The sequence below is a fragment of the Streptomyces sp. NPDC002309 genome (assembly GCF_053593375.1).
The window spans coordinates 1-48,085 of sequence record NZ_JBSFCI010000047.1 but is presented as its reverse complement, the minus strand read 5'-3'; the positions used below and the strand labels follow the sequence as shown (position 1 = coordinate 48,085).

Annotated in this window: 41 protein-coding genes and 1 pseudogene; 25 read left to right on the top strand and 17 right to left on the bottom strand. The window is 71.2% G+C overall.

All coding sequences use genetic code 11. The annotated features are described in order from the left end of the window. Positions 1-249: 249 nt before the first annotated feature. Together ACWCPM_RS29910 and ACWCPM_RS29905 are read right to left on the bottom strand one after the other, a co-directional pair. Entirely contained in the window at positions 250-687 is a 438-nt protein-coding gene (locus ACWCPM_RS29910; protein ID WP_450979379.1) for a hypothetical protein, read from the bottom strand. Further along, complete coding sequence (locus ACWCPM_RS29905) at positions 678-1,355, bottom strand: ATP-binding protein (protein WP_450979378.1); 678 nt, start codon at positions 1,353-1,355, stop codon at positions 678-680. The genes ACWCPM_RS29910 and ACWCPM_RS29905 overlap by 10 nt, the downstream gene beginning before the upstream one ends. 338 nt (positions 1,356-1,693) lie before the next feature. Here ACWCPM_RS29905 and ACWCPM_RS29900 point away from each other — a divergent pair, with 338 nt between their 5' ends. The 3 genes from ACWCPM_RS29900 to ACWCPM_RS29890 all read left to right on the top strand — a co-directional run bounded on the left by ACWCPM_RS29900 (position 1,694) and on the right by ACWCPM_RS29890 (position 3,728). Beyond that, positions 1,694-2,554: a helix-turn-helix domain-containing protein gene (locus ACWCPM_RS29900; RefSeq protein ID WP_450979377.1), complete on the top strand. Its 861-nt coding sequence runs from the start codon at positions 1,694-1,696 to the stop codon at positions 2,552-2,554. Next, the gene (locus tag ACWCPM_RS29895) at positions 2,555-2,830 is read left to right on the top strand and encodes a DUF397 domain-containing protein (protein ID WP_450979376.1); all 276 of its coding nucleotides are present in this window, start codon (positions 2,555-2,557) and stop codon (positions 2,828-2,830) included. It abuts the gene before it with no gap. 97 nt (positions 2,831-2,927) lie between these two features. Beyond that, positions 2,928-3,728, top strand: a complete 801-nt coding sequence (locus ACWCPM_RS29890) for an SAM-dependent methyltransferase (RefSeq protein WP_450979375.1) — start codon at positions 2,928-2,930, stop codon at positions 3,726-3,728. Between the two features lie 13 nt (positions 3,729-3,741). On the opposite strand, the gene ACWCPM_RS29885 is transcribed toward ACWCPM_RS29890, so the two are convergent. From ACWCPM_RS29885 to ACWCPM_RS29875, 3 genes are all read right to left on the bottom strand, one after another. Beyond that, on the bottom strand, positions 3,742-5,229 hold the full coding sequence (locus ACWCPM_RS29885; protein WP_450979374.1) for a glutamate synthase subunit beta: 1,488 nt from the start codon (positions 5,227-5,229) through the stop codon (positions 3,742-3,744). Between the two features lie 107 nt (positions 5,230-5,336). Continuing rightward, positions 5,337-5,816, bottom strand: a complete 480-nt coding sequence (locus ACWCPM_RS29880) for an anthrone oxygenase family protein (protein WP_450979373.1) — start codon at positions 5,814-5,816, stop codon at positions 5,337-5,339. 179 nt (positions 5,817-5,995) lie between these two features. Next, entirely contained in the window at positions 5,996-6,718 is a 723-nt protein-coding gene (locus ACWCPM_RS29875) for a DUF2293 domain-containing protein (protein WP_450979382.1), read from the bottom strand. A 193-nt stretch (positions 6,719-6,911) separates the two neighbouring features. Here ACWCPM_RS29875 and ACWCPM_RS29870 point away from each other — a divergent pair, with 193 nt between their 5' ends. Together ACWCPM_RS29870 and ACWCPM_RS29865 are read left to right on the top strand one after the other, a co-directional pair. Next, the gene (locus ACWCPM_RS29870; RefSeq protein ID WP_450979372.1) at positions 6,912-7,544 is read left to right on the top strand and encodes a uridine kinase; all 633 of its coding nucleotides are present in this window, start codon (positions 6,912-6,914) and stop codon (positions 7,542-7,544) included. 294 nt (positions 7,545-7,838) lie between these two features. Next, positions 7,839-8,267, top strand: a complete 429-nt coding sequence (locus tag ACWCPM_RS29865) for a CBS domain-containing protein (RefSeq protein ID WP_450979371.1) — start codon at positions 7,839-7,841, stop codon at positions 8,265-8,267. 30 nt (positions 8,268-8,297) lie between these two features. On the opposite strand, the gene ACWCPM_RS29860 is transcribed toward ACWCPM_RS29865, so the two are convergent. After that, positions 8,298-9,425 carry a magnesium and cobalt transport protein CorA gene (locus ACWCPM_RS29860; protein ID WP_450979370.1) on the bottom strand — a complete coding sequence of 376 codons (1,128 nt, stop codon included), beginning with the start codon at positions 9,423-9,425 and terminating at the stop codon, positions 8,298-8,300. Positions 9,426-9,691: 266 nt separating this feature from the next. Between ACWCPM_RS29860 and ACWCPM_RS29855 the strand changes: the two genes are divergently transcribed. Continuing rightward, a complete protein-coding gene (locus tag ACWCPM_RS29855) occupies positions 9,692-10,486 on the top strand; it encodes a methyltransferase domain-containing protein (RefSeq protein ID WP_450979369.1) in 795 nt (264 codons plus the stop codon). 67 nt (positions 10,487-10,553) lie between these two features. On the opposite strand, the gene ACWCPM_RS29850 is transcribed toward ACWCPM_RS29855, so the two are convergent. From ACWCPM_RS29850 to ACWCPM_RS29835, 4 genes are all read right to left on the bottom strand, one after another. Beyond that, positions 10,554-11,501, bottom strand: coding sequence for a carbohydrate kinase family protein (locus ACWCPM_RS29850; protein ID WP_450979381.1), 948 nt, complete (start codon positions 11,499-11,501; stop codon positions 10,554-10,556). Then, positions 11,486-12,427 carry a pseudouridine-5'-phosphate glycosidase gene (locus tag ACWCPM_RS29845; protein ID WP_450979368.1) on the bottom strand — a complete coding sequence of 314 codons (942 nt, stop codon included), beginning with the start codon at positions 12,425-12,427 and terminating at the stop codon, positions 11,486-11,488. Before ACWCPM_RS29845 ends, ACWCPM_RS29850 begins: the two co-directional genes overlap by 16 nt. Before the next feature lie 165 nt (positions 12,428-12,592). Next, the gene (locus ACWCPM_RS29840; protein ID WP_450979367.1) at positions 12,593-13,147 is read right to left on the bottom strand and encodes a methylated-DNA--[protein]-cysteine S-methyltransferase; all 555 of its coding nucleotides are present in this window, start codon (positions 13,145-13,147) and stop codon (positions 12,593-12,595) included. Between the two features lie 56 nt (positions 13,148-13,203). Further along, positions 13,204-14,082, bottom strand: a complete 879-nt coding sequence (locus ACWCPM_RS29835; protein ID WP_450979366.1) for a glycerophosphodiester phosphodiesterase — start codon at positions 14,080-14,082, stop codon at positions 13,204-13,206. 281 nt (positions 14,083-14,363) lie between these two features. Between ACWCPM_RS29835 and ACWCPM_RS29830 the strand changes: the two genes are divergently transcribed. The 6 genes from ACWCPM_RS29830 (at position 14,364) to ACWCPM_RS29805 (ending at position 22,759) form a co-directional block, all read left to right on the top strand. Next, positions 14,364-15,224: an MHYT domain-containing protein gene (locus ACWCPM_RS29830; protein ID WP_450979365.1), complete on the top strand. Its 861-nt coding sequence runs from the start codon at positions 14,364-14,366 to the stop codon at positions 15,222-15,224. A 40-nt stretch (positions 15,225-15,264) separates the two neighbouring features. Continuing rightward, positions 15,265-17,415 (top strand): excinuclease ABC subunit UvrB, encoded by a 2,151-nt coding sequence (gene uvrB / locus ACWCPM_RS29825; RefSeq protein WP_450979364.1) that lies wholly within the window; start codon positions 15,265-15,267, stop codon positions 17,413-17,415. Between the two features lie 160 nt (positions 17,416-17,575). Further along, entirely contained in the window at positions 17,576-18,154 is a 579-nt protein-coding gene (locus tag ACWCPM_RS29820) for a TerD family protein (RefSeq protein ID WP_401676182.1), read from the top strand. 66 nt (positions 18,155-18,220) lie between these two features. Beyond that, on the top strand, positions 18,221-20,218 hold the full coding sequence (locus ACWCPM_RS29815) for a TerD family protein (RefSeq protein ID WP_450979363.1): 1,998 nt from the start codon (positions 18,221-18,223) through the stop codon (positions 20,216-20,218). Positions 20,219-20,448: 230 nt separating this feature from the next. Next, positions 20,449-21,447, top strand: coding sequence for a TerC/Alx family metal homeostasis membrane protein (locus ACWCPM_RS29810; protein WP_450979362.1), 999 nt, complete (start codon positions 20,449-20,451; stop codon positions 21,445-21,447). Positions 21,448-21,658: 211 nt separating this feature from the next. Continuing rightward, positions 21,659-22,759 carry a calcium:proton antiporter gene (locus tag ACWCPM_RS29805; protein WP_450979361.1) on the top strand — a complete coding sequence of 367 codons (1,101 nt, stop codon included), beginning with the start codon at positions 21,659-21,661 and terminating at the stop codon, positions 22,757-22,759. Positions 22,760-22,808: 49 nt separating this feature from the next. Here ACWCPM_RS29805 and ACWCPM_RS29800 read toward each other — a convergent pair whose 3' ends face one another. Further along, positions 22,809-24,104, bottom strand: a complete 1,296-nt coding sequence (locus ACWCPM_RS29800; RefSeq protein ID WP_450979360.1) for an MFS transporter — start codon at positions 24,102-24,104, stop codon at positions 22,809-22,811. 95 nt (positions 24,105-24,199) lie between these two features. After that, positions 24,200-25,246 (bottom strand): S66 family peptidase, encoded by a 1,047-nt coding sequence (locus ACWCPM_RS29795; RefSeq protein WP_450979359.1) that lies wholly within the window; start codon positions 25,244-25,246, stop codon positions 24,200-24,202. Between the two features lie 102 nt (positions 25,247-25,348). Between ACWCPM_RS29795 and aroQ the strand changes: the two genes are divergently transcribed. Then, complete coding sequence (gene aroQ, locus ACWCPM_RS29790) at positions 25,349-25,822, top strand: type II 3-dehydroquinate dehydratase (protein ID WP_450979358.1); 474 nt, start codon at positions 25,349-25,351, stop codon at positions 25,820-25,822. A 246-nt stretch (positions 25,823-26,068) separates the two neighbouring features. Here aroQ and ACWCPM_RS29785 read toward each other — a convergent pair whose 3' ends face one another. Further along, positions 26,069-26,725: an MBL fold metallo-hydrolase gene (locus tag ACWCPM_RS29785; RefSeq protein WP_450979357.1), complete on the bottom strand. Its 657-nt coding sequence runs from the start codon at positions 26,723-26,725 to the stop codon at positions 26,069-26,071. Positions 26,726-26,774: 49 nt separating this feature from the next. Next, positions 26,775-27,479 (bottom strand): maleylpyruvate isomerase family mycothiol-dependent enzyme, encoded by a 705-nt coding sequence (locus tag ACWCPM_RS29780; protein ID WP_450979356.1) that lies wholly within the window; start codon positions 27,477-27,479, stop codon positions 26,775-26,777. Positions 27,480-27,704: 225 nt separating this feature from the next. On the opposite strand from ACWCPM_RS29780, the gene uvrA reads away from it, so the two are divergent. Beyond that, positions 27,705-30,728, top strand: coding sequence for an excinuclease ABC subunit UvrA (gene uvrA / locus ACWCPM_RS29775; protein WP_450979355.1), 3,024 nt, complete (start codon positions 27,705-27,707; stop codon positions 30,726-30,728). A gap of 406 nt (positions 30,729-31,134) precedes the next feature. On the opposite strand, the gene ACWCPM_RS29770 is transcribed toward uvrA, so the two are convergent. From ACWCPM_RS29770 to ACWCPM_RS29760, 3 genes are all read right to left on the bottom strand, one after another. Next, entirely contained in the window at positions 31,135-32,046 is a 912-nt protein-coding gene (locus tag ACWCPM_RS29770) for a carbohydrate kinase family protein (protein ID WP_450979354.1), read from the bottom strand. Further along, a complete protein-coding gene (locus ACWCPM_RS29765; protein WP_450979353.1) occupies positions 32,043-33,074 on the bottom strand; it encodes a LacI family DNA-binding transcriptional regulator in 1,032 nt (343 codons plus the stop codon). Before ACWCPM_RS29765 ends, ACWCPM_RS29770 begins: the two co-directional genes overlap by 4 nt. A gap of 78 nt (positions 33,075-33,152) precedes the next feature. Further along, positions 33,153-34,148, bottom strand: a complete 996-nt coding sequence (locus ACWCPM_RS29760; protein ID WP_450979352.1) for a hypothetical protein — start codon at positions 34,146-34,148, stop codon at positions 33,153-33,155. A 301-nt stretch (positions 34,149-34,449) separates the two neighbouring features. Between ACWCPM_RS29760 and uvrC the strand changes: the two genes are divergently transcribed. From uvrC to ACWCPM_RS29705, 11 genes and pseudogenes are all read left to right on the top strand, one after another. Further along, the gene (gene uvrC / locus ACWCPM_RS29755; protein ID WP_450979351.1) at positions 34,450-36,639 is read left to right on the top strand and encodes an excinuclease ABC subunit UvrC; all 2,190 of its coding nucleotides are present in this window, start codon (positions 34,450-34,452) and stop codon (positions 36,637-36,639) included. Next, complete coding sequence (rapZ, locus tag ACWCPM_RS29750; protein ID WP_450979350.1) at positions 36,636-37,649, top strand: RNase adapter RapZ; 1,014 nt, start codon at positions 36,636-36,638, stop codon at positions 37,647-37,649. The genes uvrC and rapZ overlap by 4 nt, the downstream gene beginning before the upstream one ends. Then, a complete protein-coding gene (locus ACWCPM_RS29745) occupies positions 37,646-38,713 on the top strand; it encodes a gluconeogenesis factor YvcK family protein (protein ID WP_450979349.1) in 1,068 nt (355 codons plus the stop codon). Before rapZ ends, ACWCPM_RS29745 begins: the two co-directional genes overlap by 4 nt. Continuing rightward, positions 38,704-39,693 carry a DNA-binding protein WhiA gene (gene whiA, locus ACWCPM_RS29740; protein WP_450979348.1) on the top strand — a complete coding sequence of 330 codons (990 nt, stop codon included), beginning with the start codon at positions 38,704-38,706 and terminating at the stop codon, positions 39,691-39,693. The genes ACWCPM_RS29745 and whiA overlap by 10 nt, the downstream gene beginning before the upstream one ends. Before the next feature lie 713 nt (positions 39,694-40,406). Further along, positions 40,407-43,358, top strand: coding sequence for a M14 family zinc carboxypeptidase (locus tag ACWCPM_RS29735; protein ID WP_450979347.1), 2,952 nt, complete (start codon positions 40,407-40,409; stop codon positions 43,356-43,358). A 224-nt stretch (positions 43,359-43,582) separates the two neighbouring features. Then, complete coding sequence (gene gap, locus ACWCPM_RS29730) at positions 43,583-44,593, top strand: type I glyceraldehyde-3-phosphate dehydrogenase (protein ID WP_450979346.1); 1,011 nt, start codon at positions 43,583-43,585, stop codon at positions 44,591-44,593. Between the two features lie 128 nt (positions 44,594-44,721). Continuing rightward, a complete protein-coding gene (locus tag ACWCPM_RS29725) occupies positions 44,722-45,933 on the top strand; it encodes a phosphoglycerate kinase (RefSeq protein ID WP_450979345.1) in 1,212 nt (403 codons plus the stop codon). 41 nt (positions 45,934-45,974) lie between these two features. Further along, a complete protein-coding gene (gene tpiA / locus ACWCPM_RS29720) occupies positions 45,975-46,730 on the top strand; it encodes a triose-phosphate isomerase (RefSeq protein WP_450979380.1) in 756 nt (251 codons plus the stop codon). Between the two features lie 141 nt (positions 46,731-46,871). After that, on the top strand, positions 46,872-47,102 hold the full coding sequence (secG, locus tag ACWCPM_RS29715; RefSeq protein WP_365454130.1) for a preprotein translocase subunit SecG: 231 nt from the start codon (positions 46,872-46,874) through the stop codon (positions 47,100-47,102). 198 nt (positions 47,103-47,300) lie between these two features. After that, positions 47,301-47,636, top strand: coding sequence for an RNA polymerase-binding protein RbpA (locus ACWCPM_RS29710; protein WP_003957010.1), 336 nt, complete (start codon positions 47,301-47,303; stop codon positions 47,634-47,636). Between the two features lie 156 nt (positions 47,637-47,792). Continuing rightward, positions 47,793-48,085 (top strand): annotated as a pseudogene (locus tag ACWCPM_RS29705) (glucose-6-phosphate isomerase); the annotation flags it as partial.

The following is a 48,085-nucleotide window of genomic DNA, read 5'->3' as shown; positions in this document are numbered from 1 at the left end:
CCGGACGGTGGCAGCGGGGCCGGACGGTGGCAGCGGGGCCGGACGGTGACGGCGGGGCCGGACGGTGGCAGCGGGGCCGGACGGTGACGGCGGGGGTCCAACGGCGGCCGGGCGGTGGCGGCGGGTCCGACGGCGGCCGGACGGTGATGGCGGGGTCCGACGGCGGCGGCCGGACGGTGACGAGGGCCCCTGTTCCGGTCTCCCGCGGGCCGTGGGAGGCCGGAACACCGAGCAGTCCCCGTAGGAGCGCTACGCGGTGATCGCCCGTGACCAGCTCGGTGCCGACCCGATGATGCGGCACAGGGCGAGGTAGAGCGGGATCGGCGGGGTGTAGGGGAGGGTGCCGTCGGGGCGGTGGATGAGGCGAGGGGTCTCGGGGACCAGCGCGCCGGTCGCGTAGCGCGCGGGGGCGGGCCACTCCAGGGCGTAGTCCGAGTCGGACGGGACCAGCCACCACCAGTGGGCGTCGTCGGCGTAGACGCAGCCCACACGCGGCAGGCGGGGCAGCACGAGCGGGCCGAAGCGGGCGGGCACCTGTACCGCGTCGCAGCCCAGCGGTGCGGTCATGCCGTCGGGTACGGACAGCCGCGACGACTGTGCCTCCGACCTGCGCAGCCCGCGGCTGAGGCGGACCAGCGTGTCCAGGGTCAGCGCCTGTCCGCCGCCCGGGGCGGCCGTCACAGCCATCGGGTCCCCGTTTCGCCGTGCTCCGGACGGCACTCGCGGACGTGCGCCTCGGCGTCGTCCTCGTCGGAGCCGCCGGAAGGGTCCGGCTCGGGGCGGGCGCCCCAGCCGAGGTCGCCGCGCGCGCCGTCGGCCTGGCGCGGCAGTTCCGCCCAGACCAGCAGGCCGAGGCCGTGTTCATGGGCGCCCCAGGCGCGTGCGAGCGCGTCGACGAGGAGCAGTCCCCTCCCGTGCTCCTCCTCGGCCCTGGCCGCGGACGGGCGGGGCTCACCGCCGGCACGGCCCTGGTCACGCACGGCTATGCGCACCAGGTCGTACTCGTCGTGCAGTTCGCAGACGACGACATCGCTCGCGGTGTGCAGGACGGCGTTGGTGACCAGCTCCGACATCACCAGTGCGGCCGTGTCGCAGGTGTCCTCGCAGACGGCCCAGCCCGTCAGGCGGATTCGCGTCAGGCGTCTGGCCTGCGCGGGAGAGTGCGGATGCGCGGCCACCTCGAAGCGGAACCGGCGCTCGACGGACCCGAAGGGATCGACTGCCAAGGGGTTGACTGCCAAGGGGTTGACTGCCTCCCCCACTCCCGCACCGGCGCGAGCGGAGGGACCTCCATCGGCACCGAGGCCGAGGCGGCCTGCGGTGGCGTCTGTTCCTAAGGGCACGGACGGAATCACGCTTGCCACTATCGCCCTGTCGCGAACAACTTGGCAAGTGTCACTCTGAAAATTGCAGAGTGCTGTGTGACGCGGTGAGTGGTCGTGGCACACTGCTCGCAACAACACGTGATGCGGCGCCAGTTGAGAACCGGAAGGTCGGCCCCGACCTTCGAATAGGTCTTCGAGTGGCGCCGCTGGGCTGTCAGGATTCGTACGGGATTCGTACGGGATTCATGCGGGTCCCGTACGGGACCGCTACGAGGCCCGTACGAGACCCGTACGGGATCGATGCGGCATGAGTACGGGACCGCCGCGGATCGCGCGGTGGTCAGGGTTTCGATGAGCGGAGGTGGAGCGTGAGCGAGCCGCGGTCGGCACCGACGGTCGGCCAGGTCGTCCTCGGCAGGCGCCTGCTCGACCTGCGCGAACGCGCCGGACTCAAACGCGAGGAAGCGGCCCGCGTCCTGCGCGTCGCACCCGCCACCGTCCGCCGCATGGAGACGGCCGAGGTATCCCTCAAGATCCCGTACCTCCAACTGCTCCTGAAGGCGTACGGCGTCCCCGACGACGAGGCCGACGCCTTCGTCCAGCTGGCCGAGGAGGCCAACAAACCCGGCTGGTGGCAGAGGTTCCACGACATCCTGCCCGGCTGGTTCTCGATGTACGTGAGCCTGGAGGGCGCCGCCTCCCTCATCCGCAACTACGAGCCCCACTTCGTGCCGGGGCTCCTGCAGACCGAGGACTACGCGCGCGCGGTCATGCGGTCGGGCGCGGTCGGCCAGACGCAGCCCGACGACATCGAGCGACACGTCGCACTGCGGATGCAGCGCCAGGATCTGCTCACCCGCCGCGACGCGCCGCGGATGTGGGCGGTGCTGGACGAGACCGTGCTGCGCCGCACCGTCGGCGGCCCGGACGTGATGCGTGCCCAGATCGAGCGGCTGCTCGACGCGGCGAGGCTGCCCAACGTCACGTTGCAGGTGGCCCCGTTCGCCACGGGCCCGCACCCCGGCACCTACGGGCCCTTCGTGCTGTTCCGGTTCGCCGTGCCCGAACTTCCGGACATGGTCTACAGCGAGTACCTGACCGGCGCCGTCTATCTGGACGCGCGCGTCGAGGTGGCCACCCACCTGGAGGTCATGGACCGCATGGCGGCGCAGGCCGCCACGGCACATCGCACGAAGGAGATCCTCGAGGATCTCCGCAAGGAGCTGTGAATGGATCGCATCACCCCCCAGCCGGGGCCGCGGGTCCGCACCGAGCGGATCTACAACGGCATGCCCGCCCGGGAACTGGGCAGCGAGGGCTGGCACAAGCCGTGGAGCGGTGGCAACGGGGGCAACTGCCTCGAGGCGATGAAACTCGCCGACGGCCGTATCGCCGTCCGGCAGTCCACCGACCCCGACGGGCCGGCGCTGATCTACACCTCCGACGAGATGACCGCGTTCATCGAGGGTGCCAAGGCGGGGGAAGCGGACTTCTTGCTGTCCTGACGGACTTTGGCCGGGAGTCACGCATCCCCGATTCCCTGTTGAATCAAGAACTGCCTTATTTTGGTGCTGAATTGATCACACATCACGTCCGACGTCCATGGAGCGCCTCATGACCGGGATCGACACCAGCAAGCCCCATCCCGCGCGGATGTACGACTGGTATCTCGGCGGCAAGGACAACTACCCCGTCGACGAGGAGATGGGCCGGCAGATGCTGGCCCTGGACCCCAGGGTGCCGGTGATGGCGCGGGTCAACCGCGCGTTCATGCACCGGGCCACGCGCTGGCTGGCCACGAACGGCGTACGGCAGTTCCTGGACGTCGGCACGGGCATCCCGACCGAGCCCAATCTGCACCAGGTCGCGCAGGCCGTCGCGCCGGAAACACGCGTGGTCTACTGCGACAACGACCCGATCGTGCTGGCCCACGCGGCCGCTCTGCTGCGCGGTACGCCCGAGGGCGTGACCGAGTACCTCCAGGCCGATGTGCGTGATCCGGCCACGATCATCGAGGGGGCCAGGAAGGTCCTGGACCTCAGCCGTCCCGTCGCGCTCTCCCTCGTCGCGCTGCTGCACTTCGTCCCCGACAAGGACGGCGCGCACGAACTGGTCTCGGAACTGCTGTCCGCACTGCCGTCCGGCAGCTATCTGATGATGACGCACGCCACCGCCGACTTCACTCCGGAGGAGTCCGCGGCGGCCACCGAGCGGCTCCGGGCGGCGGGCGTGACGCTGGCGCTGCGCTCACGCGACGAGTTCGCCGGGTTCTTCGACGGGCTGGAACCGGTCGAGCCGGGCGTCGTGGTCGTCCCCGAATGGCGTCCGGAACTGGGGGAGCCCGTGCCCGGTCAGGACGACGGGGTCATCCCGGGGTACGGGGCGGTGGGACGGAAGGCGTAAGCGTCCGCGTCCGTCACACCACCATCGGCCGGTCGTACGGCCCGATCGGCGCGGGCAGTGCCGAACTCCCCGTTAGATAGCGGTCGACGGCCGCCGCCACTGCCCGCCCCTCCGCGATCGCCCAGACGATGAGCGACTGGCCCCGCGCCGCGTCCCCGGCGGCGAAGACGCCCGGGACGTTGGTCGCGAACTCGGCGTCGCGCGCGATCGTGCCACGCGGCTCCATCGCCAGGCCCAGCTGATCGATGAGCCCGTCCTCACGGTCGGGCCCGGAGAATCCGAGCGCGATCAGCGCCATGTCCACGGGAAGGGTGCGTTCGGTGCCGGACACCGGCTGCCGTCGCGCGTCCACCTCCACCAGGTGCAGGGCCCGCACGTGCCCCTCGGTGTCCCCCGAGAAGTGGAGCGTCGACGCGGCGAACAGGCGCGCGTCCGCGTCCGCCGCCGGTGCGGTCCGCAGCTCACCCGCCTCCTCGTGCGCCGCCGACAACCGGTAGATCTTCGGGTACGTCGGCCAGGGCTCCGCGTCGTCGTCACGCTCGGCCCCCGGCAGGGCGTAGATGTCGAGCTGGGTCACCGACGCCGCGCCCTGCCGCACCGCCGTCCCCAGGCAGTCCGCTCCCGTGTCACCGCCGCCGACGATCACGACATGCCTCCCCAGCGCCGACAGCGGCGAGGCTTCGAGATCCCCCTCGCACACCCGGTTCGCCGGCGGCAGGTACTCCATCGCCTGGTGAATGCCCGTCAGCTCGCGTCCTGGTACAGCGAGTTCCCGCCAGGCCGTCGCGCCGGTCGCGATCACCACGGCGTCGTACCGCGCCCGCAGATCCGCCGCCCCCACGTCCCGCCCGACCGCGGTCGACGTACGGAACCTCGTGCCCTCGGCCCGCATCTGCTCCAGCCGTCGTTCCAGATGGTGCTTCTCCATCTTGAACTCGGGGATGCCGTACCGCATCAGCCCGCCGGCCCGGTCGTCCTTCTCGTACACGGCGACGGTGTGCCCCGCCCGGGTCAGTTGCTGTGCCGCCGCCAGCCCCGTGGGTCCCGACCCGATCACCGCGACCGTCCGCCCGCTCAGCCGGTCCGGGGGGCTGGGCCGCGCGAAACCCTCCTCCCAGGCCCGGTCGGCGATCGCGCACTCGACGTTCTTTATGGTGACCGCCGGCTGGTTGATGGCGAGCACGCACCCCGCCTCGCAGGGCGCCGGGCACAACCGGCCCGTGAACTCGGGAAAGTTGTTCGTGGCGTGCAGCCGGTCGCTCGCCGCCCGCCAGTCGTCCCGCGAGACCAGGTCGTTCCACTCCGGTATGAGATTGCCCAAGGGGCACGCCTGGTGGCAGAAGGGGACGCCGCAGTCCATGCAGCGGTCGGCCTGCTGGTTGATGATGGGTAGGAGCGCCCCGGGGACATAGACCTCGTCCCAGTCCCGCACCCGTTCCCCGACCGGCCGCCTGGGCCATTCCTGGCGGGGTGTGGTCATGAAACCCTTGGGATCGGCCATGGCCGGTCTTCCTTGCATCGGGGTACGACGGGCCGTACGTCATCGGCGGCACCCTTTCGGCCACGATACGTCCGGTCGGCCCCCCGCGCAGAGCCCCGGCCTGCGGCTCACACGAGCGCCAGCAGGTACGCCACCACCGCACCGGCCGCGGCGACCGTCCGCACGTGGTTCCACGCCGTCCACTCGCGCACGTACGTCGGCCAGTAGGCGGCGGCCTCCCCGGTGCCCGCCTCCACCTTGGCCAGCGCGTCATTGCGCGGCACGTTCGCCAGCACCGTCACCCCGAAGCACCCGAACAGATACAGCGCGCTGCCCACCAGCAGTTCCACGGCCTCCTCGGCCGGCCACAGCACGAAGGTGACCACCGCGATGACCGCGCAGACCAGCGTCGATCCCAGGAACACGACCATGAACGGCGGCCGCAACGCCGCCACATTGATCGCCTTCATCGCGGCGACTCCCTGCGCGGCCGGCAACGCGGCCAGCCCCCGCATCACGAACGTCGAGAAGCCGCAGAACACCCCCGCCACCAGGCCCGCCCCGACCAGCCCCACGACCGTCAGCACAAAGTACGGCCCGTCGATCACGCCACCCTCTCCTCCCACTTCGTCCTCTCCTCCCACTTCGTCCCGGGCCCCGACCGGCACGCCGGCCCTCCCCGCTCCCCTTCAGCGCATCCCGGCCGACCGACCCGGACCCGTTCCCCGACGCCCCGGGCCCATGAGCGGGCGTCCACGCCACGCGGCCCCCGGGGGGCAGGTACCCGTCATCCCACGGATCCGAGCCCCGCCTCGCGCCACTCCCGCAGCACCGACTGCGCCGCCGCCGCGATCCTGCGCCGCGCCTCGTATCTGTGCACCCCACTCATCAGCAGTTGGTCGTAGGGCGTGTCCATATGCCGCACCGCCGCCACGACCGCCGACGTCACCGCCCCCTCCGTCAGCGCGCGCCCGGCCTGCGACCGCCCCACCCGCCCACTGCCCCGCTGCGAGGCGTAGGCCGCGATCCCCCGAGCCCGCTCCGGAGGACAGCCCGGAAACAGCCGCAGGATCTCCGCAGCGAACGCCTCCGCGAACCGGGAGTCCTCCGCCGCCCTGCGCCGCGCGTCCCGCGCCCGGCGCCTGCGGCGGGCCTCCTCGTCGGCCAGGCAGCGCTCCTCGGCCCGCGCGAGTCCCGCCTCCTCGACGAGGACGCCCTGCCGCTCGTAACGGCTCCGGCGCCGGTTGAACCGCACGACGACCACCGACAGGCAGCTCTCCTCCCGTGCCCTGCGGGTCAGTGCCGTGTCGCCGCGCGGCAGGAACACCAGATGCCCGAGGTCGGCACAGTGGAGGCATCGCGGCGCGCCGTCCTCCATGACGAGCAGCGACAGCGGCCCACGCCGGCACCGGGCGCAGCGCTTCTTCTTCGGTGACTGGACGACCAGGGGAGCGGTACCGGAGCCGTTGAGGGGTCTGATCTCGCCGCCGCCTGCGGACGAGGGAGTCATGCGCACTGCCATGTCCGCTTCATTCCCCCGGCCCCCCGGCCTCCACGCCTGGCCCGGGCGTTCCCGCTTGGTCTCTTCCTTCGGTGTGCCCGCCCCCACGTCCACCCCTGGCCTCGGCGTACCCGCCCCGCCGTTCCCCGTTCCGTCCCGCGGCCCTGGCCGGCACCACCCGCGTATCCGTAATCATGGTCGTGTGCGACTCGAAGCGATCACCTGGGACCGGCTCGTCGACCGCCTCACCGAACGCCTGCTCGGCCTGAGGCCGGCCGACGGCAGCCCCTGGCCGCGCATCGCCTTCGACGGCGCCCCGGCGGCCACCCCGGGCGACCTCGCGGCACGCGTCCACGACGCCCTGCGCACCCGCGGCCGTCCTTCGCTGGTCGTCGGTACGGAGGGCTTCCTGCGTCCGGCGTCCGTCCGTCTGGAGCACGGGCACCAGGACGTGGACGCCTATTACGACGAGTGGTCCGACACCGGAGCCTTGTGGCGAGAGGTGTTCGGTCCCCTCGAGGCGGGCGGCGACGGGCGCGTCCTGCCGGACCTCCTGGACCCCGTCACCGACCGAGCCACCCGCAGTCCGTACGTCCAACTCGCGTCCGGCGGCATCCTGTTGCTGCACGGTCCCCTGCTGCTGCGCCACTGGTTCCCCTTCGACCTGACCGTTCATGTGATGCTCTCCCCGGGTGCCCTGCGCCGCCGCACCCCCGAGGCCGGCCGCTGGACCCTGCCCGCCTTCGAGCGCTACGAGCAGGAGACCGACCCGGCCGGCACCGCCGACGTCCTCGTCCGCGCCGACGACCCGCGCCGCCCGGCGTGGAGCGGCTGACCGTTCCGCCCGGGCCGGAGTCCGGTGACCGGCCCGCGGCGTCGCCGAGATCCTTCCGGACCAGGGCAGGCGCCTTTCGCGCGGGCTCTCGCACACGTACCTCGGCATCGATCCGCCGGGGGAGAAGGACAACGAGGTCCGCGTGATCATCCGCGTGGTCACCGCGGAAGATCGTCCAAGTCTCGGCCCGGGGGCCCCGGGTGCGTGCTCCGGACGGGCCGACGAGAATGTAAGGCGCCGGGACTAGCGGTGTGTTCCGCGCCGCGCCGGCCGTCCGGCACCGGGAGGTACTCCATGACCACTGCCGGAGAGATCATGCACCGGGGCGCCCAGTGGATCCCCGCTCACGAGACCCTGGACCGCGCCGCCCAGCTGATGCGTGAGCTGGGCGTCGGGGCCCTGCCCATCAGCGACGAGAACGAACGGCTCTGCGGCATTCTCACCGACCGCGACATCGTGGTCGGCTGTGTCGCCATGGGGCACGACCCGTCCAAGGTCACCGCGGGCGAGATGGCTCAGGGCACGCCGCGCTGGGTCGACGCGAGCGCCGATGTCGGCGAGGTCCTCCAGGAGATGGAGGATCACCAGATCCGCCGGCTGCCCGTCATCGAGAACAAGCGTCTGGTCGGCATGATCAGCGAGGCCGACCTCGCCCAGCACCTGACGGAGGACCGGATCGCCTCCTGGGCGGAGCGGGTCTACGCCAGGAGCGCGAGCCGCTGACCCCGGGCCTGCCTCACCCGCACCGAGCGGTCACAGCCAGCCGCTGCGCCGGAATCCTCGGTGCAGGACCAGGCAGGCCACCGATATGACGCCGATGACCATGCCGTAACCGTATTTCCAGTGCAGTTCGGGCATGTGGTCGAAGTTCATGCCGTAGGCCCCGCAGACCATCGTGGGTACGGCGACTATCGCGGCCCAGGCCGTGATCTTCCGCATGTCCGCGTTCTGCGCGACCGTGACCTGTGCCAGGTGGGCCTGAAGAATGGAGTTGAGCAGCTCGTCGAACGCGGCGATCTGCTCCGTCGCGCGCATCAGGTGGTCCGAGACGTCACGGAAGTACGCCTGAATCTCCGGATCGACCACCCGCATCGGCCGGTCGGCGAGTTCCAGCAGCGGCCGGCCGAGAGGGACCACGGCCCGCTTGAGTTCCAGTAGTTCACGCTTGAGCTGGTAGATGCGGCCCGGATCCGCGCGTGCGCCGTTCTCCGCGAAGACGTCCGTCTCCACGTGCTCGATGTCCGCCTGCACCGCGTCGATGACGTTCAGATACTCGTCGACGACGTGGTCGGCGACCGCGTGCAGGACCGACGACGGGCCCTTGGTGAGCTGGTGGGGGTCGGCCTCCAGCTCCTCACGCAGCGGGCCCAGCGAGCCGTGCCGCCCGTGCCGCACCGTGATGACGAAGTCCTGGCCGACGAACACCATGATCTCGCCGGTGTTCACCACCTCGCTGGTGGCGGTCAGTTCCTCGTGCTCGACGTAGCAGACCGACTTGAACACCGCGAACAGCGTTTCGCCGTACCGCTCGACCTTCGGGCGCTGGTGGGCCTCGATCGCGTCCTCGACCGCCAGCGGGTGCAGGTCGAAGAGCTCGGCGAGGCCGGCGAACTCCTGGTCGGTCGGCTCGTGCAGCCCGAGCCAGACGAAGCCGGTCCCGCTCTTGCGCACCCGGCGCACCGTCTCGACGAGGTCACTGCCGTGGGTGAGGCGGCTTCCCTCCTCGTAGGCCACACAGTTGACCACCGAGGAGCCCAGCGGGGACCGGGCCGGATGGCTCAGGTCGACCCGCGGGCGCCTCCTGGCCAGCCGTGCGACCCCGCGCAGGCCGCCGACCCTGCCAAGGTTCGTGACTTTCCGCAGATTCCCTGCCATGGACATCTGCATCTCCTCGCGTGGGTCCTCTCGCGCCGTGTTCCTGCGCCTGTCGCGCCAGTGTGCCAGGACCACGTGAGCAGCGGGTAAGCCTGTGGAAACCCCCGATTCCGCTTGGTTCCCGGCTGTGGACGACGGGAGTTGACTCCCTCGGCGACGACCTCGCCGCCGACGCCGTCGTGCGCGCCGCGTTGTAGACCACACGTCGTAGCCGACTCGTCCTACCGGAGCGTCACCACTGGGACAAGTAGGACAAGTGGGATGATCGGGGTATGACGCTAACCGAGAACAGCTATCGGTCCGACAGCCACCGGTCCCGGGTGGTCTCGTTCGCCGACGCCCTCGCAAGTCTCTTCGACCCGACGACGTTCCGGCACTTCGAAGCGCTCGGCGTCGGGCCCGGCTGGCGTTGCTGGGAGGTCGCGGGCGGTTCCTCCGTGGAGTCCTGGCTGGCCAAACGGGTCGGCCCCACGGGCAAGATCGTCGTGACCGACACCGACGGTTCGTGGGCCTCGGGCCCGTCGCGCTCGCCGGTCGAGCGGCGCGTGCATGACCTGGGGGCGCAGGAGCCGCCGGGGGAGGGGTTCGACCTGGTGCACGCCCGACTCGCGCTCGTTCATGTGCCCGACCGCGAGCGGGCGTTGCGGTCGATGGTCAAGGCGTTGCGACCCGGTGGCCGGCTCCTCGTCGAGGACACCGACCCCGCTCTGCAACCCCTGCTCTGCCCCGACGAGTCGGGTCCGGAGGAGCAATTGGCGAACCGGATGCGGCACGGCCTGCACAGGCTCCTCGCCGGGCAGGGCACCGACCTCGCGAACGGCCGACGGCTGCCGAGTCTGCTCCGTGCCTCCGGTATGGTCCGCGTCCAGGCCGACGCCTACTTCCCGGTCGCGGCTCCGTCCTGCGCCGACCTGGAGGCCGCGACGATCCGTCAGGTACGGGGAGAGCTCGTCGCGGGGAAGTTCGCCACCGACCAGGACGTCGAGCAGCATCTGGCGAACATCGCGTCCGGCGCGATGGATCTGGCGGCCGCTCCGATGATTTCGGCGTGGGGACGTAAAGGGTAGAGGTGCGCCGGTCGCCCGCCCCGGTCCGGTGGCGGGTGCGGTCGGCCGGCGGGGGATCAGACCCCGCTCACCCGAGGGCCGGTCCCACGGGCGGCCTCCCTCCAGTCCGTTCCACCGCCCGCGCCCCCGCCGCGCACCCCTCCGCCGCTGCCGCCTCCGGCCCGGCGCCCGCGATCAGGGCGGCGAGAAAGGCCCCGGTGAAGGCGTCACCGGCACCCGTCGTGTCCCGGGGTGTGGCCGGTACGGCGGGGACCCGCGCGCACACCGCGCCGGACCGGGCCACCAGCGCACCGTCCGCGCCCTGTTTGGCCACCACCAGCGGGACCTGACGGCTCAGCTTCGCCGCCGCGTCGGCCGCGTCCGGCAACCCGGTGAGCAGGCGGGCCTCGTCCCGGCTGGGCAGCAGTACCTCGACGCCGTCGGCGAGCGCGAGGAACCTGTCCACCCCCAGCTCCACGAGGAACCCGGCCGACGCCGGATCCATGCTGGCCGGCACCCCCCGTGCGCGTGCCGCCGCCAGGGCCACCGCCACCAGCGCCCGGCCGGTCTCGGAGAAGAGCAGGTAACCGGACAGATGCAGTCGTGCGACGCCGTCGAGCAGCGCGTCCGTCCAGTCCCCGGGACCGAGTCGCAACGCGGCGCCGCTGTCGGTGAGGAACGTCCGCTCGGCCGCGGCGTCCGAGTCCACCAGGCAGATCACCGTCCCGGTCGGCGCCTGCGGGTCGACCACCAGATGGGCACGGACCCCCGCCGCGTTCAGCGCCTGTTCGTGCCACGCCGCCGCGTCCGGTCCGACCCGCCCCAGCAGCCGCACGTCCGCGCACCCCCAACGGGCGGCCCAGCAGGCCACGTTGGCTCCCGCGCCCCCGGGCAGCGTCCGGATCACGGCAGCCGTGTCCGTGCCCCCGGCCAGCGGTCCCCGGTGCCGGGCCACGACGTCCGTCACCACGTCCCCGACGACCAGCAGAGCGCCGCCCGGCGCTCCGGGCCTCGGCCCGCTCACGCCCCGGCCCAGGCCGTCGCGATCCGTGCCGCCAGCCGTACGTTGCCGCGCACCGCGGCCAGATTGGCGCTCAGCGAGGCACCGTCGGTGTGCCGCACCAGATGGTCGAGCAGGAACGGTGTGACGGCCTGTCCGGTGACGCCCTCCGCCTCGCACGCGCGCAGCGCGTCGGCCAGCACGCGCGCGTGCAGTCCGGGATCGAGCTGTTCCGCCTCCGGCACCGGGTTGGCGACGATCAGCGCCGACTCCGGTCCGCCGACCGCGTCCTGGGCCCGCATCACGTCGGCCACCTGCCGAGGGCTGTCCAGTGTCCAGTCCACGGGATGCCCGGAGTCCGAGAGATAGAAGCCGGGGAAGCGGTCCGTGCCGTAGCCGGCCACGGCGACGCCCAGCGTCTCCAGCCGCTGCAGCGTCGCCGGCACGTCCAGGATCGACTTCACGCCCGCGCACACGACCGTGATCCGGGTACGCGCCAGCAGACCCAGGTCGGCGGACTCGTCCTGCGTCATCGTCCACTGTCGGTGCACCCCGCCGAGCCCGCCCGTCGCGAACACCCGCACCCCCGCGAGCACCGCGAGCAGCGCCGTCGCGGACACCGTGGTGGCCCCGCTCGCCCCGGCGGCCACGGCGAGCGGCAGGTCGCGGTGGCCCAGCTTGCGGATGCCGTCCTCGTTCGCGATCCGTTCCAGCTGTTCCTTGTCCAGGCCGACCCGGGGCCGCCCGTCCAGCACGGCGATCGTGGCGGGTACGGCGCCCTCCTGCCGTACCGCCTCCTCCAGCTCCAGCGCCACCCGCAGATTGCGTGGCCGTGGCAGCCCGTGCGCGATGATCGTGGATTCCAGCGCCACCACGGGCCGCCGCGCGTGGACCGCCTCCCGCACCTCTTCGGACACCACCAGCGTCACGCGCCCGCCTCCTGTCAGTCGGTCTTCCCTCATCCCTGGCGACCGGCGCGCCCCGTCAAACCCTTGCGGCCGGTCCCGCACGGCACCGGCCCTCGGTCCGGTCCCGCACGGCACCGGACCGAGGGCTTCGGGGCGCGTCACCACGCCTGAGTGGTCCGCAGTCGCGCGCGGGTGGGTCCCCCGGCCGCCGGGCCCGTCTCAGAACAGCGGCTCGGGCAGCACGCCCTCCAGCGCGAGCAGCTTCCGCTTGGTCTCCAGACCGCCGCCGAATCCGCCGATGCCGCCGTCGCTCTCCACGACCCGGTGGCAGGGCACGACCACCGGCAGGGGGTTGGCGCCCATCGCCGTCCCCACCGCCTGGGCGGCGCCCGGCTGACCGACCCGGGCGGCCAGGTCGCCGTACCCGACGACCGTGCCGTACGGCACGCCGGTCGCCAGCTCGCGCAGCACCTCGCGGTGGAAGCCGGAGATCAGCGACCAGTCCAGCGGCAGCTCGAAAGCGTGGCGGTCGCCCGACAGATAGGCCCGGACCTGCCGTATCGCCTCGGTCAGCAGCGGGGAGCCGGGTGCCTCGACCGGCTCGACGCCCAGCCGGGACGCCAGCCGGTCGAGCGCCTTGTCGCGCACCGGGTCCGTGGCGTGGAACACGACGTTGACCAGGCCCACGCCGGTCGCCGCCAGCAGCAGCGGGCCGATGTCACCGGTGACGACGTCCCACACGACCTGGTGCTCGTACTGCCCATGGCTGTCCATGCGCCCACCGTACGGCTCGCCACTGACAACGCCCCGCGCACTCCGGTGCCGGGACGTCACCGCCCGCCGAGCGCGTCCCGTACGACGTCGGGCCTGTTCGAGATGACCCCGTCGACGCCGTACGCGGCGACCTCGCGGGCCGTCGCGGCGTCGTCGACGGTCCAGGTGAAGACCTCCAGCGGCCTGCCGTGCGCGCCGGTGACCGCGTGCACGGCGGAGACGTAGTCGGCCGTCAGGGACTCGTGGGAGGGGTTGATCTGGTCGACGAAGCGCGCGTGGTCCCGGATCCGGGCCAGGGACGGGGTGCCGAGGAAGCCCGTCTTCACCGCGGGCTCGATCTCCTGCACGATACGCAGGCTGTCCGCGCCGAAGCTCTGCACGATCAGGCGGTCCGCCAGGTGCCGCGCGTCCAGCCATCCCTCGTCGCCGAGCACCTTCAGCGTCTCCCGCTCGATGCCCGGGTACAGCTCCGGCTGCTTGATCTCCAGGAGCAGCCTCTGCCGATGGTGCTCGACGCGGCGCACATACTCCGTGAGCGTCGGCACGCGCGCGCCCGCGTGATCGGCCCCGAACCAGCTCCCCGCGTCCAGGCGGGCGATCTCGGCGGCGGTGAAGTCCTCGACGCGCCACGGCGCCCGGCCGGGGAAGACCTGCCGCACGTCGGTGGTGCGCCGCAGACTCTCGTCGTGCAGGACCACGAGCTCGCCGTCCTTGGTGCGCTGCACGTCGTTCTCGACCCACTCGACGCCCAGCTCGGCGGCCTTGTCGACGGCGGCCAGGGTGTTCTCCGGCGCGTAGGCGGACGCGCCCCGGTGGGCGGTCACCACGGGTGACCCCTCCCCGCCGCCGTCGGCCGCCGCGCCGTGGGCCGGGAACAGCACGGCGATGCTCCCCAGGAGCGCGGTGGTCGTGGCGGCAACTGCGCGCGCGTGCATGCCTGCTCCTCTCGTCGATGCCGTCATGGAAAGGATCCACCCTGGCAGCGGAGGGCCAACGAGAGTGGTGTACAGGATGGACGCAGATTGAATGGAGTTGCCCGAGACCACTCACCGGTACGGCACAACTGGGGCAGAGCCGTGTTTCTTTGCCGGATAGTCGTTCGACCATTCCGGTGCGAGTCATACTCTCTGCGTCAACCCTGACCGCTCGGGCGGTTCTGGGAGGGGGAGCATTCCAGGGTATTCCGGGACGGAACGGGGCGGAAAGGCAGCCGCGCATGCAGGGCACGGTCGATGGATTCAGCTACGGCCTCGTCACACCGGTGGTGGCCTTCGTCATGGCCTGCCTCGGCGGTGCCCTCGGCCTGCGCTGCACCACCAGGGCGCAGCTGGTGGGCGGGCCCTGGCGCCCCGGCTGGCTGGCCCTCGGCTCCCTGGCGATCGGATCCGGCGTCTGGACCATGCACTTCATCGGGATGATGGGCTTCACGGTCCAGGAGGCCCCGATCCACTACGACAAGCCCCTCACGTACGCCAGCCTGGGCGTCGCCATCCTGATGGTGGGTGTCGGGATATTCATCGTCGGCTACCGCGGCGCCTCCGGCACGGCCCTGTTCACCGGCGGCACCATCACCGGTCTGGGCATCGCGTCCATGCACTACCTGGGCATGGCCGGGCTGGAGCTGGACGGAAAGCTGGAGTACAACACGGTCACCGTCGCCGTGTCGGTGCTCATCGCCATGGCCGCCGCCACCGCCGCCCTGTGGGCGGCCGGGCAGGTGAGAGGGCTCCTGTGGAGCGTGGGCGCGAGCCTCGTCATGGGTCTCGCGGTCAGCGGCATGCACTACACGGGCATGGCGGCCCTCAAGGTCCATGTGCACGGCACCGCCGGCCCCGCCACCGGTGACGCGCCCGCCGCGCTGCTCGCTCCCATGCTCATCGGCCCGCTCGCCCTGCTGTGCCTCGCGGGCGTCGTCGTCCTGTGCGACCCGTTGATGATCATGGGCAGGCCTCCCCGGCCCCTCCCCGACCACAAGCCCGGCGTCCCGGCCCATGTGCCGCACCAGACCCGCCGCATCGCGCTCCGCACCCGCCGCACACCGGCCCGCAGCGGTTCCCGAACCCCGCAGAACCGCTGATCGGAGCCCGTTGTCAGTGGGGGGTCGTACGGTTGATGCCATGCGGCCCGTTTCCAGCATCGAACGCACGGTGGCGCCCTTCGAGGTCGTCAGTTCCTACCAGCCCAACGGCGACCAGCCGGCGGCCATCGCCGACCTCGCCCGGCGCATCGAAGCCGGTGAGAAGGACGTCGTGCTGCTCGGCGCGACCGGCACCGGCAAGTCGGCCACCACCGCGTGGATGATCGAGAAGCTCCAGCGCCCCACCCTGGTGATGGCGCCGAACAAGACGCTCGCCGCCCAGCTGGCGAACGAGTTCCGCGAGCTCCTGCCGAACAACGCCGTCGAGTACTTCGTCTCGTACTACGACTACTACCAGCCCGAGGCGTACGTCCCGCAGTCGGACACCTACATCGAGAAGGACTCCTCGATCAACGAGGAGGTCGAGCGCCTGCGGCACTCGGCGACGAACTCGCTGCTGACCCGCCGCGACGTGATCGTCGTCGCCTCGGTGTCCTGCATCTACGGCCTCGGTACACCTCAGGAGTACGTCGACCGCATGGTGCCGCTGCGCATCGGCGACGAGATCGACCGCGACCAGCTGCTGCGCCGGTTCGTCGACATCCAGTACACGCGCAACGACCTGGCCTTCACCCGGGGCACCTTCCGGGTCCGCGGCGACACCATCGAGATCTTCCCGGTCTACGAGGAGCTGGCCGTCCGCATCGAGATGTTCGGCGACGAGATCGAGGCGCTGTCCACGCTGCACCCGCTCACGGGCGAGATCGTCAGCGACGACCAGCAGCTGTATGTCTTCCCGGCCACCCACTACGTCGCGGGCCCCGAGCGCATGGAGCGGGCCGTCAACGACATCGAGAAGGAGCTGGCGGAGCGGCTCGGCGAGCTGGAGAAGCAGGGCAAGCTCCTGGAGGCCCAGCGGCTGCGGATGCGCACGACGTACGACCTCGAGATGCTCCGCCAGATCGGCTCCTGCTCCGGCGTCGAGAACTACTCGATGCACTTCGACGGCCGCCTCCCGGGCTCGGCGCCGAACACGCTGCTGGACTACTTCCCCGAGGACTTCCTCCTCGTGATCGACGAGTCGCACGTCACGGTGCCGCAGATCGGCGCCATGTACGAGGGCGACGCCTCCCGCAAGCGCACCCTCGTGGACCACGGGTTCCGGCTGCCCTCGGCCCTCGACAACCGACCGCTGAAGTGGGAGGAGTTCCAGCAGCGCATCGGTCAGGCCGTCTACCTCTCGGCGACGCCGGGCCAGTACGAGCTGTCCCGCTCCGACGGTGTCGTCGAGCAGATCATCCGGCCCACCGGTCTGATCGACCCGGAGGTCGTGGTCAAGCCCACCGAGGGTCAGATCGACGACCTGGTGCACGAGATCCGCACGCGCGTGGACAAGGACGAGCGCGTCCTGGTCACCACGCTCACCAAGAAGATGGCCGAGGACCTCACCGACTACTTCCTGGAGCTCGGCATCCATGTCCGCTACCTGCACAGCGATGTGGACACCCTGCGCCGCGTCGAGCTGCTGCGGGAACTGCGCGCGGGCGAGTTCGACGTCCTGATCGGCATCAACCTCCTCAGGGAGGGCCTCGACCTCCCCGAGGTCTCCCTGGTGGCGATCCTCGACGCCGACAAGGAGGGCTTCCTGCGCTCCGGGACCTCGCTGATCCAGACCATCGGCCGCGCGGCGCGCAACGTCTCGGGTCAGGTCCACATGTACGCCGACAAGATCACCCCGGCGATGGAGAAGGCCATCGACGAGACCAACCGGCGCCGGGAGAAGCAGGTCGCGTACAACACGGCGAACGGCATCGACCCGCAGCCGCTGCGCAAGAAGATCAACGACATCGTCGCGCAGATCGCACGCGAGGACGTCGACACCGAGCAGTTGCTCGGCACGGGCTACCGCCAGTCCCGCAAGGACGGCCGCGGCACGAGGGCCCCCGTGCCCTCCCTGAAGGAGCACGCGGTCAAGGACGCGAAGCCCGCGAAGCGGGCCAAGGGCAAGGCCAAGGAGACCGTGCCGACCGACCGCCCCGCCGCTGAACTCTCCGAGCAGATCGAGGAGCTGACGGAGCGCATGCGCGCCGCCGCCGCGGACCTGCAGTTCGAGATCGCGGCGCGGCTGCGCGACGAGGTGTCGGAGATGAAGAAGGAACTGCGTCAGATGAGGGAGGCGGGCCTGGCCTGACGGGCCGGGGGGACCGCTGGGATCTGGCGGCGGCTGCGCTGTGTTGCAAGACCGACACAAAGTTCGGAGCGCAGTACGTCACTGTCAGTGCCCCTGCGTAAGGTGCTCGTCATCCGCGGCTTCGCGGCAACAGGGGAATGCTCGAGAGGGGAATCAGCGCGTGACCGTCAACATGACCAAGGGTCAGGCCATCAGTCTGCAGAAGAACGACGGCGGCACCCTGACCGCGGTGCGCATGGGTCTCGGCTGGCAGGCGGCCCCGCGGCGCGGCCTGTTCGGCTCGCGCACGCGGGAGATCGACCTCGACGCCTCCGCCGTCCTGTTCGCGGACAAGCAGCCGGTCGACGTCGTCTTCTTCCGTCACCTGGTGAGCGACGACGGCTCGGTCCGCCACACCGGCGACAACCTGGTCGGCGGTGTCGGCCAGGGCGGCGACGACGAGGCCATCCTCGTCGACCTGCAGCGCCTCCCGGTCCACATCGACCAGATCGTGTTCACCGTGAACTCGTTCACGGGCCAGACCTTCCAGGAGGTGCAGAACGCCTTCTGCCGCCTCGTCGACGAGACCAACGGCCAGGAGCTCGCCCGCTACACGCTCGCCGGCGGCGGCGCGTACACGGCGCAGATCATGGCGAAGGTGCACCGCTCGGGCACGGGCTGGTCCATGACGGCCCTGGGCACCCCGGCCAACGGCCGCACCTTCCAGGACCTGATGCCGTCGGTCCTGCCGCTCCTCTGAGACGGCGGGCCGAGGGCCTGAGAGAGCGGCGCACGACAACAACAGTCATACAGGGGGATTGAGGCGATGACGGCCGAGCTGGTGCGGGGGCAGAACCATCCGCTCTCCCAGGCCCGCCTGGAGATCAGGGTCTCGGCCGGCAAGCCGATCGTGGCCGTGGCCACGCTCAGCGACGAGCGGGGCAAGGTCCAGGACACGGAGCGGGTGGCCCATCCGGGCACACCCACCCTGCCGGGCCTCGAACTGCCCCGCCAGGCGGCGGCGGCCCACCGCCTCGCGGTGGACCTGGACGCGATGCCGGACACCGTGCATCGCGTCCATGTGCTGCTCGCCCTGCCCACCGGCGTCGGGGGGCCGAGTCGCTTCGGTGCCGTGGCCGCCCCCTTCGTCGCGGTCACCGGGCTGGACGGCACCGAGGTCGCCAGCTACACCGTCACCGGCCTGGAGGCCGAGACGGCCGTGGTCGCCCTGGAGCTGTACCGCCGCCAGGGAGCCTGGAAGGTGCGGGCCGTCGGTCAGGGCTATGCCGGCGGTCTCGCCGAACTCTTCACCGACCAGGGCGTTCCCCAGGCGCACGAGCTCGCCGGCGCCATCAACGACGCGGTCGCCCAGGGCATGGCCCGCTCGGTGGCGGCGCCCCCGCCCCGTACGGCGGACGGCGACCGCACCCGCCGGACCGCGGCACCCACCCGCGACCAGGACCCCGGCGGCTCGCCGTACGGCACCCGGACGCCGCAGGGCACCCCGCCGGGGCGCGCGGGCTACCCGGGAGGCCCGGTGCCCCCCGACGCGCCCACGCCCTCCGACCCCTCCGCGCTCACCCAGCCGTCGGCACCCGCGGGCGGCCCCATCGACTACAACCACCCGCGCCGCCGGAACTCGGCGCCGCCCCCGCCCCCGCCGCAGGCACCTCCCGCCGCGCCCGGTCAGCCCGCCCGGCCCGTCGCGGGCGACGCGACCGGCTGGTCCATGGACGAGCGGCTCTACAACCAGGTGTGGGGCATGTTCGAGGACCTGGCCCGCACCGCCGCCGCCTACCGCAGCGCCGTGGACTTCGCCGAGTCGCGCATGGACAAGGAGCTGGAAGCGGTCCTGTCCGACCCGCGCAGCCGGATCGGCGGACAGGCCGACGCCGCGCGTGAGGCGGCCCGCGCCCGGCACAGCCGGCTCGTCGACGAGGCCCGGCAGGCCTTCGACCGTGACGTCGCCCAGCTGACCGCCGAGAGCGATGTCGTCGAGCCGGCGCTGCCACCGGCCTTCGCCCGCTGGGACAATCCCGTCTGGCACGAGTACCGCGTGCCGATGGAGATGCCCATGGCCCTGCGCCTGGGCGACCTGCATCTGCCCGAGTCCGCCGAGCTGCGCGTGCCGATGCTGGTCCGGCTGCCGTTGGAGCGCGGTCTGTGGATCGACAGCGGACGGGGCGGTTCGTCCGACGGGATGTTCCACGACGCCCACGACCTGCGGCGTCTGGCGATGGAATCGGCGGTGGCGCATGTGGCGCGGCTGCTCGCCGTGCACCCGGCGGGTGAGTTCACCGTGTACGTCATCGACCCCGCGGGATCCGGCGCGCAGCCGCTGGTCCCGCTGGTGCGCAGCGGCGTGCTCGCGGCGCCGCCGGCGGTCGGTGCCGCGGGGGTGGCCGACGTCCTGGGCAGGCTCACCCAGCGCGTCGACCTGGTGCAGATGGCGGTGCGCGGTGGTGCGGCCGACGCCCTTCCGCCCGGCTTCGACACCTCCCAGAACCTGGTGCTGGTCAACGACTTTCCGCACGGCTTCGACGACCGGGCCATCACCCGGCTGCGCTATCTGGCCGACGAGGGCCCGGCCGTGGGCGTCCACCTCATGATGGTCGCGGACCGGGAGGACGCCGCCGCGTACGGACCGCTGCTGGACCCGCTGTGGCGTTCGCTGCTGCGGCTGACGCCTGTGCCCGACGATCACCTCGCCGACCCCTGGGTGGGCCACGCCTGGACCTACGAGCCCTCGCTCGTGCCGCCCGGGAGCCAGGTGCTCCAGCAGGTGCTGGGCCTGGTCGCGGCCGCCCGCACCAAACATCGGTAAAGCGCCCCTGAACTGGGCACTTGGTCTTCGCTTTGCCAATCGCTTTACCGTTCCTTGGTGATTGGGGTACTGTCTTCCGTACGGAGGGGAGTACTCCCTGACTACTGCGGCGTACCCGTCAATACGGATCAGGCCAGATCCCGGGGCGCCGGCCCACTTCTGGGTGGAAGAGACCTCCGGCAGCGACGACGCTGACCTGACCGTTCGCCGTATGTACTGCCGGAGGCGCAGTGGATGTTTCCGTGACCCTTTGGGTCCTGACCATCGTGGGACTTGCCGCGCTCATCGCGGTCGACTTCTTCATCGGCCGCAAGCCCCACGACGTATCGATCAAGGAAGCCGGGATCTGGACCGCGGTCTGGATCACCCTGGCCGGACTGTTCGGCCTCGGCCTGCTCGTCTTCGGCGGCGGCCAGCCCGCGGGTGAGTTCTTCGCCGGCTTCATCACCGAGAAGTCGCTGAGTGTCGACAACCTCTTCGTCTTCGTTCTGATCATGGCGAAGTTCGCCGTGCCCTCGCAGTACCAGCAGCGGGTGCTCCTCGTCGGCGTACTCATCGCCCTGGTGCTGCGTACGATCTTCATCGCCGCGGGTGCCGCGATCATCGCCAGCTTCTCGTGGGTGTTCTACCTCTTCGGCGCCTTCCTCATCTGGACCGCCTGGAAGCTGATCCAGGAGGCCCGGGCCGACGCGGAGGACGAGGAGTACGAGGAGAACAAGCTCCTGAAGGCCGCAGAGCGCCGCTTCGGCGTGGCCGACAGCTACCACGGCACCAAGCTGTGGATCCAGCAGAACGGCAAGCGGGTCATGACCCCGATGCTGGTCGTGATGCTGGCCATCGGCACCACGGACGTCCTGTTCGCCCTCGACTCCATCCCGGCGATCTTCGGCCTCACGCAGGACCCGTACATCGTCTTCACCGCGAACGCCTTCGCGCTGATGGGCCTCAGGCAGCTGTACTTCCTGATCGGCGGCCTGCTGAGGAAGCTCGTCCACCTCTCGTACGGCCTGTCGATCATCCTCGGCTTCATCGGCGTCAAGCTGGTGCTGCACGCGCTGCACGAGTCCGGGGTCCATGTCCCCGAGATCAGCATCCCCGTCTCGCTCGGCGTGATCTGCTCCGTACTGATCGCCACCACGATCACCAGCCTGATGGCCTCGCGCAAGCAGGCGCAGGCCGAGGCGCCAGAGAGCGGCGAAGACGCGTCGAAGGACAGCGTCGACGTCTGACCGCGCCAGGCGCGTGACGACAAGCACCGGGAGCGGTGCCCGGCGAACCGCCGGGCACCGCTCCCTTCCGTCTCGGCCGCGACTCCCACAACAAGGCCACGGCGACCCCCGCGACGAGGCTGGACGATGACGTACCGCCGTCACCCGACCGCCGCGTCATCTTGCTCCCGGCCGGCATGCGGGGTCCGAACCGGTCTGGGACGATCACCGCATGATCGCTCGGCTCACGTCACTCGCCCGTGGGTGGACTGCCCTGGTGCCGGTGCTCGCGGCGGTCCTCCTGATCCTCACCTGGGGCCGGGACGTGCCGGGCGGGGCCGTCGCGCTGATGACCGTCGTGCTCGCGGGCGCGGTCCTGGCCGCCGTGCACCACGCCGAAGTGGTCGCCCACCGCGTCGGCGAACCCTTCGGCTCCCTCATCCTCGCCGTCGCCGTCACGGTCATCGAGGTCGCGCTGATCGTCGCACTCATGGTGGACGGCGGCGACAAGAGCGCCTCCCTGGCACGGGACACGGTCTTCGCCGCGGTGATGATCACCTGCAACGGCATCGTCGGCCTGAGCCTCCTCGCGGCCTCCCTGCGCCACCGCACAGCCGTCTTCAACCCCGAGGGCACCGGCGCCGCCCTCGCGACGGTCGCCACGCTGGCCACGCTGAGCCTCGTGCTGCCGACGTTCACGACGAGCGAGCCCGGCCCGCGGTTCTCGGGCGTGCAGCTCACCTTCGCCGCGGTCTCCTCACTGATCCTGTACGGCCTGTTCGTGGCGACCCAGACCGTCAGACACCGGGACTACTTCCTGCCCATCACCCACCAGGGCGAGGTGATCACCGTGGACGACCATGCCGCGACGCCGTCCAGCGGCAGGGCCTGGACCGGCCTCGGACTGCTGCTGCTCGCGCTGGTCGGGGTGGTCGGCCTGGCGAAGGGTGTGTCACCGACGATCGAGTCGGGAGTGGCGGCCGCCGGGATGGACCACGCCGTCGTCGGTGTGATCATCGCGCTGCTGGTGCTGCTCCCCGAGACCATCGCCGCGTTGCGTGCCGCGCGGCGCGACCGGGTGCAGACCAGTCTCAACCTCGCGCTCGGGTCCGCCATGGCCAGCATCGGCCTGACGATCCCCGCCGTGGCCCTGGCCTCCATCTGGCTCTCCGGACCCCTCGTCCTCGGCCTCGGCGCCACACACATGGTGCTGCTCGCGCTGACCGTCGTGGTCGCCTCCCTGACGGTGGTGCCGGGCCGGGCCACCCCGTTGCAGGGAGGCGTCCACCTCGTGATCCTGGCCGCCTATCTGGAACTGGCGGTCAACCCGTAGGGCGGTTTCCCGGGGCGCTCGCCCTGGCCGGCGCGGGTGGCCCGTGCGGTCAGCCCGCGGCCGCCTCCGCCCCCGCCTCCGTCCCCGTCCTGGCCCGGCGCGCCGCCGTCGGGCGTGTCTCCGGGAGCAGCGCGAAACAGGCCAGGCTGAGCAGCGCGATGCCGGTCAGATAGGCGCCGACGCCCCACGGCACCCGACCGCCCTGTTCGGCCAGCGCTGTCGCCGCGACGGGGGTGAGCGCGCCGCCCAGGACGCCGCCGAGGTTGTAGCCGACGGCGGCACCCGTGCAGCGCACCCGGGGCTCGTACAGCTCCGGCAGATACGCGGCGATCACCCCGAACATCGTGACGAACGCGAGCAGCGCCACCAGGAATCCGAGGAAGATCAGCAGCGGGTCGCCGGTCGCGAGCAGCGCGACCATCGGGAACATCCACAGGACGGCCGCCGTACACCCGATCAGACACAGAGGCCGCCGCCCGTGGCGGTCGCCGAGCACCGCCGCCAGCGGCGTGAGCGCGCCCTTCAGCACGACGGCGGCCATGATGCAGGTCAGCATGACGGTACGGCTCACCCCGAGCCGCTCCGTCGCGTACGCCAGCGACCAGGTGGTCACGGCGTAGAAGATCGCGTAGCCCACGGCGAGCGCCCCGGCGGTCAGCAGCACCAGCCGCCAGTGCTCGCGCACGACCTCGGCCAGCGGCACGCGCGCGTGGTCGTCGATCTGCAGGAAGCCGGGGCTCTCGGTGAGCGACGAGCGCAGCCACAGCCCCACCAGTGCCAGCACCCCGGCGGCCCAGAACGGCACCCGCCACCCCCAGGCGGCGAACTGCGCGTCGGTCAGGGTCGCCGACAGCGTCAGCACCGCACCGTTCGCCAGCAGGAAGCCCACCGGCGGCCCCATCTGCGGAAAGCTCGACCACAGCCCACGCCGCTCGGCAGGCGCGTGCTCGGCCGTCAGCAGCACCGCCCCGCCCCACTCGCCGCCGAGCCCGAGCCCCTGCACGAAACGCAGGACGAGCAGCAGCAGGGGAGCGGCCACACCGATCGAGCCGTACGTCGGTACGCAGCCGACGGCGACCGTCGACACCCCGGTGATCAGCAGCGAGCCGACCAGGACCGGCCGCCGTCCGTGCCGGTCCCCGATGTGCCCGAAGAGCACGGAGCCCAGCGGCCGTGCCACGAAACCCACGCCGAAGGTGGCGAAGGCGGCGAGCGTCCCCGCCAGAGGCGAGAACGTCGGGAAGAACAGTGGACCGAGGACCAGAGCCGCCGCGGTCCCGTAGACGAAGAAGTCGTAGAACTCGATGGCCGTCCCGGCGAGCGAGGCGGCGGCGAGCCGCAGCATGGAAGGTGCCCTTACGGAGCGTACGTCTTGCATGCCGCGTCAACTACCCACGGTGACGACCGGTTACGGGGGCGCGCGGGGGCACGGGCCGCGCCTCAGTAGGTGACCGTGATGCGCCGTGCGGGGCCGTCGACCCGGATCAGACCTCCGTAGGGGATGACGAGTTGCGGGTCCGTGTGGCCGAGGTCCACATCGAAGACGACCAGGGTGTCAGGGGCGTACACCCGCAGCGCGCGCAGTACGGCCTCGCGCTGCTCGGCCGCGTAACGCGCCCCCTCCTCCGGAGTGTTGGGGCGATCGAAGGACCATGTCCTGGGGCGGCCCATGAGCAGCGCGGGGAAACGCCGCAGCAGACCGCGCTCGCCCATGTTCCTGAGGGTGCGGAAGACCTCCTCGGCGCTCGGCATGTCCTCCGAGGTCTCCAGGAACAGCACCCCGCCGTCGTACTCCGCCAGGTCGGGCGCGATCTCGCGTTCGGCCATCAGCAGCCAGCCGACGATCTCGAGGCAGCCGCCCCAGCCGCGGCCCTCCACCACGCGACCGGAGTTGACCCAGGTCCAGCCCTCGCCCGGGCGGGTCGGGGGTTCGGTGTCGAAGGTGGCGGGGTCGGCCCAGTCGCGGTTGACGTCGTTCCAGCGCTCGGCGGGCCGCAGTTCGTACGGGCCGGACGTGAACAGCGCCGCGCGGAGCGACTCGGTCGTCCAGGGATGCATGGCGCCGGGACGGCCCAACTCGCACATCACCGACGCCCCGTGATAGCCGACCACCCCGCAGTTGCGCAGGAAGGCCAGCAGATTGGTGTTGTCACTCATCCCGAAGAACGGCTTCGGGTTCGCCCGGATCAACTCCCGGTCCAGGAAGGGCAGCACGGTGATCTGGTCATCGCCGCCGATCGAGGCGATCACCGCCCTGATGTCCGGGTCGGCGAACGCGGCATGGATGTCGTCGGCCCGCTCCTGGGGCGTCGATCCCATCTTGCGGGTCGCCGGGTACTCCACCGGTTCGAGGCCGTACTCGGCGCGCAGCCGCTCCAGCCCCAGCTCGTAGGGGCGCGGGAAGAGGCCCGGCAGTCCCGAGGAGGGCGATATCACGGCGATCCGGTCGCCGGGCGACGGCTTGGGAGGGTAAGCGGGTGCGGTCATGCGGGGAGGCTACGAGGGACCCCGCTGTCGGCGCACCGTGATAAACCGGGTCCGAGCGGCGGTTCTCGCGGGCCGCCCGACCTCGACCGGACCGGAGGAACCGTGCCCCGCACCCTGGCCAACGCCCCGATCATGATCCTCAACGGGCCCAACCTGAACCTTCTCGGGCAACGCCAGCCGGAGATCTACGGCTCCGACACCCTCGCCGACGTCGAGACGCTGTGCGTCAAGGCGGCGGCCGCGCACGGCGGCACGGTGGACTTCCGGCAGTCCAACCACGAGGGCGAACTGGTCGACTGGATCCACGAGGCGCGGCTGCACCACTGCGGGATCGTCATCAACCCCGGCGCATACTCGCACACGTCCGTCGCCCTCCTCGACGCGCTCAACACCTGCGACGGCATGCCGGTGTTGGAGGTCCACATCTCCAACATCCACCAGCGGGAGTCGTTCCGGCACCACTCGTACGTCTCGCTGCGCGCGGACGGGGTCATCGCGGGGTGCGGTGTCCAGGGGTACGTGTTCGGCGTGGAGCGGGTCGCGGCGCTGGCCGGGGCGGCACAGGCGGACACGTAGTCCCCGCGGGCGCCGCCCGGAGCGGGGAGTCGCCCGGGCCGCCGGCCGAGGGCGGGGATCGAGGGACCGGCGGCCCGATACCGCGCGGAAGCCGTCGTCCCGCGCGGGGCTGCCACCAGTTGACCGCGCCGCGACGCGCCAGGGGAGCGCGCGCGAGGGGCCGGCGTGTGCAGAGGATTCACACGGGGCGCGCGTTGCGCTGCTCACGCCCCGGCGAAACCGACGGGGGTACCTCGTTGCCCGGGTTCACCACCCGCGCGCGTGCCACTCCGGCAGCTGCGGCCGCTCCGCGCCGAGCGTGGTGTCGTCACCGTGCCCCGGATAGACCCACGTCTCGTCCGGAAGCACGTCGAAGATCTTCGTCTCGACATCGTGGATGAGACTTGCGAACGCCATCGGGTCCTTGCGGGTGTTGCCCACGCCGCCGGGGAAGAGGCAGTCGCCGGTGAAGACGTGCGGGTGTCCGTGCGGGTCGTCGTAGACCAGGGCGATCGAGCCCGGGGTGTGCCCGACGAGATGGCGGGCGGTCAGTTCCACGCGTCCCACCCGGACGATGTCGCCGTCGTCGACCAGGACGTCGGTCGGCACCGGGATGCCGTCGGCGTCGTCGCGGCCCGCGTGGGTGCGGGCGCCGGTGGCCGCGACGACCTCCGCGAGTGCCTGCCAGTGGTCGCCGTGCTGGTGCGTGGTGACGACGGACGCGATGCCGTCGTCACCGATCGTGCCGAGCAGCATGTGCGCGTCGGCGGCGGCGTCGATCAGCAACTGCTCGTCGGTGGCCCGGCAGCGCAGCAGATAGGCGTTGTTGTTCATCGGGCCCACCGCGATCTTGGTGATCATCAGGTCCTTGAGCTCGTGCACGTCCGCCGGGCCGCCGACCGTCACCTGTCCGCTGTACGTCATGCCGTCAGTCTAGGGCGGCGGACGTACGGCGAGCAGGGCATCGGCGTTCTCAGAGCGGGGGCAGCGAGGGCAGCCGGCCCCCCTCGACGGTCAGCCCGGAGCCGTCCCGTCGTCCGGCGAGCCAGCCCACCAGGTCGGCCGGGGGTCCCGTGACGGTGACCTCGGCCCCGCCCGCCGCCCGGTCCGTGTCCGCCCGGCGGCCGGTGCTCCACGCGCGCGTGCCGTCCGTCAGCCGGGTGGGCGCCACGTCGGGGTGGCCGGTGAACCGTCGGGTGAGGAAGTCGATCTCCCGGTCCGTGAACTCCTGCGGCAGGTCCTCCAACTCGTAACCGATGCCGAGGTCGACATGGTGCAGTTCGACCTCGACCCAGCGCCGGAACGGCACCCGCGACGCGGAGTCGGTCACGCCGTTGCGCAGCTCGACCGTGCGGGACCAGTCGGCCGGCGCCTCGGCCACCTCCTGGAGGAGGGCGGCGCTCTCCCGGACGTCGGCGAGCTGGGCGTCCAGGGGGCGCGGGGCGTCCCGCTCGATGTCGGCGTCCCGGGCCTCCGCCGAGGCGTACATGGGGCGGCCGTGGAGCACGTTGACGATGGCGTCCGCGTTGCGGGCGAGGTGGGCGAGCACGTGGCCGCGGCTCCAGCCGGGGAGCCGTGACGGTTCGGTCACAGCGGCGTTGTCCAGCTTGGCCGCTGCGGTGAGCAGCCGTTCCGTCGCGTCCCGTACAGAGGCCAGGTCACGCTCGTGATCAGTCATGACGCCGACCCTAGCCTCGTCACTCCTTCGGGTGAAGGTGGTGAAGCCCGGCCATAAATCGAATGCACGTGCTATAAGGTCGGCGGTGGCGTCGGGCATGCTGGAGAGCCGGGGATTGTTATGGACTCCGGGGTTCCGACCGGCGTTGTCAGTGGCTCCCCCTAGTCTGAGAAAGCAGCGGGGGTCTCGCCCCTGTCACTTCTTCCATGAAAGGTGCGGACCGGCGTGGCCGACCGTCTCATCGTCCGTGGCGCGCGCGAGCACAACCTGAAGAACGTCTCGCTCGATCTGCCTCGCGACTCGCTCATCGTCTTCACGGGCCTGTCGGGTTCGGGCAAGTCGTCCCTGGCCTTCGACACCATCTTCGCCGAGGGCCAGCGCCGCTACGTGGAGTCGCTCTCCTCGTACGCCCGCCAGTTCCTGGGCCAGATGGACAAGCCGGACGTCGACTTCATCGAGGGTCTGTCCCCGGCGGTCTCCATCGACCAGAAGTCGACCTCGCGCAACCCGCGCTCGACGGTCGGCACCATCACCGAGGTCTACGACTACCTGCGCCTGCTCTTCGCGCGCATCGGCAAGCCGCACTGCCCGGAGTGCGGCCGCCCGATCGCCCGCCAGTCGCCGCAGGCCATCGTCGACAAGGTCCTGGAGCTGCCGGAGGGGAGCCGCTTCCAGGTGCTCTCCCCGCTGGTGCGCGAGCGCAAGGGCGAGTTCGTCGACCTCTTCGCCGACCTCCAGACCAAGGGGTACAGCCGCGCGCGGGTGGACGGGGAGACGATCCAGCTCTCCAGCCCGCCCACGCTGAAGAAGCAGGAGAAGCACACCATCGAGGTGGTCATCGACCGCCTCACGGTGAAGGACTCCGCAAAGCGCCGACTGACCGACTCCGTCGAGACCGCGCTCGGCCTGTCCGGCGGCATGGTCGTGCTCGACTTCGTCGACCTCCCCGAGGACGACCCCGAGCGTGAGCGCATGTACTCGGAGCACCTGTACTGCGCTTACGACGACCTCTCCTTCGAGGAGCTGGAGCCGCGCTCCTTCTCCTTCAACTCGCCCTTCGGCGCCTGCCCCGAGTGCACCGGCATCGGCACGCGCATGGAGGTCGACGCGGAGCTGATCGTCCCGGACGAGGACAAGTCCCTCGACGAGGGCGCGATCCACCCCTGGTCGCACGGCCACACCAAGGACTACTTCAGCCGCCTCATCGGCGCCCTCGCGGACGCTCTGGGCTTCCGGACGGACATTCCCTTCGCGGGTCTGCCGCAGCGCGCGAAGAAGGCGCTGCTGTACGGCCACAAGACCCAGATCGAGGTCCGCTACCGCAACCGGTACGGCCGCGAGCGCGTCTACACCACGCCCTTCGAGGGCGCGGTCCCCTTCGTCAAGCGCCGCCACAGCGAGGCCGAGTCCGACGCCGGCCGTGAGCGTTTCGAGGGCTATATGCGCGAGGTGCACTGCCCGACCTGTGAGGGCACGCGCCTCAAGCCGATCGTCCTCGCGGTCACGATCATGGGGAAGTCGATCGCCGAGGTCTCCGCGATGTCGATCAGCGACTGCGCGGAGTTCCTGGGCGAGCTGAAGCTCACCGCCCGCGACAAGAAGATCGCCGAGCGTGTGCTGAAGGAGGTCAACGAGCGGCTGCGCTTCCTGGTCGACGTCGGCCTGGACTACCTCTCGTTGAACCGTGCGGCGGGCACCCTGTCCGGGGGCGAGGCCCAGCGCATCCGCCTGGCCACCCAGATCGGCTCCGGCCTCGTCGGCGTGCTCTACGTCCTCGACGAGCCGTCCATCGGTCTGCACCAGAGGGACAACCACCGGCTGATCGAGACCCTGGTCCGGCTGCGCGACATGGGCAACACGCTCATCGTCGTCGAGCACGACGAGGACACCATCAAGGTCGCCGACTGGGTCGTCGACATCGGCCCCGGCGCGGGCGAGCACGGCGGCAAGGTCGTGCACAGCGGCTCCCTGAAGGAGCTGCTGGCCAACGAGGAGTCGCAGACCGGTCAGTACCTCTCCGGCAAGAAGGCCATCCCGCTGCCGGACATCCGCCGGCCCCTCGACCCCACCCGCCGGCTCACCGTGCGCGGCGCCCGGGAGAACAACCTCCAGGACATCGACGTGTCCTTCCCCCTGGGCGTCTTCACGGCGGTCACGGGCGTGTCCGGCTCCGGCAAGTCGACGCTGGTCAACGACATCCTGTACACGCACCTGGCCCGCGAGCTGAACGGCGCGAGGAACGTGCCCGGCCGGCACACGCGCGTGGACGGCGACGACCTCGTCGACAAGGTCGTCCACGTCGACCAGTCGCCCATCGGCCGCACTCCGCGGTCCAACCCGGCGACGTACACCGGTGTCTTCGACCACGTCCGCAAGCTGTTCGCCGAGACCACCGAGGCGAAGGTCCGCGGCTACCTGCCCGGTCGCTTCTCCTTCAACGTCAAGGGCGGCCGCTGCGAGAACTGCGCGGGCGACGGCACGATCAAGATCGAGATGAACTTCCTCCCGGACGTGTACGTCCCGTGCGAGGTCTGCCACGGTGCCCGGTACAACCGGGAGACCCTGGAGGTCCACTACAAGGGCAAGTCCATCGCCGAGGTCCTCAACATGCCGATCGAGGAGGCCCTCGACTTCTTCGAGGCCGTCCCCGCCATCGCCCGCCACCTCAGGACGCTGCACGACGTGGGCCTCGGCTATGTCCGGCTCGGCCAGTCGGCGACCACCCTCTCCGGCGGTGAGGCCCAGCGTGTGAAGCTCGCCAGCGAGCTCCAGAAGCGCTCGACCGGCCGCACGGTCTACGTCCTCGACGAGCCGACCACCGGTCTGCACTTCGAGGACATCAGCAAGCTCCTCAAGGTGCTGTCCGGACTGGTCGACAAGGGCAACACGGTGATCGTCATCGAGCACAACCTCGATGTGATCAAGACGGCCGACTGGCTGGTCGACATGGGTCCCGAGGGTGGCGCCGGAGGTGGCCTCGTCGTCGCCGAGGGCACTCCGGAGGAGGTCGCCGCGGTGTCCACGAGCCACACCGGCAAGTTCCTGCGGGAGGTCCTCGGCGCCGACCGGATCAGCGACGCCAGCGCGGTGAAGGCTCCGCGCAAGGCCGCGGCCAGGAAGACGGTGGCGGCGCAGGCGCAGGCGCCGGCCAAGAGGACCGCCACGGCCAGGGCGGTCGGTGATCCGTCGGCGAAGAAGGCGGCAGGGAAGGCGCCCGCGAAGAAGACGACGCGGGCCCGGAAGGCCTGAGCACGGCACACGGAGGGGCGGTGACCGCGGGAGTGCCCGCCGGGCGCCGCCCCTTCGCCGTGCGGGTGGGGTGCCGTTGCGTCGCCGTGCGGGTGGGGTGCCACCCCTTCGCTGTGCCGTCGGGACGGTCGCGTCGCTGTGCGGGTCGGGTGCCGTCGCCTCGCTGTGCGGGTCGGGCGACGCCCCTTCGCCGTGCGGATGGGATCACCTGCGCTGCGCTGCGCTGTGCTGTGCGGGTCGGGCGACGCCCCCTTCCGCCGTGCCGGCAGGCACCGTTCCTGCGCCATCGCGTGGTCAGGCACCGTTCCTGCGCCATCCCGCGGTCAGGCACCGCCCCTTCGCCGTGCCGGTCAAGCACCGCTCCCTCGCGTGCCGGTCGAGCTCTGCTCCTGTGCCGGCAGGTGCCTCACAGCGGTCCCAGTTCCGAGGCGTACGGCGGTTCGGCGCCCGCCCGTGAGCAGGTGATCGCGGCGGCTCGGGCCGCGAAGCGCAGAAGCCGGGTCCAGGCGTCGGCGTCGAGGCCGGCGAGGCCCTCGCGGGACAGGGCCTTCCCGGCGGACAGGCCGTGCAGCAGGGCCGCGTTCACCGTGTCGCCGGCGCCGATCGTGTCCACCACGTCGACCCGCTCACCAGGCACGGAGTGCTCCCCGCCGTCCCGGGTGAAGACGGTCATCCCGTCATCGCCCCGGGTGACCACCACCGCTGAGGGCCCCGCCGCGAGCCACTCGCGGGGCGTGCCGCCCAGCCAGCGCGCGTCGTCCTCGGAGAGCTTGAGCAGGGTCACCGAGGGCAGCCAGCCGAGGAACCGCGCCCGGTAGGCGTCCGCGTCGGGAATCAGCCCGGCCCTGATGTTGGGGTCGAGCGCGGTGAACACGCCCCGCGCGGCCGCGGTGCGCATCAGTTCCGCATAGGTGCTCGCTCCCGGTTCCAGGACCAGCGAACAGGTGCCGAAGGACACCGCACGGGTGGCGGCGGGCAGGCCGTCCGGGGCGGCGAACAGCCGGTCGGCGGTGCCGTCGACGTAGAAGGAGTAGGCGGCCGAGCCGTTCCCGTCGATCGTCGCGACGGCCAGGGTGGTCGGCTCCGGGCCGCGCTGCACCGCCGAGACGTCCACGCCGGCCTCGCGCAGTCCGTCGAGCAGGGCCTCGCCGAAGGCGTCACGGGAGGTGCGCGAGCAGAAGGCCGTGGTGGAGCCCAGCCGGCCGAGGGCCACGGCCGTGTTGTAGGGGCCGCCGCCGAGGGCGGGCCGGAGGTCCGCCAGAGCGCCTGTGCCCTGCGGTACCAGGTCGATCAGGGCCTCACCGGCGACGACGATCACGAGTCGGGTCCTTTCTCGGGGCAGCCGCAGGACGTGCGGTGGACGAGGGTGCAGGGGAGCCGCACGGTCCGGGCGGGCCGGTCCGGCGCGGCGAGGCGTTCGAGCAGGATGCGCACGGCCTGGGCGCCGAGTTCCTTGCCGGGCTGGGCGATCGCGGTGAGCCGGGGGGAGAACAGGTCCGCCCAGGCGAAGTCGTCGAAGCAGCACAGCGCGATGTCGGCCGGTACGGACAGCCCCCGGGCGCGCAGCGCGCGCAGCGCGCCGATGGTCATGGCGTTGTTGGCGGTGACGAGGGCGGTGGGCGGCGCTGCGAGGGAGAGCAGCGCGGCGGTGGCCCGCTCACCGGCCGCCGACTCGGAGTCGCCGTGCACGACCAGCCGCTCGTCGTGCGGAAGCCCGGCGGCGGCGAGGCCGTGCCGGTACCCGGTGATCCGCTCCGCGGTCGTACTCAGTCCGCGCCGCCCGGCGACCAGGCCGATGCGGCGGTGTCCCAGCTCCGCGAGATGCGTGACCATGCCGGCCACCGGCTCCGAGCCCTGCGCGCAGATCTGGTCGAAGCGTGGTGTGCCGTCGGCCGGGCCGTCCACCACGCGGTCCAGCAGCACGGTGGGCACCTGATGCCGGTGCAGGTAGGAGAGCAGTTCGCGGGGGGAGGGGGACGGTGCGACGATCAGGCCGTCCACGCGCCGCTCGTGCAGCAGCTGGACGACCTTGCGCTCGTGCTCCGGATCGTCGTGCGGGTCGGCGATGAGAAGGCCGTAGCCCTGCCCGACGGCGGCCTCCTCCACGCCCTGGAGGATCTCGGTGAAGTACGGGTTGCTGACGGCCGACACCGCGAGCCCGATGGAGCGGGTGCGGGAGGTCACCAGGGAGCGTGCCAGGGTGTTCGGGGTGTAGCCGAGCTCGTCGACGGCGTCCAGGACTGCCTGGCGGGTCCCCGGGAGCACCGGCCGGGTGCCGTTGAGCACGTGGGAGACCGTCGCCACGGAGACTCCGGCGCGCCGCGCCACGTCCGCCATCGTCGCCATGCGGGTCCCTCCGGCCGTTCCCGTCCTGGCGGGGACCGTATCCCATCCCATGGCGGGCGTAAACGCTTGCGCAAGCGTTTACGCCCGCAGGTCCCACTCCCACCCGATCCCCACGATCCCCGCCCGCACCCGCGGCTCCACGAGGTGTACGGAGTGGTGCCGGCCGGTCAGCGGCAGGTCCTGGTGGCCGCTGCGCGGAGCAGCCGCCGAGTGCTGGGCGAACCGGTGGCAGTGCACCGGCAGGGCGCCGGCGTCGAACCGCACCTGCAGGGCGTACTGCCCGCCGGCGGGCCCGAAGGCACGCAGGTACTCGCGGGACTCGCCCGCCGTGCCGTCCTCGACGGCGTAGCGGAAGAGGAAGGTGTCACCGGCCCGCAGCCGGGTGTCGAAGAGCAGCTCCGCGACGAGGACCCCGGTCTCCCGCTCCCAACGGACCTGCCCGGTACGGCAGTTCTCCAGGGCGTGCACGCGCGTCCGCTCCGGGGCGCACCCGGGGTCGCCGTGGTGGACGGCCACGAAGCGGTCGACGCCGTCCTGGTGCGCGCGCACGATGTGGTGCGACTCGCGCCCCAGCAGCTCGCGGCGCGCCCCGATCCGCACCTGTTCGTGGTGCCCGAGCATGTGCAGCCCGCCGTCGAGCGGCGCGTCCAGCTCGGTGAGCAGCCGTTCCAGGACACCCGAGGCCTCGACGAGGGACCGGTAGGAACGGCCCTCCGGGCGGTGCGCGGACCCGCGCTCGTCGCTCGGCTCGGCGAGCAGTCTGATCAGCGACTCCTCCGGGAGCTGGAGGATCTCCTCCAGGGCCCGGACGGCCCGCAGCGACTCGGGGCGCTGCGGGCGGCGGGCGCCCTGCTGCCAGTAACTCAGGCTCGTGACGCCGACTTTCACGCCGTACCGCGTGAGATGGTGCTGCACCCGCTGCAGCGGCAGTCCGCGGGCGGCTATCGCGGCGCGCAGCGCGACGTGGAACGGGCCGCCGCTCAGCGCTGTGTCCAGTTCCCGGCCCGGTTCGTCGTGCAGGTCGGTGTCCAGGTCCGCGGGGACGACGTCCGCGTGCGGTGTGGCGTGCGGCATGCAGGGGCCTTTCTGTGCTGGATCACGACGGCTGGTCAGACCGTTCGCGCAGGTCGTCCGGGGCGCCCGGGCGGCGGCAGGCCGTATTCACATCGGTACGCCGCCGTTCACCGGCCCGAGTTCCTCCGCATTGAAGCGTGTTGACCATGCCTCGACAACACCTGAAGCCCAACCGTGGCGTGCTCGTGGCCGAGGTTCGCCCGGTGCCCCGCGGGTGGTCGTCCACCGGGCGGCCCGGCACCGCGGGGGCGTTGTCCACAGGCTCGCCGGACTGTCACCGCTCGCCAGTAGGGTGTGAGACATGGCCGATCCCTCCAGCTACCGCCCCAGGCCGGGAGACATCCCGGACACCCCCGGGGTGTACCGGTTCCGCGACGAGCACCGCCGGGTGATCTACGTCGGAAAGGCGAAGAGCCTGCGCCAGCGCCTGGCGAACTACTTCCAGGACCTGACCGGCCTGCACCCGCGTACCCGGAGCATGGTCACCACGGCGGCGTCCGTGGAGTGGACGGTGGTGTCCACGGAGGTCGAGGCACTGCAGCTGGAGTACTCCTGGATCAAGGAGTACGACCCCCGGTTCAACGTCAAGTACCGCGACGACAAGAGCTACCCGTACCTCGCGGTGACGATGAACGAGGAGTACCCGCGCGTGCAGGTGATGCGCGGCCACAAGAAGAAGGGCGTGCGCTACTTCGGGCCGTACGGGCACGCGTGGGCCATCCGCGACACGGTGGACCTGATGCTGCGTGTCTTCCCGGTGCGCACCTGCTCGGCCGGCGTCTTCAAGAACGCCCGCCGCACCGGCCGCCCCTGCCTGCTCGGGTACATCGGCAAGTGCTCCGCGCCCTGCGTCGACCGGATCTCCGAGGAGGACCACCGGGAGCTGGCCGAGGAGTTCTGCGACTTCATGACAGGGCGTACGAACACATACCTGCGCCGGCTGGAGAAGCAGATGACGCAGGCGGCCGAGGACCTGGAGTACGAGCGGGCGGCCCGGCTGCGCGACGACATCGGGGCCCTTCGCAAGGCCATGGAGAAGAACGCGGTCGTCCTCGCCGACGCGACCGACGCCGACCTCGTCGCCGTGGCCGAGGACGAGCTGGAAGCGGCCGTGCAGATCTTCCACGTCCGCGGCGGGCGTGTCCGCGGCCAGCGCGGCTGGGTCACCGACAAGGTCGAGGAGATCACCACCGCCGCCCTGGTGGAGCACGCCCTGCAGCAGCTCTACGGGGAGGAGACCGGTGACGCGGTCCCCAAGGAGGTGCTCGTCCCGGCGCTGCCCGACCCGGTCGAGCCGGTGCAGGAGTGGCTCGCCGTGCGCCGCGGCTCGAACGTCTCGCTGCGCATCCCGCAGCGCGGCGACAAGAAGGCCCTGATGGAGACCGTGGAGCGCAACGCCTTGCAGGCGCTCGCGCTGCACAAGACGAGGCGTGCCTCCGACCTGACCACGCGTTCGCGCGCGCTGGAGGAGATCGCCGACGCCCTGGACCTCGACAGCGCCCCCCTGCGGATCGAGTGCTACGACATCTCGCACCTCCAGGGTGAGGACGTCGTGGCGTCCATGGTCGTCTTCGAGGACGGCCTGCAGCGCAAGAGCGAGTACCGCCGGTTCCAGATCAAGGGCTTCGCCGGGCAGGACGACGTCCGCTCGATGCATGAGGTGATCACCCGGCGCTTCAGGCGCTACCTCGCCGAGAAGGAGCGGACGGGGGAGTGGGCCGACGGCGAACCGGACACCACCGGCGCCACCACGCTCGACGCCGCGGACGGCGCGTCCCGGGACGGCGGCACCATCGTCCTCACGGACGGCGACACGAACGGTTCCCCCGACCGCGCCGCGAACGGCGGCGGCACGCACACGCCCCCGCTCGCCGGCGGCCTCACCGAGGACGACGGTCGTCCCAAGCGCTTCGCCTACCCTCCACAGCTGGTCGTCGTCGACGGCGGCCGGCCGCAGGTGGCCGCCGCCCGACGGGCCCTGGACGAGCTGGGCATCGACGACATCGCCGTGTGCGGCCTCGCCAAGCGCCTGGAGGAGGTCTGGCTGCCCGGCGACGACGACCCGGTGGTCCTGCCTCGCAGCAGTGAGGGCCTCTACCTGCTGCAGCGTGTCCGTGACGAGGCGCACCGGTTCGCGATCACCTACCAGCGCAGCAAGCGCGCCAAGCGCATCCGCTCCAGCCCCCTGGACGACGTCCCCGGGCTCGGCGAGACACGCAAGCAGGCATTGATCAAGCACTTCGGTTCGGTGAAGAAGCTGCGGTCCGCGACAATCGACCAGATCTGCGAGGTTCCGGGCATAGGCCGCAAGACGGCCGAGACGATCGCCGTGGCACTCGCCCGCGCGGCCCCGGCCGCACCCGCCGTGAACACGGCGACTGGAGAGATCATGGATGACGTGGAAGACGGAGCACCCGGGACGACGGCGGGTGCTCCAGGGGAGCCCGTGCCCACGGGCGCCCCGGACGAGCGACGGGGGCAGGAGAGATGACCGAGCACAAGAAGCAGTCCACGGACCGGCGAGATCAGGAACCCGAGGAAACGCACAAGGTGACCGACGAGGACTCCACGCGGCATGACGCGCCTCAGGACGACGGAGCGCAGGCGGCTGCGGCCGGGGACGCGGGCGCGGCGGAAGCGGCGATCCCCGAACTGGTGATCATCTCCGGCATGTCCGGAGCCGGCCGCTCGACGGCCGCGAAGTGCCTGGAGGACCTCGGCTGGTTCGTGGTCGACAACCTCCCGCCCGCGCTGATTCCCACCATGGTGGAGCTCGGTGCCCGTTCGCAGGGCAACGTCGCGCGGATCGCGGTCGTCGTCGACGTGCGCGGCAGGCGCTTCTTCGACAATCTGCGCGAGTCCCTCGCCGATCTCGACACGCGCGGGGTGACCCGGCGGATCGTCTTCCTGGAGTCCTCCGACGAGGCACTGGTGCGGCGCTTCGAGTCGGTGCGCCGCCCGCACCCGCTCCAGGGGGACGGCCGGATCGTCGACGGCATCGCCGCCGAGCGCGAGTTGCTGCGCGAGCTGCGCGGCGACGCCGACCTGGTGATCGACACCTCCAGCCTGAACGTGCACGAGCTGCGCGCCAAGATGGACGCCCAGTTCGCGGGCGAGGAGGAGCCGGAGCTGCGGGCGACCGTCATGTCGTTCGGCTACAAGTACGGCCTGCCGGTCGACGCCGACCTCGTCGTCGACTGCCGCTTCCTGCCCAACCCGCACTGGGTCCCGGAGCTGCGCCCCTTCACCGGCCTGAACGAGGAGGTGTCGGGCTATGTCTTCAACCAGCCCGGCGCGAAGGAGTTCCTCGACCGGTACGCCGAGCTGCTCCAGCTCATCGCGACCGGCTACCGGCGGGAGGGCAAGCGGTACGTGACCATCGCGGTCGGCTGTACGGGCGGCAAGCACCGCTCGGTCGCGATGTCGGAGAAGCTCGCCGCGCGCCTGGCGGCCGAGGGTGTGGAGACGGTGGTCGTGCACCGGGACATGGGACGGGAATGACGGGACGTACGTTGCGGCTGAGCCGGCTGCGCAAGGTCACCCCCGAGGGGCGTGGCAGCAGGCTCACCGAGCCCCGGGGCGGCCGGGCACGCCGCCGGGGCACCCAGCCCAAGGTGGTGGCCCTCGGCGGGGGTATGGGGCTGTCCGCCTCGCTCGCCGCGCTCCGCCGTATCACCGGCGACCTCACCGCCGTCGTCACCGTGGCCGACGACGGCGGCTCCAGCGGGCGGCTCCGCGACGAGCTGGGCGTCCTGCCGCCCGGCGACCTGCGCAAGGCCCTGGCCGCGCTGTGCGGCGACGACGAGTGGGGCCAGACCTGGGCGCGGGTCATCCAGCACCGCTTCCATTCCGGCGGCGAGATGCACGGCCACGCGGTCGGCAACCTGCTGATCGTCGCCCTGTGGGAGCAGCTCGGCGACCATGTCCTGGCCCTCGACCTGGTCGGCAAGCTGCTCGGCGCGCACGGGCGCGTGCTGCCCATGTCCGCCGTGCCGCTGGAGCTCCAGGCGCTGGTCAAGGGCCACGACCGGGAACGCCCCGAGGACATCGACACCGTGCGCGGGCAGGCGACCGTCGCCCTCACGCCGGGCGAGGTGCAGTCCGTGCACCTGGTGCCGAACGACCCGCCTGCCGTCCCGGAGGCCGTCGAGGCGGTCCTGGACGCGGACTGGGTGGTGCTCGGACCGGGCTCCTGGTTCTCCTCGGTCATCCCGCACCTGCTCGTCCCCGAACTGCTGGACGCCGTCTCCCAGACCAAGGCCCGCCGGGTGCTCTCGCTGAACCTCGCTCCACAGCCCGGAGAAACCGAGGGCTTCTCCCCGCAGCGTCATTTGGAGGTTTTGGGACGACACGCCCCTAAACTCGCCCTGGACGTGGTGCTGGCCGACGAGGCCGCCGTGCTCGACCGCGACTCACTGACCGACGCCGCCAAGCGTTTCGGTGCCGCGGTCGAGCTGGCGCCCGTGGCCCGGAGGGACGGAACTCCGCGGCACGACCCGGAGCTGCTGGCCGCCGCGTACGACCGTATTTTTCGGATGCATGGAAGGATCGGCCCATGGCGATGACGGCAGCGGTGAAGGACGAGATCTCCCGGCTCCCCGTCACCCGCACCTGCTGCAGGAAGGCGGAGGTCTCCGCCATTCTGCGGTTCGCCGGCGGCCTTCACCTGGTCAGCGGGCGCATCGTGATCGAGGCGGAGCTGGACACCGCGATGGCGGCGCGGCGACTCAAGCGGGACATCCTGGAGATCTTCGGGCACAGCTCGGAGCTCATCGTGATGGCTCCCGGCGGCCTGCGGCGCGGTTCGCGCTACGTCGTGCGGGTCGTCGCGGGTGGCGATCAGCTCGCCCGGCAGACGGGCCTGGTCGACGGCCGGGGACGCCCGATCCGGGGTCTGCCGCCGCAGGTGGTCTCGGGGGCCACCTGCGACGCGGAGGCCGCCTGGCGCGGGGCCTTCCTGGCCCACGGCTCGCTCACCGAGCCCGGCCGCAGCTCTTCCCTGGAGGTGACCTGCCCGGGCCCCGAGGCGGCGCTCGCCCTGGTGGGTGCCGCACGTCGGCTGTCGATCGCCGCGAAGGCCCGCGAGGTGCGGGGAGTGGACCGGGTCGTCGTCCGTGACGGTGACGCGATCGGCGCGCTGTTGACCCGGCTCGGTGCCCATGAGTCGGTGCTGGCCTGGGAGGAGCGGCGGATGCGCCGCGAGGTGCGGGCGACCGCCAACCGGCTCGCCAACTTCGACGACGCCAATCTGCGCCGCTCCGCGCGGGCGGCGGTCGCCGCCGGTGCCCGGGTGCAGCGCGCGCTGGAGATCCTCGCCGACGACGTGCCCGAGCACCTCGCTGCCGCCGGTCGGCTGCGCATGGACCACAAGCAGGCATCGCTGGAGGAGCTGGGCGCGCTGGCCGACCCGCCGCTGACCAAGGACGCCGTCGCGGGCCGTATCCGCCGGCTGCTGGCGATGGCCGACAAGCGCGCGTCGGACCTCGGCATCCCGGGCACCGAGGCGAACCTCAGCGAGGAACTGGCGGACAACCTCGTCGGGTGACGCCGCGTCGGACCCACCGGTGCCGGCCCTCGCCGCGCCCGGCGCGGCTCGGGCGTCCCGCGCGGCACGGACGTCATGCCGGGCACTGGCGTCCCGCGCGGCACCGGCACCGACGTCCCGCCCGAGCGTCATGCCAGGCGTGTCCCACCCGGCTCGGGCCTCCGGCGGCTCGGGCGTCCCGCCCGGCTCGGGCTTCTCGTGCGGCAAGGGCGTTGCACCTGGCTCGGGCTTCTCGTGCGGCAAGGGCGTTGCACCCGGCGCCAGCGTGCCGCCCGGCGCCAGCGTTCCGCCCGGTACGGGCGTTCGCACCTGGCACCGACCACCCGCCCGGCACGGGCATCGCCCCCGCCCCCGGCACAGGCACCGGCATCTCGCCCCGCCCCCGTGTCGCGTCTGGCTCGGTGTCCCGCCCCGCGTCGGCGCTCACCCCTGCTCATCCCGCCCCGCGTCGGCGGCCCCCCTGCTCATCCCGCCCTGCGCCCGCGGCCTCCCTGCTCATCCCGCCCCGCGTCGGCGCCCACCCCTGCTCATCCCGCCCCGCGTCGGCGGCCCCCTGCTCAACTCGCCCCACCCCTGCTCATCTCACCCCGTCCCTGCCATGCCGGTAGCGTCCAGACGCCCCCAACTCCCCCGACGTGCTCTTGACTTGACCATGATCTGTCATGAGCCTGGCATCCATTCGCCACTGTGGCGAACCACCGCAAGGGGGGCTCATGAGACGAAGAGCGAGAACGATCCTCGCCGCCGGCGTGCTCCTGCTGGGCGGCCTCACCGTGGCGCCCGCGGCACAGGCCGACCAGAAGGCGTCCCACCCGGACACCGAAGAGGTCAAGGTCTTCCGCGCCGATGTCACCCGGCAGCAGGTACCCCTGCTGCTCGCCACCGGGCAGGACAGCCACGAACTCGGCGAACAGATCCCGGACAAGGGCACCGCCACCGTCGAGGTCTACCTGACCGACAAGCAGGCCGGGAAGCTGGAGCGGCAGGGCGTCGACCTCACCGAGCACAAGCTCTCCGCCAAGGCACGCGCACGCGTGGCCGCCGCGGGCGACGGGGTCTTCCGGCCGTACAGCGGGAAGGGCAACCTCAAGGAGGAGATCCTCCGGACCGGTCAGCAGCACCCGTCCCTGACCAAGGTCGTGTCCCTCGGCAAGACCCTGCAGGGCCAGGACATCCTCGCCCTCAAGCTGACCAAGAACGCCAAGAAGACCAAGGACGGCGCCAAGCCCGCCGTCCTCTACCTCTCCAACCAGCACGCGCGCGAGTGGATCACGCCGGAGATGACCCGGCGGCTGATGCACCACTACCTCGACAAGTACGCCACCGACAAGCGCGTCCGGAAGATCGTCGACACCACCGAACTGTGGTTCGTCCTCTCCGCCAACCCCGACGGCTACGACTGGACGCACCACGCCGACGGCGACCGCCAGTGGCGCAAGAACATGCGCGACAACAATGGCGACGGCGCCCACACCATCGGTGACGGTGTCGACCTCAACCGCAACTTCTCCTACAAGTGGGGCTACGACGACGAGGGTTCGTCCCCGTTCCCCACCAGCCAGACCTACCGCGGCCCCGGCCCGAACTCCGAGCCCGAGACCAAGGCGCTGGACGCCTTCGAACGGCGGATCGGCTTCGAGTACGGCATCAACTACCACTCCGCCGCCGAACTGCTGCTCTACGGCGTCGGCTGGCAGGTCGCGACCCCGACCCCGGACGACGTCCTCTACAAGTCGCTGGCCGGCACACCGGACAACTCCGCGATCCCCGGCTACCACCCGCAGCTCTCCTCCGAGCTGTACACGACCAACGGCGAGGCGGACGGCCACGCGGCCAACGTCCACGGCACCGCGATGTTCACCCCGGAGATGTCCACCTGCCAGACCGTTTCGAACGTCGACCCCGACGACGCCTGGAACCCGGTGGACTGCGAGTCGATCTTCACCTTCCCGGACGACGAGAAGCTGATCCAGGAGGAGTTCGTCAAGAACGTCCCGTTCGCGCTCTCCGTCGCCGAGTCCGCCGCGCGGCCCGACCGGCCCAGGTCGTCGGTCGGCGTGGACGCGCCCGACTTCACCCCGGCGACGTTCACGACGTCGTACTCGCGCGGCGCCGACCAGGAGGTCTCCGTCGTCGCACGGAAGTCCGTACGCGACAAGGAGCTCAAGTACCGCGTCAACGGCGGCCGTACGCTCGACATGCGGCTGCGGCCCTGGAAGGGCGGCGAGACGTTCGGCGGTGAGGACAACCTCTACTTCGACGAGTACCGGGCGAAGGTCGCCGACGGCGTGCCCGGTGACAAGGTCGAGGTCTGGTTCTCCGGCGAGACGCGGTCCGGGAAGCCCACCACGAGCGAGCACTTCACCTACACGATCGCCGAACGGCCGCGCGCCGACGTCCTCGTCGTCGCCGAGGAGGGCGCGCCCGCGGCCCACGCGCAGAAGTACGTCGACGCGCTGAAGGCCAACGGCGAGCGGGCCGTCGTCTGGGACGTCGCCACCCAGGGCGCACCGGACGCGCTCGGCGTGCTGACGCACTTCGACACGGTCGTCCACCACACCGGCGCCGTCCGCCCCGGTGTCGCCACCCAGCTCCAGCTGCGCGCCTTCCTCAACGAGGGCGGCAGGCTGATCGAGGCGGGCGAGACGGCCGGCGGCTCGGTCGACCTCGGCGGGGGCACCCTGTCGAACGACTTCAGCCAGTACTACCTGGGCGCCTACACCCGTACGTCCCTCCCGGCCGTCACCGGATTCACCGGCACCGGGGTTCTCGGGGGCGTCACGGCCACGCTCGGCGACGCGCCCGGCAACCCGCTGAACACCGCCGGATCCTTCGGCGTCACCTCCGACACCCTGCCCGTCGCCACCTTCCCGCAGTTCGGGAGCGCGGGCGCGGGCCAGTACCCGGGGACCGTCAACCCGTACGGCCCGTACGAGGGCGCGTCCATGGCCGCCGTCACGCACTCCGACTACGCCTGGAACCGCCTGACCCGCACCGTCGACCTCACCTCGGTGACCGCGGCCGACGCGCCCACCCTGCGCACCCGGCTGCTGTGGGACACCGAGGAGGGCTACGACCACGCCGTGCTGGAGGCGCACACCGCCGGCGCCGACGACTGGACCACGCTCCCGGAGAAGAACGGCGCCACCGGCACCGCCGTACCCACCGAGTGCGAGGCCGGCTTCTTCATCCAGGCGCACCCGGCGCTCGAGCGGTACCTGACCCTCGGCGCCGACGGCTGCACGCCGTCCGGGACCAGCGGCGCCTGGAACAGCTTCACCGGCACCGCCGACGGCTGGCAGCAGGTCGAGTTCGATCTGTCCGCGTACGCCGGGAAGACGGTCGAGGTCTCCCTCGCCTACATCACCGACCCCGGCTCCGGCGGCCACGGCGTCCTCGCCGACAACGCCACGGTCGTCGTCGGCGGCGCGGCGGGACAGACCGACGGTTTCGAGACCTCGCTCAGTGCCTGGACCACCACCGGCCCGCCGGCGGGCAGCCCGGCGGTGGTCGCGGACTGGGGTCTGTCCGGGGAACTGTTCAAGACATATGGAGCGGTTACCACGGAGGACACCGTGCTGCTCGGTTTCGGTCTGGAACACGTCACCTCGGCGGCCGACCGCCGGGATCTCGTCCGTGAGGCGCTCGAGGCGCTCGACCAGTGAACATCCCGTCGAACGCCACCCACTGTCCGTAGTCAAATCGGGTGATCCGGCCACACGGCCCGGGCGGTCCGTACCCCTACTGGCTGGTACGGGCCGCCCTGCCGTGTATGGGCCATCTCGATGTCACCGATGGCGCCACGGGGAGGTAGGGTCGTAGGCGGTCGGGGACATCCCATACAGCTCGCCGGCATCAACGGCCGGCGTACCAACGAGGAGATCGGTTCGTGACGATCCGCGTAGGCATCAACGGCTTTGGCCGCATCGGTCGTAACTACTTCCGCGCGCTGCTGGAGCAGGGTGCTGACATCGAGATCGTGGCTGTCAACGACCTTGGTGACACCGCGACCACCGCTCACCTGCTCAAGTACGACACCATCCTGGGCCGTCTCAAGCACGAGGTGACGCACACCGCCGACACGATCACCGTGGACGGCAAGACCATCAAGGTGCTCTCCGAGCGCAACCCCGCCGACATCCCGTGGGGCGAGCTGGGCGTCGACATCGTCGTCGAGTCGACCGGCATCTTCACCAAGCGCGAGGACGCCGCCAAGCACCTCGCCGGTGGCGCGAAGAAGGTCCTCATCTCGGCTCCGGCCAAGGACGAGGACATCACCATCGTCATGGGCGTCAACCAGGACAAGTACGACCCGGCGAACCATGACGTCATCTCCAACGCCTCCTGCACCACCAACTGTGTGGCGCCGATGGCCAAGGTGCTCGACGAGAACTTCGGCATCGTCAAGGGCCTGATGACGACGGTCCACGCGTACACGAACGACCAGCGCATCCTGGACTTCCCGCACAAGGACCTGCGCCGCGCCCGTGCCGCCGCCGAGAACATCATCCCGACCACGACGGGTGCCGCCAAGGCCACCGCCCTGGTCCTGCCGCAGCTCAAGGGCAAGCTCGACGGCATCGCGATGCGCGTCCCGGTCCCGACCGGCTCGGCCACCGACCTGGTCGTCACCCTGCAGCGCGAGGTCACCAAGGACGAGGTCAACGCCGCGTTCAAGAAGGCGTCCGAGGACGGCGACCTCAAGGGCTACCTGGTCTACACCGAGGACGAGATCGTCTCCTCGGACATCGTCAGCGACCCGGCGTCCTGCACCTTCGACTCCTCCCTGACCATGGTCCAGGAGGGCAACACGGTGAAGATCCTCGGTTGGTACGACAACGAGTGGGGCTACTCGAACCGCCTCGTCGACCTCACGGTCTTCGTCGGCAACCAGCTCTGAGCAGCATCTCGCAGGCATCTTGACGTGAGGGCAGGGCTCGGGCAGCGCACGCCGCGCCGCCCGAGCCCTGACTCGCGTGCAGATCGACCAGCCCACTCGTATCGAGAGCCCTTCCCAGGAGCCCCTTCATGAAGACGATCGACGAGCTTCTATCGGACGGTGTGGCCGGCAAGCGGGTCTTCGTCCGCGCCGACCTCAACGTGCCGCTGGACGGCACCACCATCACCGACGACGGCCGTATCCGCGCCGTGCTGCCCACCGTCGAGGCGCTGGCCGACGCGGGCGCCCGCGTGGTCGTCGCCTCGCACCTGGGCCGCCCCAAGGGTGCCCCGGACCCCGCCTACTCGCTCGCCCCGGCCGCCGCGCGACTCGGTGAACTCCTCGGCGCCGACGTCCGGTTCGCCACCGACACCGTCGGCGACTCGGCCCGGGCGGCCGTCGGTTCCCTCGCCGACGGGCAGGTCGCGGTCATCGAGAACCTGCGCTTCAACGCCGGCGAGACGAGCAAGGACGACGCCGAGCGCGCCGCCTTCGCGGACCAGCTCGCCGCCCTCGCCGACGTCTACGTCGGCGACGGCTTCGGCGCGGTCCACCGCAAGCACGCCTCGGTCTTCGATCTGCCGGCCCGGCTGCCGCACTACGCCGGCTACCTGATCGCCACCGAGGTCGGCGTCCTCGGGAAGCTCACCGACGACGTCAAGCGGCCCTACGTCGTCGCCCTCGGCGGCGCCAAGGTCTCCGACAAGCTCGCCGTGATCGACCAGCTCCTCGGCAAGGCCGACCGCCTGCTGATCGGCGGCGGTATGGCGTACACCTTCCTGAAGGCCAAGGGGCACGAGGTCGGCATCTCGCTGCTCCAGGAGGACCAGATCCCGGTCGTCCAGGAGTACATGGAGCGGGCCGAGAAGAACGGCGTCGAGCTGGTCCTGCCGGTGGACGTCCTGGTCGCCCCCGACTTCCCCGACCTGAAGACCAAGGCCCCGGCCGACCCCACGACCGTCGCCGCGGACGCCATCCCGGCCGACCAGGAGGGTCTGGACATCGGTCCGGAGACCCGCAAGCTGTACGCCTCGAAGCTCGTCGACGCCGGCACCGTCTTCTGGAACGGCCCCATGGGCGTCTTCGAGCACCCCGACTACGCCGAGGGCACCAAGGCGGTCGCCCAGGCCCTCATCGACTCCCCGGGCTTCACGGTGGTCGGCGGCGGCGACTCCGCCGCGGCCGTGCGCACCCTGGGCTTCGACGAGAACGCATTCGGCCACATCTCGACCGGTGGCGGCGCCTCCCTCGAATACCTCGAGGGCAAGACGCTCCCCGGCCTCGCCGCACTGGAGGACTGACCCCGATGGCTGCATCCAATGTTTCCGGGCGCACGCCGCTGATGGCGGGCAACTGGAAGATGAACCTCAACCACCTCGAGGCCATCGCCCACGTCCAGAAGCTCGCCTTCGCCCTGGCCGACAAGGACTACGAGGCCGTCGAGGTCGCCGTCCTGCCCCCCTTCACCGACCTGCGCTCCGTGCAGACGCTGGTCGACGGCGACAAGCTGAAGATCAAGTACGGCGCCCAGGACATCTCGGCCCATGAATCCGGCGCGTACACCGGTGAGATCTCCGGCTCCCTGCTGGCCAAGCTGAAGTGCACGTTCGTGGCGATCGGCCACAGCGAGCGCCGCCAGTACCACGGTGAGACCGACGAGCTGGTGAACGCCAAGGTCAAGGCCGCCTTCAAGCACGACCTGACGCCGATCCTGTGCGTCGGCGAGGAGCTTCAGGTGCGGGAGGCGGGCAACCACGTCCCGCACACGCTGACGCAGGTCGAGGGTGGCCTGAAGGACATCCCGGCCGAGCAGGCCGAGACGGTCGTGATCGCCTACGAGCCGGTGTGGGCCATCGGCACCGGCAAGGTCTGCGGCGCCGAGGACGCCCAGGAGGTCTGCGCCGCCATCCGCGGCAAGATCGCCGAGCTGTACACCCAGGACGTGGCCGACAAGGTCCGCATCCAGTACGGCGGCTCCGTGAAGTCGGGGAACGTGGCCGAGATCATGGCGCAGGCCGACATCGACGGCGCGCTGGTCGGCGGCGCCTCGCTGGACGCGGACGAGTTCGTCAGGATCGTGCGCTTCCGCGACCAGTGAGCGGGCCGCTCACCCGCCTGCCCCGAGTCGATCAGTGAGTAGGCGCTGACGGCGATCCGTCGTACCCTTGCGGGGGCATGGCTGTAAACGCTGTGCCCCCGTCGTTCATCCGTTTCCGAGGAAGTTGGTCCAGCCGTGGTTTTGGGGTTCTCGATCGCCCTGATCGTCTTCAGCCTGCTGCTGATGCTGCTGGTGCTGATGCACAAGGGAAAGGGAGGCGGCCTCTCCGACATGTTCGGTGGCGGTATGCAGTCGTCCGTCGGCGGCTCCTCCGTCGCCGAGCGCAACCTCGACCGGATCACCCTGGTGGTCGGTCTGCTGTGGTTCGCGTGCATCGTCGTGCTGGGCATCATGATGAAGATCAACAACTGAGACGCGTACGCGTTTCGCACGTAACGCCCCATGTTCGGTACGCGCAGCTGAGCGCGGCCTATCATGGGGCTTGCGTCTGGGTGGGGGGTTGTAACTCCAATCACTGGACGCGCGTTGGGCCTTACGTAGACTGAGGCGCTCGCAGCGAAGCGAAACGCCGACTCGCTTCGCGGCACCATCACGCAGGGAGTTACGACCGTGGCAAGTGGCAACGCGATCCGAGGAAGCCGGGTCGGGGCGGGGCCTATGGGCGAGGCCGAGCGGGGCGAGTCCGCGCCCCGTCTGCGCATCTCCTTCTGGTGCTCCAACGGGCATGAGACGCAGCCCAGCTTCGCCAGCGACGCGCAGGTCCCCGACACCTGGGACTGCCCGCGTTGCGGCTTCCCTGCCGGTCAGGACCGGGACAACCCCCCGGACCCGCCGCGCACCGAGCCCTACAAGACGCACCTCGCCTATGTGCGGGAGCGCCGCAGCGACGCGGACGGCGAGGCCATCCTCGCCGAGGCGCTCGCCAAACTCCGCGGCGAGATCTAGCAGTTGGATCCGGCCGGGCACCCCGTGGTGCCCGGCCGGACCCACGTGGGTCCCAGGATCGCTGACACCAGTGGTCGCGGTGGACGTCTGTGTTGTCGCACGGCACGACGAGGCGACGACCGCTCACGTCCCCCCCTGATCAACTAGGTTGGGACCATGAACGCAGACGGCCGTAGCAGGCTGAATCAGACATCCGAGTGGACCGCTCTGGCCAAGCACCGTGAGGAGCTGGCGGACACCCATCTGCGGGATCTGTTCGCGACGGAACCCGGGCGCGGCTCGGGCTACACACTCCAGGTCGGTGATCTGTTCATCGACTACTCCAAGCACCTCGTCACGGACGAGACGCTGCGGCTGCTCCAGGAGCTGGCGGCCGCGACGGACGTCTTCGGGCTGCGGGACGCCATGTTCCGCGGCGAGAAGATCAACACCACCGAGGGCCGGGCGGT

Excerpts from the sequence above, each read along its gene's own strand:
- ACWCPM_RS29910 (WP_450979379.1), bottom strand. The coding sequence starts at position 687 with ATGGCTGTGACGGCCGCCCCGGGCGGCGGACAGGCGCTGACCCTGGAC.
- ACWCPM_RS29895 (WP_450979376.1), top strand. The coding sequence starts at position 2,555 with ATGGATCGCATCACCCCCCAGCCGGGGCCGCGGGTCCGCACCGAGCGG.
- ACWCPM_RS29890 (WP_450979375.1), top strand. The coding sequence starts at position 2,928 with ATGGAGCGCCTCATGACCGGGATCGACACCAGCAAGCCCCATCCCGCG.
- ACWCPM_RS29885 (WP_450979374.1), bottom strand. The coding sequence starts at position 5,229 with ATGGCCGATCCCAAGGGTTTCATGACCACACCCCGCCAGGAATGGCCC.
- ACWCPM_RS29875 (WP_450979382.1), bottom strand. The coding sequence starts at position 6,718 with ATGACTCCCTCGTCCGCAGGCGGCGGCGAGATCAGACCCCTCAACGGC.
- ACWCPM_RS29865 (WP_450979371.1), top strand. The coding sequence starts at position 7,839 with ATGACCACTGCCGGAGAGATCATGCACCGGGGCGCCCAGTGGATCCCC.
- ACWCPM_RS29860 (WP_450979370.1), bottom strand. The coding sequence starts at position 9,425 with ATGTCCATGGCAGGGAATCTGCGGAAAGTCACGAACCTTGGCAGGGTC.
- ACWCPM_RS29855 (WP_450979369.1), top strand. The coding sequence starts at position 9,692 with ATGACGCTAACCGAGAACAGCTATCGGTCCGACAGCCACCGGTCCCGG.
- ACWCPM_RS29845 (WP_450979368.1), bottom strand. The coding sequence starts at position 12,427 with ATGAGGGAAGACCGACTGACAGGAGGCGGGCGCGTGACGCTGGTGGTG.
- ACWCPM_RS29840 (WP_450979367.1), bottom strand. The coding sequence starts at position 13,147 with ATGGACAGCCATGGGCAGTACGAGCACCAGGTCGTGTGGGACGTCGTC.
- ACWCPM_RS29835 (WP_450979366.1), bottom strand. The coding sequence starts at position 14,082 with ATGCACGCGCGCGCAGTTGCCGCCACGACCACCGCGCTCCTGGGGAGC.
- ACWCPM_RS29830 (WP_450979365.1), top strand. The coding sequence starts at position 14,364 with ATGCAGGGCACGGTCGATGGATTCAGCTACGGCCTCGTCACACCGGTG.
- uvrB (WP_450979364.1), top strand. The coding sequence starts at position 15,265 with ATGCGGCCCGTTTCCAGCATCGAACGCACGGTGGCGCCCTTCGAGGTC.
- ACWCPM_RS29815 (WP_450979363.1), top strand. The coding sequence starts at position 18,221 with ATGACGGCCGAGCTGGTGCGGGGGCAGAACCATCCGCTCTCCCAGGCC.
- ACWCPM_RS29805 (WP_450979361.1), top strand. The coding sequence starts at position 21,659 with ATGATCGCTCGGCTCACGTCACTCGCCCGTGGGTGGACTGCCCTGGTG.
- ACWCPM_RS29800 (WP_450979360.1), bottom strand. The coding sequence starts at position 24,104 with ATGCTGCGGCTCGCCGCCGCCTCGCTCGCCGGGACGGCCATCGAGTTC.
- ACWCPM_RS29795 (WP_450979359.1), bottom strand. The coding sequence starts at position 25,246 with ATGACCGCACCCGCTTACCCTCCCAAGCCGTCGCCCGGCGACCGGATC.
- ACWCPM_RS29785 (WP_450979357.1), bottom strand. The coding sequence starts at position 26,725 with ATGACGTACAGCGGACAGGTGACGGTCGGCGGCCCGGCGGACGTGCAC.
- ACWCPM_RS29780 (WP_450979356.1), bottom strand. The coding sequence starts at position 27,479 with ATGACTGATCACGAGCGTGACCTGGCCTCTGTACGGGACGCGACGGAA.
- ACWCPM_RS29765 (WP_450979353.1), bottom strand. The coding sequence starts at position 33,074 with ATGGCGACGATGGCGGACGTGGCGCGGCGCGCCGGAGTCTCCGTGGCG.
- ACWCPM_RS29760 (WP_450979352.1), bottom strand. The coding sequence starts at position 34,148 with ATGCCGCACGCCACACCGCACGCGGACGTCGTCCCCGCGGACCTGGAC.
- uvrC (WP_450979351.1), top strand. The coding sequence starts at position 34,450 with ATGGCCGATCCCTCCAGCTACCGCCCCAGGCCGGGAGACATCCCGGAC.
- rapZ (WP_450979350.1), top strand. The coding sequence starts at position 36,636 with ATGACCGAGCACAAGAAGCAGTCCACGGACCGGCGAGATCAGGAACCC.
- ACWCPM_RS29745 (WP_450979349.1), top strand. The coding sequence starts at position 37,646 with ATGACGGGACGTACGTTGCGGCTGAGCCGGCTGCGCAAGGTCACCCCC.
- whiA (WP_450979348.1), top strand. The coding sequence starts at position 38,704 with ATGGCGATGACGGCAGCGGTGAAGGACGAGATCTCCCGGCTCCCCGTC.
- ACWCPM_RS29735 (WP_450979347.1), top strand. The coding sequence starts at position 40,407 with ATGAGACGAAGAGCGAGAACGATCCTCGCCGCCGGCGTGCTCCTGCTG.
- ACWCPM_RS29725 (WP_450979345.1), top strand. The coding sequence starts at position 44,722 with ATGAAGACGATCGACGAGCTTCTATCGGACGGTGTGGCCGGCAAGCGG.
- tpiA (WP_450979380.1), top strand. The coding sequence starts at position 45,975 with ATGGCGGGCAACTGGAAGATGAACCTCAACCACCTCGAGGCCATCGCC.